The sequence below is a fragment of the Hydrogenophaga sp. genome, from assembly GCF_965657535.1.
Taxonomy (GTDB): domain Bacteria; phylum Pseudomonadota; class Gammaproteobacteria; order Burkholderiales; family Burkholderiaceae_C; genus Hydrogenophaga.
Map to the genome: position 1 here is coordinate 1 of NZ_CBFHOP010000013.1, position 57,671 is coordinate 57,671.

General features: G+C 64.7%; 47 protein-coding genes and 1 pseudogene (1 of these 48 running past the window's edge). 30 read left to right on the forward strand and 18 right to left on the reverse strand.

Annotated elements, in window-relative coordinates:
• Nucleotides 1–327 precede the first annotated feature (327 nt).
• Together ACTG4K_RS17860 and ACTG4K_RS17865 are read left to right on the forward strand one after the other, a co-directional pair.
• Nucleotides 328–2,241, forward strand: coding sequence for an ATP-binding cassette domain-containing protein (locus tag ACTG4K_RS17860; RefSeq protein ID WP_439115574.1), 1,914 nt, complete (start codon nt 328–330; stop codon nt 2,239–2,241).
• A gap of 50 nt (nt 2,242–2,291) precedes the next feature.
• Complete coding sequence (locus ACTG4K_RS17865; RefSeq protein WP_439115575.1) at nt 2,292–4,526, forward strand: ATP-binding protein; 2,235 nt, start codon at nt 2,292–2,294, stop codon at nt 4,524–4,526.
• A gap of 124 nt (nt 4,527–4,650) precedes the next feature.
• Here ACTG4K_RS17865 and ACTG4K_RS17870 read toward each other — a convergent pair whose 3' ends face one another.
• Complete coding sequence (locus ACTG4K_RS17870) at nt 4,651–6,132, reverse strand: PLP-dependent aminotransferase family protein (protein WP_439115576.1); 1,482 nt, start codon at nt 6,130–6,132, stop codon at nt 4,651–4,653.
• 157 nt (nt 6,133–6,289) lie between these two features.
• On the opposite strand from ACTG4K_RS17870, the gene ACTG4K_RS17875 reads away from it, so the two are divergent.
• Genes ACTG4K_RS17875 through ACTG4K_RS17895 form a run of 5 tightly spaced genes read left to right on the forward strand, consistent with a single transcriptional unit; the run spans nt 6,290 to nt 10,753 of the window.
• Nucleotides 6,290–6,949, forward strand: coding sequence for a LysE family translocator (locus tag ACTG4K_RS17875; RefSeq protein WP_439115577.1), 660 nt, complete (start codon nt 6,290–6,292; stop codon nt 6,947–6,949).
• A complete protein-coding gene (locus tag ACTG4K_RS17880) occupies nt 6,946–7,911 on the forward strand; it encodes a DMT family transporter (RefSeq protein ID WP_439115578.1) in 966 nt (321 codons plus the stop codon). Before ACTG4K_RS17875 ends, ACTG4K_RS17880 begins: the two co-directional genes overlap by 4 nt.
• Entirely contained in the window at nt 7,908–9,170 is a 1,263-nt protein-coding gene (locus ACTG4K_RS17885; RefSeq protein WP_439115579.1) for a PLP-dependent aminotransferase family protein, read from the forward strand. Before ACTG4K_RS17880 ends, ACTG4K_RS17885 begins: the two co-directional genes overlap by 4 nt.
• Before the next feature lie 36 nt (nt 9,171–9,206).
• Nucleotides 9,207–10,064 carry a PhzF family phenazine biosynthesis protein gene (locus ACTG4K_RS17890; protein WP_439115580.1) on the forward strand — a complete coding sequence of 286 codons (858 nt, stop codon included), beginning with the start codon at nt 9,207–9,209 and terminating at the stop codon, nt 10,062–10,064.
• The gene (locus tag ACTG4K_RS17895; RefSeq protein ID WP_439115581.1) at nt 10,061–10,753 is read left to right on the forward strand and encodes a VOC family protein; all 693 of its coding nucleotides are present in this window, start codon (nt 10,061–10,063) and stop codon (nt 10,751–10,753) included. The genes ACTG4K_RS17890 and ACTG4K_RS17895 overlap by 4 nt, the downstream gene beginning before the upstream one ends.
• Before the next feature lie 65 nt (nt 10,754–10,818).
• Here ACTG4K_RS17895 and ACTG4K_RS17900 read toward each other — a convergent pair whose 3' ends face one another.
• Nucleotides 10,819–13,149, reverse strand: coding sequence for a hybrid sensor histidine kinase/response regulator (locus tag ACTG4K_RS17900; RefSeq protein WP_439115582.1), 2,331 nt, complete (start codon nt 13,147–13,149; stop codon nt 10,819–10,821).
• Between the two features lie 198 nt (nt 13,150–13,347).
• Here ACTG4K_RS17900 and ACTG4K_RS17905 point away from each other — a divergent pair, with 198 nt between their 5' ends.
• The gene (locus tag ACTG4K_RS17905) at nt 13,348–14,022 is read left to right on the forward strand and encodes a histidine phosphatase family protein (RefSeq protein WP_439115583.1); all 675 of its coding nucleotides are present in this window, start codon (nt 13,348–13,350) and stop codon (nt 14,020–14,022) included.
• A 236-nt stretch (nt 14,023–14,258) separates the two neighbouring features.
• Here ACTG4K_RS17905 and ACTG4K_RS17910 read toward each other — a convergent pair whose 3' ends face one another.
• Nucleotides 14,259–15,101 carry a creatininase family protein gene (locus ACTG4K_RS17910; protein ID WP_439115584.1) on the reverse strand — a complete coding sequence of 281 codons (843 nt, stop codon included), beginning with the start codon at nt 15,099–15,101 and terminating at the stop codon, nt 14,259–14,261.
• A 133-nt stretch (nt 15,102–15,234) separates the two neighbouring features.
• Here ACTG4K_RS17910 and ACTG4K_RS17915 point away from each other — a divergent pair, with 133 nt between their 5' ends.
• Nucleotides 15,235–17,496, forward strand: coding sequence for a molybdopterin cofactor-binding domain-containing protein (locus ACTG4K_RS17915; protein WP_439115585.1), 2,262 nt, complete (start codon nt 15,235–15,237; stop codon nt 17,494–17,496).
• A gap of 19 nt (nt 17,497–17,515) precedes the next feature.
• The gene (locus ACTG4K_RS17920; protein WP_439115586.1) at nt 17,516–17,983 is read left to right on the forward strand and encodes a (2Fe-2S)-binding protein; all 468 of its coding nucleotides are present in this window, start codon (nt 17,516–17,518) and stop codon (nt 17,981–17,983) included.
• Nucleotides 17,984–17,990: 7 nt separating this feature from the next.
• On the opposite strand, the gene purT is transcribed toward ACTG4K_RS17920, so the two are convergent.
• Together purT and asd are read right to left on the reverse strand one after the other, a co-directional pair.
• Entirely contained in the window at nt 17,991–19,217 is a 1,227-nt protein-coding gene (gene purT / locus ACTG4K_RS17925; protein ID WP_439115587.1) for a formate-dependent phosphoribosylglycinamide formyltransferase, read from the reverse strand.
• A 24-nt stretch (nt 19,218–19,241) separates the two neighbouring features.
• On the reverse strand, nt 19,242–20,123 hold the full coding sequence (gene asd, locus ACTG4K_RS17930) for an archaetidylserine decarboxylase (RefSeq protein WP_439115588.1): 882 nt from the start codon (nt 20,121–20,123) through the stop codon (nt 19,242–19,244).
• 116 nt (nt 20,124–20,239) lie between these two features.
• On the opposite strand from asd, the gene ACTG4K_RS17935 reads away from it, so the two are divergent.
• Nucleotides 20,240–21,178: an ATP-binding cassette domain-containing protein gene (locus ACTG4K_RS17935; protein WP_439115589.1), complete on the forward strand. Its 939-nt coding sequence runs from the start codon at nt 20,240–20,242 to the stop codon at nt 21,176–21,178.
• A 1-nt stretch (nt 21,179) separates the two neighbouring features.
• On the forward strand, nt 21,180–22,010 hold the full coding sequence (locus ACTG4K_RS17940) for an ABC transporter permease (RefSeq protein ID WP_439115590.1): 831 nt from the start codon (nt 21,180–21,182) through the stop codon (nt 22,008–22,010).
• Nucleotides 22,011–22,091: 81 nt separating this feature from the next.
• On the opposite strand, the gene ACTG4K_RS17945 is transcribed toward ACTG4K_RS17940, so the two are convergent.
• The 4 genes from ACTG4K_RS17945 to ACTG4K_RS17960 form a co-directional block, all read right to left on the reverse strand.
• A complete protein-coding gene (locus ACTG4K_RS17945) occupies nt 22,092–22,346 on the reverse strand; it encodes a hypothetical protein (protein WP_439115591.1) in 255 nt (84 codons plus the stop codon).
• 183 nt (nt 22,347–22,529) lie between these two features.
• Nucleotides 22,530–23,657 carry a YbdK family carboxylate-amine ligase gene (locus ACTG4K_RS17950; RefSeq protein WP_439115592.1) on the reverse strand — a complete coding sequence of 376 codons (1,128 nt, stop codon included), beginning with the start codon at nt 23,655–23,657 and terminating at the stop codon, nt 22,530–22,532.
• 3 nt (nt 23,658–23,660) lie between these two features.
• A complete protein-coding gene (locus tag ACTG4K_RS17955) occupies nt 23,661–24,851 on the reverse strand; it encodes a cation:proton antiporter (protein WP_439115593.1) in 1,191 nt (396 codons plus the stop codon).
• Between the two features lie 201 nt (nt 24,852–25,052).
• Nucleotides 25,053–25,928, reverse strand: coding sequence for a class I SAM-dependent methyltransferase (locus ACTG4K_RS17960; RefSeq protein WP_439115594.1), 876 nt, complete (start codon nt 25,926–25,928; stop codon nt 25,053–25,055).
• 56 nt (nt 25,929–25,984) lie between these two features.
• On the opposite strand from ACTG4K_RS17960, the gene ACTG4K_RS17965 reads away from it, so the two are divergent.
• The 3 genes from ACTG4K_RS17965 to ACTG4K_RS17975 all read left to right on the forward strand — a co-directional run bounded on the left by ACTG4K_RS17965 (nt 25,985) and on the right by ACTG4K_RS17975 (nt 28,150).
• Nucleotides 25,985–27,019 (forward strand): serine/threonine protein kinase, encoded by a 1,035-nt coding sequence (locus tag ACTG4K_RS17965; RefSeq protein WP_439115595.1) that lies wholly within the window; start codon nt 25,985–25,987, stop codon nt 27,017–27,019.
• A gap of 178 nt (nt 27,020–27,197) precedes the next feature.
• Complete coding sequence (locus ACTG4K_RS17970) at nt 27,198–27,647, forward strand: MarR family winged helix-turn-helix transcriptional regulator (RefSeq protein ID WP_439115596.1); 450 nt, start codon at nt 27,198–27,200, stop codon at nt 27,645–27,647.
• Nucleotides 27,648–27,724: 77 nt separating this feature from the next.
• Nucleotides 27,725–28,150, forward strand: a complete 426-nt coding sequence (locus tag ACTG4K_RS17975) for an organic hydroperoxide resistance protein (protein ID WP_439115597.1) — start codon at nt 27,725–27,727, stop codon at nt 28,148–28,150.
• Nucleotides 28,151–28,253: 103 nt separating this feature from the next.
• On the opposite strand, the pseudogene ACTG4K_RS17980 reads toward ACTG4K_RS17975, so the two are convergent.
• From ACTG4K_RS17980 to ACTG4K_RS18000, 5 genes and pseudogenes are all read right to left on the reverse strand, one after another.
• Nucleotides 28,254–28,577, reverse strand: a pseudogene (locus ACTG4K_RS17980) (hypothetical protein); the annotation flags it as partial.
• Nucleotides 28,578–28,751: 174 nt separating this feature from the next.
• Nucleotides 28,752–30,701 carry a molecular chaperone HtpG gene (gene htpG / locus ACTG4K_RS17985; RefSeq protein ID WP_439115598.1) on the reverse strand — a complete coding sequence of 650 codons (1,950 nt, stop codon included), beginning with the start codon at nt 30,699–30,701 and terminating at the stop codon, nt 28,752–28,754.
• A gap of 85 nt (nt 30,702–30,786) precedes the next feature.
• On the reverse strand, nt 30,787–32,061 hold the full coding sequence (locus tag ACTG4K_RS17990; RefSeq protein ID WP_439115599.1) for an esterase/lipase family protein: 1,275 nt from the start codon (nt 32,059–32,061) through the stop codon (nt 30,787–30,789).
• Between the two features lie 88 nt (nt 32,062–32,149).
• Nucleotides 32,150–33,487: a pseudouridine synthase gene (locus ACTG4K_RS17995; protein WP_439115600.1), complete on the reverse strand. Its 1,338-nt coding sequence runs from the start codon at nt 33,485–33,487 to the stop codon at nt 32,150–32,152.
• Between the two features lie 67 nt (nt 33,488–33,554).
• Nucleotides 33,555–34,289, reverse strand: a complete 735-nt coding sequence (locus ACTG4K_RS18000) for a Crp/Fnr family transcriptional regulator (protein ID WP_439115601.1) — start codon at nt 34,287–34,289, stop codon at nt 33,555–33,557.
• A gap of 188 nt (nt 34,290–34,477) precedes the next feature.
• Here ACTG4K_RS18000 and ACTG4K_RS18005 point away from each other — a divergent pair, with 188 nt between their 5' ends.
• The 9 genes from ACTG4K_RS18005 (at nt 34,478) to ACTG4K_RS18045 (ending at nt 44,634) form a co-directional block, all read left to right on the forward strand.
• A complete protein-coding gene (locus ACTG4K_RS18005) occupies nt 34,478–36,424 on the forward strand; it encodes an AMP-dependent synthetase/ligase (RefSeq protein ID WP_439115602.1) in 1,947 nt (648 codons plus the stop codon).
• On the forward strand, nt 36,421–37,203 hold the full coding sequence (locus tag ACTG4K_RS18010) for an ABC transporter ATP-binding protein (RefSeq protein WP_439115603.1): 783 nt from the start codon (nt 36,421–36,423) through the stop codon (nt 37,201–37,203). Before ACTG4K_RS18005 ends, ACTG4K_RS18010 begins: the two co-directional genes overlap by 4 nt.
• 16 nt (nt 37,204–37,219) lie before the next feature.
• Nucleotides 37,220–38,149: a branched-chain amino acid ABC transporter permease gene (locus tag ACTG4K_RS18015; protein ID WP_439115604.1), complete on the forward strand. Its 930-nt coding sequence runs from the start codon at nt 37,220–37,222 to the stop codon at nt 38,147–38,149.
• An 11-nt stretch (nt 38,150–38,160) separates the two neighbouring features.
• Nucleotides 38,161–39,237 carry a branched-chain amino acid ABC transporter permease gene (locus ACTG4K_RS18020; RefSeq protein WP_439115605.1) on the forward strand — a complete coding sequence of 359 codons (1,077 nt, stop codon included), beginning with the start codon at nt 38,161–38,163 and terminating at the stop codon, nt 39,235–39,237.
• A 151-nt stretch (nt 39,238–39,388) separates the two neighbouring features.
• Nucleotides 39,389–40,726 carry an ABC transporter substrate-binding protein gene (locus tag ACTG4K_RS18025; protein ID WP_439115606.1) on the forward strand — a complete coding sequence of 446 codons (1,338 nt, stop codon included), beginning with the start codon at nt 39,389–39,391 and terminating at the stop codon, nt 40,724–40,726.
• Between the two features lie 102 nt (nt 40,727–40,828).
• Complete coding sequence (locus ACTG4K_RS18030; RefSeq protein WP_439115607.1) at nt 40,829–41,638, forward strand: ABC transporter ATP-binding protein; 810 nt, start codon at nt 40,829–40,831, stop codon at nt 41,636–41,638.
• 201 nt (nt 41,639–41,839) lie between these two features.
• Nucleotides 41,840–43,093 carry a phenylacetate--CoA ligase family protein gene (locus tag ACTG4K_RS18035; RefSeq protein ID WP_439115608.1) on the forward strand — a complete coding sequence of 418 codons (1,254 nt, stop codon included), beginning with the start codon at nt 41,840–41,842 and terminating at the stop codon, nt 43,091–43,093.
• A gap of 121 nt (nt 43,094–43,214) precedes the next feature.
• On the forward strand, nt 43,215–44,198 hold the full coding sequence (locus ACTG4K_RS18040) for a tripartite tricarboxylate transporter substrate-binding protein (RefSeq protein WP_439115609.1): 984 nt from the start codon (nt 43,215–43,217) through the stop codon (nt 44,196–44,198).
• 196 nt (nt 44,199–44,394) lie between these two features.
• Entirely contained in the window at nt 44,395–44,634 is a 240-nt protein-coding gene (locus ACTG4K_RS18045; protein WP_439115610.1) for a tripartite tricarboxylate transporter substrate-binding protein, read from the forward strand.
• 72 nt (nt 44,635–44,706) lie between these two features.
• Here ACTG4K_RS18045 and ACTG4K_RS18050 read toward each other — a convergent pair whose 3' ends face one another.
• Nucleotides 44,707–45,033 (reverse strand): DUF1840 domain-containing protein, encoded by a 327-nt coding sequence (locus ACTG4K_RS18050; RefSeq protein WP_439115611.1) that lies wholly within the window; start codon nt 45,031–45,033, stop codon nt 44,707–44,709.
• A gap of 168 nt (nt 45,034–45,201) precedes the next feature.
• On the opposite strand from ACTG4K_RS18050, the gene ACTG4K_RS18055 reads away from it, so the two are divergent.
• The 6 genes from ACTG4K_RS18055 (at nt 45,202) to ACTG4K_RS18080 (ending at nt 52,351) form a co-directional block, all read left to right on the forward strand.
• Nucleotides 45,202–47,586: a bifunctional salicylyl-CoA 5-hydroxylase/oxidoreductase gene (locus ACTG4K_RS18055; RefSeq protein WP_439115612.1), complete on the forward strand. Its 2,385-nt coding sequence runs from the start codon at nt 45,202–45,204 to the stop codon at nt 47,584–47,586.
• Complete coding sequence (locus tag ACTG4K_RS18060) at nt 47,583–48,089, forward strand: MarR family winged helix-turn-helix transcriptional regulator (protein WP_439115613.1); 507 nt, start codon at nt 47,583–47,585, stop codon at nt 48,087–48,089. The genes ACTG4K_RS18055 and ACTG4K_RS18060 overlap by 4 nt, the downstream gene beginning before the upstream one ends.
• Before the next feature lie 5 nt (nt 48,090–48,094).
• On the forward strand, nt 48,095–48,949 hold the full coding sequence (locus ACTG4K_RS18065) for an enoyl-CoA hydratase family protein (protein WP_439115614.1): 855 nt from the start codon (nt 48,095–48,097) through the stop codon (nt 48,947–48,949).
• Nucleotides 48,950–49,071: 122 nt separating this feature from the next.
• A complete protein-coding gene (locus ACTG4K_RS18070; protein WP_439115615.1) occupies nt 49,072–50,277 on the forward strand; it encodes an acyl-CoA dehydrogenase family protein in 1,206 nt (401 codons plus the stop codon).
• 14 nt (nt 50,278–50,291) lie between these two features.
• The gene (locus tag ACTG4K_RS18075) at nt 50,292–51,962 is read left to right on the forward strand and encodes an AMP-binding protein (RefSeq protein ID WP_439115616.1); all 1,671 of its coding nucleotides are present in this window, start codon (nt 50,292–50,294) and stop codon (nt 51,960–51,962) included.
• A complete protein-coding gene (locus ACTG4K_RS18080) occupies nt 51,959–52,351 on the forward strand; it encodes a RidA family protein (RefSeq protein ID WP_439115617.1) in 393 nt (130 codons plus the stop codon). The genes ACTG4K_RS18075 and ACTG4K_RS18080 overlap by 4 nt, the downstream gene beginning before the upstream one ends.
• Before the next feature lie 98 nt (nt 52,352–52,449).
• Here the strand turns inward: ACTG4K_RS18080 and ACTG4K_RS18085 are convergent, their stop codons facing one another.
• The 3 genes from ACTG4K_RS18085 to ACTG4K_RS18095 form a co-directional block, all read right to left on the reverse strand.
• Complete coding sequence (locus tag ACTG4K_RS18085; RefSeq protein ID WP_439115618.1) at nt 52,450–53,502, reverse strand: OmpA family protein; 1,053 nt, start codon at nt 53,500–53,502, stop codon at nt 52,450–52,452.
• A gap of 92 nt (nt 53,503–53,594) precedes the next feature.
• A complete protein-coding gene (locus tag ACTG4K_RS18090) occupies nt 53,595–56,852 on the reverse strand; it encodes a hypothetical protein (RefSeq protein ID WP_439115619.1) in 3,258 nt (1,085 codons plus the stop codon).
• Nucleotides 56,853–56,878: 26 nt separating this feature from the next.
• Nucleotides 56,879–57,671: the 3' end of an SdrD B-like domain-containing protein gene (locus ACTG4K_RS18095; RefSeq protein WP_439115620.1), read on the reverse strand. Its footprint extends 1,886 nt past the window's final position; the window shows 793 of its 2,679 coding nt (coding positions 1,887–2,679); its start codon lies beyond the right edge, outside the window; it ends in the stop codon at nt 56,879–56,881.

The window sequence follows — 57,671 nt, forward strand, 5'->3', positions numbered from 1 at the left end:
ATCAGCGAAGCCTTGCAGTATATACCGGTTTTTCGCCCTCGGTCAACATGAATGCAAAGTTTTTGTGAAAACGCTGGCTGCATGGTCCATACCTGATCGGGCATCTATGCGACGCCACGCCCTTTCTGGCTCTCCCGCGCACCGCTCTGCTCGGTATGGTGGCGAAGGTGCTCCCGTCTCCACCTGGCGGGTGTGCCCAGTGGGGCCGTACTGCCAAGCCAAGCTACGGCCCGTCCCTGGTGAGACCTAGCCTTAGGTGAACATCGCGGTGTCGGTGGTGATTTTGGGTGGCGGGGATAATCCGGGCAACTTTACTTTGGCAATTGCATGGCACTCATCACCCTTCAGAACGCGCAACTGGCCTTTGGGCATGTGGCGCTGCTAGACCATACCGACTTTGCACTGGAAAGCCAGGAGCGTGTGGGCTTGATTGGACGCAACGGTACGGGCAAGTCGTCGATGCTCAAGATTTTGGCTGGGCTGGAGAAGCCCGACGACGGCACGGTGCAGGTGCAGACGGGCTTGCGTGTGGCTTATGTTCCCCAAGAGCCCATATTAGATCTGGAGAACACGGTGTTTGAGGCGGCCAGTGTGGGCTTGGCCGATGCCCGTGCGGCACGAGATCTCTATTTAAGTGGCGATGACGGGCTGGACCTGGACGACTTGCAGAACCGCATTGAGGCCCTCGATGCCTGGAACTGGGAGCAGCGGGTGGAAGAGACGCTACACCGGTTGCACCTTGAGGGTGATGTGAAGGTGGGCTCCCTTTCGGGCGGCAACAAGAAGCGGGTTGCGCTGGCGCAGGCGCTGGTGAGTCGGCCTGACGTGCTGCTGCTGGACGAGCCTACCAACCACCTGGATCTGGACAGCATCACCTGGCTTGAAGACCTGCTGCTCGAATACAAAGGCAGCGTGGTGACCATCAGCCACGACCGGGCCTTTCTGGACCGCGTGGCGACACGGATGATTGAACTGGACCGCGGCCGGCTTCTGAGCTATCCAGGCAATTTTGCCCAGTACCAGCTGCTCAAGGAGGAGCAGATGGCGCAGGAAGCCGTGATCAGCGCCCGGGCCGACAAGCTGCTGGCCCAGGAAGAGGTGTGGATTCGCAAGGGCGTGGAAGCGCGGCGTACGCGAGCGCAAGGGCGCATTACCCGGCTGGAGGCGCTGCGGGCACAACGTGCGCAGCGCCGCGATGCACTGGGCAGCGTGAAGCTGGAAGTGGCCAGCGGCAGTGCCAGCGGCAAGATCGTGGCGGAACTGGAGAAGGTAACCAAGTCTTACGCGACGGCAGACGGTGGGCTGCGCTCGGTGATCAAGGACTTTTCTGCCACCATTTTGCGCGGCGACAAGATTGGCTTGATAGGGCCCAACGGCGCGGGCAAGACGACCTTGCTGAAGATCATTCTGGGTGAACTCGCCCCCGATAGCGGCACGGTGCGCCTGGGCAGCAAACAAAACGTGGCGTATTTTGACCAGATGCGCGACCAGATTGACCTGGACGCCACGCTGGAAGACTTCATCAGCCCCGGTAGTGAGTGGATCGAGATTGGCAACAAGCGCACCCATGTGAAGAGCTACCTGAGCGACTTCCTGTTTTCGCCTGCCCGGGCCAATGCGCCGGTGCGCACACTTTCAGGTGGCGAGCGCAACCGGTTGCTGCTGGCGCGGCTGTTTGCTCGCCCGGCCAACGTGCTGGTGCTGGACGAGCCCACCAACGATCTGGACATTGACACGCTCGAGCTGCTGGAAGACCTGTTGCAGCAATACGAGGGCACGGTGTTCCTGGTCAGCCACGACCGCCGCTTCCTGGACAACGTGGTGACCAGCACGATCGTTTGCGAGGGGGAGGGCCGCTGGCGCGAGTATGTGGGTGACGTGCAAGACTGGCTGACGCAATCGGCCCGTTCAGAAGCGATGCAGCGTGAGAGAAGCGCCGCCGGCAACGCACCCGCCAGCAAAACCGCCAACACGGCACAAGTTGCCAGCAACGCTGCCGCAGCACCCGTGCCAGTGACCAAAAAGAAGCTGAGCTACAAGGAGCAACGTGAATACGACGCGCTGCCAGCGCGCATTGCCCAGCTGGAAGCCGAGCAGGCCGAGATCAACCAGCAGCTCAACAATGGGCAGCTGTATGCGGCCGATGCAGCCCGTGCGGCTCAACTTGGCGCCCGACATGCCGACATAGAAGGGGAATGGCTGCAAGCCATGGAACGCTGGGAAGCCTTGGGCGGCAGCTGACCTCCAGCGCCTATTGCCTATCCCGCAAGGAACGATCTCAACCGAGCCCCATGACGCCCGACCGCCTTGCACAGGATCTACAGCGCTCTTTGAACGAGCTTCGGCAAGAGCGCGAGCGCACGCAGCAGCTGATGGCCGAGCTGGATCGGCAAAATGCCGAGCTCGACCGGTTGCGCAGCTCGGTACACCGGGAGTCGAACAGCCGGCTGCTGGCCGAAGAGGCGCTGGACGAGACGCGCGACCGGCTGCAACTGGCCGTGGACGCTGCCGGTCTTGCACTGTGGGACTGGCAACTGCCCGCGAAGCAGGTATTTTTGACCGCCCGGTGGGGTGAAATGGTGGGCGACATTGTCATGGATGCCTACTGGGACGTGGGCGACCTGGCAGCCCGCGTACACCCGGACGACGCTGTCGCCATGCAGGCACACCAGGCGGCGCTGCTGAGTGGGGCAACACAGCGCGCGGTGATTCAACACCGCACTCGAACGCCCGGCGGCTGGCTCTGGATTGAGAGCCACGCGATCGTGGCAGAGCACGACAGCCGGGGCAAACCGCTGCGGCTGATGGGCACGCTGGCCGACATCAGCGAACGCCAACAGGCGCAGCATGACAGCAACCGTGCGCGCGAACTGGCCGAGCAGGCCAGCCGGGCCAAAAGCGAATTTCTGGCCAACATCAGCCATGAGGTGCGCACCCCCCTGAATGCGCTCATGGGCCTGACCCGCATGTTGATGGACTCGCCGCTCAACGTGGAGCAGGCGAGCTGGCTGAACCTGATGGACAGTTCGGCACACGCCCTGCTTGCCCTGCTCAACGACATTCTGGATCTGTCGCGCATTGAGGCTGGCAAGCTCGACGTGGAGAACGTGCGATTCAACCTGCGTCAGACCATTGAAGAGGCCGTGGGGCCTTACGCCGAACAGGCCCGCAACAAACCACTGACCTGGCAATTGGTGTTGGCGCCCGATTTGCCGCAGGCCGTGATGGGCGACCCGGGGCGCTTGCGCCAGGTGCTGGGCAATCTGATGTCGAACGCCTTGAAGTTCACGCCGCGTGGGGGCCACATCGCGGTGCGAGCCACCGTGGTGCCGGCTGCAGCGGGGCAGCCGGCCAGCCTGCAACTGCAGGTGCAGGACAGTGGGGTGGGCATTGCGAAAAAGCACCAAGCCGGCATTTTTGACGCTTTCACCCAGGCCGACGCCTCGACCGCACGGCGTTTTGGCGGCAGCGGGCTGGGCCTGGCCATTTGCGCGCGCCTGGCGCGCCTGATGGGGGGCGAGATACGTCTGGCCAGCGAACTCGGTCAGGGCAGCACGTTTGCACTGATCCTGCCGCTTCGCCTGGCACCCACGTCCACCGGTGATGGCCCGCTCAGTGGGCACATGGAGCTGCGCGAAGTGGCGCAGGCCGGCCCGCGCTATGCCGGCCTGGTGGTGCTGCTGGCCGAAGACAACCCGGTGAACGAGCTGATGATGCGCCAGCTGCTGCTGCGCCTGGGCTGCACGGTGCGCGTGGCGCGTGGTGGTGCGCAAGCTGTGGCTTTGTGGGAACAGGGCGGTGTGGAACTGATTTTGATGGATGTGCAGATGCCCGGCATGAGCGGCCTGGAAGCGACGCAGAAGATTCGGGAACTGGAAACACGCCGCCGCTACAACCGCACGCCCATCGTGGCGGTGACCGCCAACGCCATGAGTGGCGACCGCGAGCAATGTCTGGCCGCGGGCATGGACGGCTACGCGCCGAAGCCCGTGAGCCCGCAAGCCCTGATGGCTGAAATGGACCGCGTGCTGAAGCGTCCTGCCGGGCGATCCCCGGCACCCACAACGCCCTTGGCGGGCGCACCGGCAATATTGCTTGCAGCGGCAGCACCCGCAGCAGAACCTGTGCGCGCCACGGCGTCACCCGAGGCCATTGACGTGGACAAGCTGCGGCGCCGGCTAGATGGCGACGAGGCCACGCTGAAACAACTGGCCATGGCCATGCGCAGCGACCTGGCGCAGCGCCAAGCAGCAATGCAGCGGGCACTGGTGGCCAGGGACACGGCGGCGGCGGTGGCGCACGCCCATGGCCTCAAAGGCTCGCTGGGCAGCATGACGGCCGAGCGGGGTGCTCGGCTGGCCAAGGGCCTGGAGCTGGCGGCGCGCTCAGGGGACTGGCCGTTGTTTGAACGCGTCCTGCCTTTGATGCAGATCGAAGCACAGCAGATTGACCAGGCGTTGGGCAAGCTGCTGGCCGAAGCGGGGCACGATCTGTTTGACACCCCAGCCTCGAACACGCAGCACTGAACCGGAACACGGCTCTTGTCCGAAGGGCTGCACGCGCGGGCGCCGGGTCTACAAAAACAGTTTTGGAGTCCAAGCCGACGCCCTTGCGGGTGACAACGCACCCCCACCGAACACGGGCTGCAGCTCAGGGCGCAGCCACCCGCTGGCTGAACACCGACCAGAAAGCAGCGTCTTGCGTGGTCGCAAAGTTGATGCGCATGAGTGTGCTGGGCGCGCGGGCTGCGTGAAACAGCGCCCCGGGCGCAATCAGGTAACCCTCATCGAGCATGCGCTGCGACAAGGCTTCGGTATCGACCCCCGTGTCCACCCAGCCAAACAGGCCCGCTGGCTCTGACACGAACCGACAGCCCGCCGCCTGCGCCAGGCGCGTGCTGCGGGTGCGCGCCAAGTCGAGCCGGGTGCGGATGCGCTCGGCATGGCGGCGCAGCTGGCCTTGCTCGATGCAATGCGCCAGCGCGCGCTCCAGCAAACTGGGCGTGGTGAGCGTGGTCAGCAGCTTGGTGTCCAGCAGGCGCTCCACCCATTCGGCGGGGGCTGCCAGATAGCCCACGCGCCAGTTGGGCGCCAGGATCTTGGCGAAGCCGCTCACGTAGATGGTGCGCTGCAAGCCGTCGAGCACACTCATGCGGGTGGCGTGCTCGGGCGCAATGTGGCCGTACGTGTCGTCTTCCACCACGTAAAAGTCGTGCTGCTGGGCCAGCTGCAACACGCGGTGTGCGCTGGCCGGCGACAGGCTGTAGCCGGTCGGGTTGTGCAACACACTCACGCTCACAAACAGCTTGGGCGCATGCGCTTCGCAGTAGCGCGCCATCACCGCCAGGTCGGGCCCGGCGGGGCCGCGTGGCACCGGCAGTATGCGCATGCCCATGGCGGCAAGCCGGGCAAATTCGACCGCCCAGCCGGGCTCCTCCACCATCACGCAATCGCCCGGCTTCAGCAGCGTGCGGCTGACAATGTCCAGCGCGTGGGTGGCGCCCACCGAGGTGATGATCTGCTGCGGCCCCACCGGCAGCCCCATGCCCTGCAGCCGGTCGGCCAGAACACGGCGCAAATGGCCATCGCCAAGCGGCTCGCCGTAGCGCAGGGAACTGTCGGCCAGCGCCTGCGGCGTGGTGACGCGGCGCACTGCGGCCTGCAAAAAGGTGGAGGCCATCCAGTCGGGCGGAAAGGCACCCATGCCCGGCTGCGGCCGCGAGCCCGCCGGGTGAAACATGCCCCGAATGAGTGCGGCGGCGTTCACGGGCGCTGCCATGCGCGTGGGCGTGTCGGCTGCGCCTGCGGCGGCGGGCGCGTCGGACCGAGCGGCCGGACGCTCGCGCAGCGGCGCACGATCGCGCACAAAAAAGCCCCGGTTGCGCTGCGCCAGCACCAGGCCTTGCGCCAGCAGCAGGTCGTAGGCAGCCACCACGGTGGACGGGTTCAGGCCGTGCTGGGCCGCGCATTGGCGCACGCTGGGCAAGCGTGCACCGGGCGCCAGCAGACGGTCTCGAATGCGGTCTGCAAAGCGGGACGCCAGCTGTTCGGCCAGCGTCTGCGCGGCGGTGCGGGTCAGGGCGGGCGCGCTGGCCAAGGCGTCAGGTGGGATCGTGTCGGCGTCGGTGAACATGGTTTGGTGCTCCGGGTGTATGAGCGAAGCAGCTCACACAGTTTGTGAACTGAACCCCTGAACTGTATGGCTTGTGTATGGTTTGAAAGGATAAAGTGTGCGGCATGCACACACAAGCTTTTTCCACCGTCGAAGCGACGCCCCTGCAAGGCTCGGCATGAACGCCGCCGAATTCAGTGCGCTGCTGGTGCTGGCCACGGCCACCAGCTTCACGCCCGGGCCCAACACCACGCTGTCCACCGCGCTCGCAGCCAACTTCGGGCTGCGCCGCGCGCTGCGCTTTGTGTGCGCGGTGCCGGTGGGCTGGGGCCTGCTGTTTGCGCTGTGCGCGGGTGGCGTGGGCGCCCTGGTGGTGGCGCTGCCGCTGCTGCGCTGGAGCATTTTGCTGGGCGGCGTGGGCTATTTGCTGTGGCTCGCCTGGCGCTTGTCGGGCAGCCGCAGCCTGAGCGCAGTCAACGCTGCGCGGCTCAACGTCACCTTCACCCAGGGCGTGATGCTGCAGTTTTTGAATATCAAGGCCTGGATGCTGGCGCTGTCCATCGTGGCCGGCTGGGTGGCTGGTCGGCCCGACGCGGCCGAGCGCTTCGTGCAGGTGCTGCCGGTGTTGCTGGCCTACGCGTTTTTCAGCAACCTGACCTACGCCACGGTGGGCTCGCTGCTGCGGCACTGGCTGGCCGGACCGGTGGTGGACGGGCAGCCCACCGGCGGGCGGCTGTTGGTGTTCAACCGCTGCATGGCACTGGCGCTGGTGCTCACCGCCGTCTGGATGCTGAGCACCGGGCTGGGACTGACGAATACCACCGGAGGCCCGCGATGACCACCGGCGTGAGCTTGGCGGCCGCGCAAGACCAGCGCGACCAGACCCTGGGCCTGTGGCTGGGCCTGGTGGGCGTGGTGGTGTTTGCGCTCACCTTGCCCATGACGCGCTTGGCCACCGGTACCGCTGAGGCGCCACAGCTTTCACCCTGGTTTGTCACCTGGGGCCGCGCGGCGCTGGCTGGGGCCCTGTCCGTCGTCTACCTGCTGGCCACGCGCTCGCCACTGCCTGCGGCGCAGCACCGCAAGCCGCTGGCGCTCTCGCTGCTGGGCAACGCCATTGGCTACCCGCTGCTGCTGGGCTGGGCGCTGCGCTATGTCACCGCCAGCCACGCCGCCGTCATCACCGCTTTGCTGCCCTTGGCCACCGCAGCCGCGGCGGCCTGGCTGCTGCACCAGCGCGCGCGCCTGGGGTTCTGGCTGTTTGCCGGGCTGGGCAGCGCTTTGGTGGCGGCCTACAGCGTGTTGCGCGCTCTGCAACAAGGCCACGGTTTTGGACTGGCCTGGGCCGACCTGCTGCTGGTGGGCGCCGTGCTGGCGGCTTCGGTGGGCTATGTGGCGGGCGCCAAGGTCACGCCGGCGCTGGGCGCCGAGCGCGTGATCAGCTGGGTGTGTGTGATGGCGCTGCCCATCACCGTGCCCGGCGCGCTGCTGACCTGGCCCGAGCAAGCGGTGAACACCTCGGCCTGGCTGGCGCTGGTCTACGTGGGCGTGTTCTCCATGTGGGCCGGTTTCTTTGCCTGGTTTCGCGGCCTGGCGCTGGGCGGCGCGCTGCGCGTGAGCCAACTGCAGCTGTTACAGCCCTTCGTCAGCATCGTGGCCGCTGTGCCGCTGCTGGGAGAATCGCTGGACCTCACCACGCTGGGCTTTGCGCTCGCCGTGGTGGCCACCGTGTTCATGGGGCGGCGCATGGCCGCGCCCGCCACTTCATCCACACCCAAACCCCACAAGGAAGCTCCATGAGCCACAGCCCCTGGACCCTGGCCCAGCGCGCCCACAAAATGAACCCGTCGGTGATTCGCGAGATTCTGAAGGTGACCGAGAAGCCCGGCATCATCAGTTTTGCGGGCGGCTTGCCGTCCACCGAAACCTTTCCGGTAGACGCGTTTGCTGAGGCCTGCGAGCGGGTGCTGCACGGCCAGGGCCTGGAGAGCGGGCGCGCCGCGCTGCAATATGCCGCCAGCGAGGGCTTTGCGCCGCTGCGCGAATGGGTGGCGGCCAGCCTGCCCTGGGCGGTGGACCCGGCGCAGGTGCTCATCACCACCGGCAGCCAGCAAGGGCTGGACCTGGTGGGCAAGGTGCTGATCGACGCGGGCAGCCGCGTGCTGGTGGAAACGCCCACCTACCTCGGCGCGTTGCAGGCGTTTGCGCCCATGGAACCGGTGATTGAAGGCGTGGCCAGCGACGACGGCGGGGTGGACGTGGCCGCGCTGCTGGAACAGCTGGGCGCAGGCGCTGACCACCCCGACAGCCTGGAGCGCCGCCGCTTGCTCACGCTGGACCTGGACCCGGTGACCAACCCGCAAGCTGCGCCGCGTTTTCTGTATGTGTTGCCCAACTTTCAGAACCCGACCGGGCGCAGCATGGACCTGGCCCGGCGCCAGGCGCTGGTAGACGCCGCAGCCCGGCTTGGACTGCCGCTGGTGGAAGACAACCCCTATGGCGACCTGTGGTTTGACCAGCCCCCGCCCACACCGCTGACCGCGCTCAATCCGGACGGCTGCATTTACCTGGGCTCGTTCTCCAAGATCCTCGCGCCGGGCTTGCGGCTGGGCTTTCTGGTGGCGCCGGCCAGCGTGTACCCCAAGCTGCTGCAAGCCAAGCAGGCGGCCGACCTGCACAGCCCCAGCTTCAACCAGCGCGTGGTGGCCGAGGTGATCCAAGACGGTTTTCTGGACCGCCACATTCCCACCATCCGCGCGCTGTACAAGCGCCAGTGCCACGCCATGCTGGACGCCCTGAAGACCGAAATGGCGGGCTTGGACGTGCAATGGAACGAGCCCGACGGTGGCATGTTCCTGTGGGTCCGCCTGCCCGAGGGCATGAACGCCATCGAGCTTCTGCCCAAGGCGGTGGAGCACAACGTGGCCTTTGTGCCCGGCAGCGCGTTTTACGCCGACCACGCCGACCCGCGCACGCTGCGCCTGAGCTTTGTCACGGCCAATGTGGAGCAGATCCGCACCGGCATTGCGGCGCTGGCCCGAGCCATCCGCATGGGCTAAGCCCAACGCCTTCCCCTTCGAACACGGAGCAACTGAATGATCCCCTTGCCCAGACCCTTCAGCCAGGTGGACGTGTTCACCGCCACGCCCTACCGCGGCAACCCACTCGCAGTGGTGCTCGACGGCAGCGGTCTCAGCACCGAGGCCATGCAGCACTTCACCAATTGGACCAACCTGTCGGAGTGCACCTTTGTGCTGCCGCCGACGGCGGAAGGCCTGGCCAACGGGGCCGACTACCGCGTGCGCATTTTTTGCCCTGGGCGCGAACTGCCGTTTGCCGGCCATCCCACCCTGGGCACCGGCCATGCGTGGCTGGAAGCGGGCGGCGTGCCGCAGGCCGAACACGTGGTGCAGGAATGTGGCGTGGGTCTGGTGCGGCTGCGCCGCGACGGCCAGCGCCTGGCGTTTGCCGCGCCACCGCTGATCCAGAGCGGCCCGCTACCCGAAGCCGACGTGGCGCTGATCGCGCGCGGTCTGGGTGTGGCGCGCGGCGACATCGTGGCGCACAGCTGGTGCGACAACGGACCCAACTGGCGCGGCGTGATGCTGCGCAGCGCCGAACAGGTGCTGGCCCTCAAGCCCGACGCCGCGACGCTGGCCGGGCTGGACATTGGCGTGGTGGGCCCGCACCCGGCAGGGTGCGAAACGGCGTTTGAAGTGCGCGCCTTTTTCCCTGGCAACAACGGCCTGTGCGAAGACCCGGTGACCGGGAGCCTGAACGCCGCGCTGGCGCAGTGGCTGATCGGTGCCGGCCTGGCGCCCGAGCGCTACGTGGCCGCGCAAGGCACGGCGATGGCGCGCGAAGGCCGGGTGTTCATTGAGCGCGACGCCAGCGGCACGGTGTGGGTTGGCGGGGCCAGCGTGACCTGCATCGACGGCATGGTGCGCCTGTGAACGCGCCGCAGACCCAGCTGGACCACCTCGTGGTGGCCGCGCGCACCCTGGCAGAAGGCGTGGCCTGGTGCGAAGCCACGCTGGGCGTGGTGCCCGGGCCCGGTGGTGAGCACGCGCTGTTCGGCACCCACAACCGGCTGCTGCGGCTGCACAGCCCAGGCGCCCCGCGCGCCTACCTGGAAATCATCGCCATCAACCCGCAGGCCAAGCCCACGCGCGCGGCCGGGCTGCGACGCTGGTTCGATCTGGACGACCCGGCCCTGCAGGCACGGCTGGCGCAGCAAGGCCCGCAGCTGGTGCACTGGGTGGCCAGCGTGCCCGACCTGGCCGCAGCGACCCGGCAACTGAACACGCTCGGCATCGATCGCGGCCTGGTACTGGCGGCCTCGCGCCCCACCCCGCAGGGCCTGCTGCAATGGCGCATCAGCGTGCGCGACGACGGCCAGCGCTTGTTTGGGGGCGCGCTGCCCACGCTGATTCAGTGGGGCGACACGCACCCGGCCGAGGCCATGCCCGCCTGCGGCATTGCGCTGCGCAGCTTCACCCTCAGCCACCCGGACGCGTCTCAGCTCCAGCACGCGCTCGACACCCTTGGGCTGGACACCCCAGCAGTGGAGCAAGGCCCTGCCGAACTCACCGCGCTGCTCGACACGCCGCGGGGCCCGCGCACGCTGCGATCAGCCTTCTGACCCACTCGACTCTGCCGCCAACGGCCCAACCGGGCCGACATCGAAACCGCCGCTCAGGTGGTTTCTCACCTCGCCAGCCGTGCCACCACCTCGCAAAAGGCTTCCACCGCGTCGGTCTTGAACACCACTTCGCGCACGCCAGCAGCCAGCGCCTGGGCATGCAGTTCGTCGGTGATGTAACCAGATGCCATGGCCACGGGCAGTGCCGGACTGAGAACGAGCACGGCCTTGGCCACCTCCAGACCCGACATGCCCGGCATGTTGTAGTCGGTCAGCAGCAGGTCAAACGCCTGCGGGTCGGCGCGCACCGCGTCAATCGCCGCGGCCTGATCGGTAAAGGTGGTAACGCGGTAGCCGCGGCGCTCCAGCAGGCGGCGCACCAAGAAAACCAGGGTATCGTCGTCGTCCAGGTAAAGAATGTGTCGCGACTCCGTCGTCGGGGCATCGGCCATGGTGCTGCTCTCCAAATGGGCGGGTGCGTGAAAAGGGGGGCTCGGGGCGATTGTGCCGGGAACCGCTGGCGCGATGTCCGCAGCTGCGGCGGGGCTGTCGTCCAGCGGTGTGTCCACCACTGGGAAAAACAGCGCAAATGTGGTGCCCTGGCCCAACGCGCTTTGGACCTCGATGGCACCGCCCAGCGACTCCACAATGCCCAGCACCACCGGCAATCCCAAGCCGGTGCCGCTGCCCATGGGCTTGGTGGTGAAAAACGGTTCAAAAATGCGGTTGCGTATAGCCTCGCTCATACCGCTGCCGTTGTCCAGCACCTGAATGCGCACGGCGCCCTGGCCCTGTTCGACCAGTTTTCGGGCGAGTTGGGCGGGCAGTGCCGCGTGACCGGGGGCCAGTGCATCGACCCGAAACTCAATGCGCCCAGGTCGGCCTTGCAGCGCATACACGGCGTTGGTGCCCAGGTTGAGCAACACCTGCCCCAGCTGGGTGGCGTCGGCCATGACCGGACCCATACCCGCTGCACAGCACTGCAACAGCTCCACCTGCGGTGGCAAAGCCGCACGCAACAGGCTGCACGACTCGGCCACCACGTCGGCCACCTGCACCGGCTGGCGCACCATGGGCTGCTGGCGGCTGAAGGCCAGAATCTGCCGCACCAGTTCGCGCCCGCGCCGGGCAGCTGTGCTGATCTCGTGCAGGCTTTCGCGGGCGGGCGCATCGGGCTGCAGGTCTTGGCGGGCCAGATCGGCGTTGCCCAAAATGGCGGCCAGAATGTTGTTGAAATCGTGGGCCACACCGCCGGCCAGTGTGCCGAGGGCTTCCATTTTTTGCGACTGCGCCAGCTGGCTTTGCAAAGTTTTTTGCTGATCCTGGGCGGAGCGCAGGGAAGAAATGTCCACAAACGTGAGCACCACGTGCCGCAAGCCACCTTGGGCATCGTTTTCAGGGTGGGCGTTGCACAGCGCCCAGCGCACAGGCGCACCCGCGCCCACCGAAATGCCCATCACCACGTCGCGCACTGGTTGGCCAGTGGCCAGCACCCGCTCGAACGGCATGTCGTGGCGGCGCATGGCTTGGCCGTTTTCAGCCAGCATGGTCCAGCGCGAACCAATGGGTTCGGGCAATGCGGGGTTGGCGCCACCTTCGCCCCAGCCCAGAAAGCGGCGCGCTGCACCGTTGACGTGAGACAGCGTGCTGTCGGGCCGAAACACCATCACACCGGCGCTGAGGTTTTCCACCAGGGCGCGGGAATCGGCTTCGCGGATCTGCAGCACTTGGCGGGCCTGGTCGCCGTCGCGCCGCAAGCGGTACGCCACCAAGGCGCTCAGCAGCACCGCGCGCAGCAGCTTGGTCAGCAAAAAGGCAAACAAAAACCCGGGCGCCACGAGCGTCAGCGACGGGCCTGGCGAGCGCATGGCCATGAACACGACCAAAAAACCCAAGACCGTGAACACGGTGCACTCCAGCGCAATCACGATCTTCAAGGCCTGCAGCTCGGGCACCCGGCGCTGCGGGTCGTTGCGGGCGATATCCCGCACAGCCAGCATGCCCACCACGATGACCGTGAGCGAAATCAGCACCTGGCGCGCACCCACCGAGTCCCACACGCTAAAGAGCCAAACATTGGCCCCCAGCAAGCCCACCAGACCCGTCACCACCCAGCCCAGCGGCCTGACCAGCCCCAGGTAGCTGCGTATACCCAGCCAGACACAGGCCGCCCCGGCGCACATGACCGTGTTGGCCACCCCAATGGAAAACAGGCCGTGTGCGTCCACCCGCAGCCAGAGCCCGATGGAGCCCACCATCGTCAGCACCGCCGACAGGGACCACCAACCCGGCCCGCCAATGCCGGGGTAGCGGCGCATGAGGCCGAGGAAAGCCATGGCAATCAAAAAGTCCACCCCCAGCCGCACGGCCAAGAGGGTCAGCAGGTCAAGCGACATGGCAAAAAAGAAATGGCGATCATGGTGGTGGATTGGATCACAGGGCCTGCAGCGCAATGCCCAAAAAAGCGCCAAAAAGCAGTACAAGTTCTGCCTCCCCCCGCGACAAGACCTACAGACACCTGCGCGACTGCGCCGGTGCGGGCCAGTCGCTGCGGCGACAAAGCACGGCAGCGGGCCGCCCACAAAATGTGGCGCATGGGAACCCTCTACCTTGTGCGCCACGGCCAGGCCTCGTTTGGCGCCGAAGACTACGACCAGCTCAGCCCGCTGGGCCAACGCCAAAGCCTGCAGCTGGGCCGCTACTGGGCCGAGCGCGGCCTGCGGTTTGACGCCGTCATCACCGGCACCCTGCGCCGCCACGCGCAGACCTGGGCCAGCATTGCCGAGGGCGCCGGACTTTCACAGACGCCAGCGCTGGCGTGGCCCGGCCTGAACGAATACGACAGCCTCGCGGTGATCCGCACGGTGCACCCCCACCCGCTGCAAAAGCCCGATACGCCCGAGCTTTACCGCCACCATTTCCGGCTGCTGCGCGACGGCCTCACGCAGTGGATGGCCGGCACCGTGAGCCCCCAGGGCATGCCCAGCTACAACGATTTCGTGCACGGCATCACCAGCGCGCTGGACCATGTGCGTGCGCAGCACCAGGGCCAAAAAGTGCTCATCGTGTCCAGCGGCGGGCCCATTGCCACGGCGGTGGGCCGTGTGCTGGGTCTCAGCCCCGAAGGCACGATTGAGCTGAACATGCGCATCCGCAACAGCGCGGTGACCGAATTCCAGTTCAACCCCAAGCGCCACACGCTGCTGACCTACAACACGCTACCGCACCTGGATGCGGCAGACTTTGCCGACTGGGTCACGTATGCATGACCCCCTGCGCCGCTGACGCGGCTTCCCCCAAGGGGGACGCACCTGGTGGCCCGGCGGAGCCGGTTCCACGGGTGCCCTGGGTGGGGACACACGGTCCGGTAACTATGCATCACCCCCTGCGCCGCTGACGCGGCTTCCCCCAAGGGGGACGCACCTGGTGGCCCGGCGGAGCCGGTTCCACGGGTGCCCTGGGTGGGACCACACGGTCCGCAAGTGTGGCCGGTCTCTTTCGCCGCTCAGCTGAAGGCGGTTTTGTCGCTCAGCGTGTCCGGCGGCAGCTGGTCGATCTCGCTGAGCAACTGCGCCAGCGCGAGGCCGGCGGCGTCCAGCACGGCCCGGCCTTTCTCGGCCGTGGCGGCGGCGGCGTTGCCCACCGCGCCGTTGGCGTTGTAGTCCTGCATCTGCCAGCCCAGCTTGGCGCTTTTGCCGTTGCCCAGAATGGGAAACCGTTCGGCCCGGTCTTGCGAGGTGGATCGGAAATATTCGGCCTGCGCCATGCGCACACGTTGGGGCGCCAGCGCCAGCATCATCGAGGTTTCCACATCACCGGCGTGGATGCCAAACCGGTGCTCTTCGGCGCTGAACAAGGCGTTCACGTCTTGCCCATCGGCATCGCGCAGCGGCAGGTTGAACCAGCTCACGCTGTAGACCAGCATGCCCAGCCGGGCCCGCAGGTCACGCGCCACCAGGTCCATGGCGCCTACCTGGCCGCCGTGGGCGTTGAACAGCACCAGCTTCTTCACCCCGCTGGCGGCCACGCACTCGCACAGCTCGGTCCACACGCGCAGCACAGTCTCCATCTTCAGGGTAAGCGTGCCGGCAAAGCGGGCGTGTTCGGGGCTGAATCCCACCGCCTGGGTGGGCAAAAAGAGCGCCGGAAGATCGGTTGGCAGGTGCGGCAGCGCGGCGGCAATGACGCCGTTCACCAGGTCGGTGTCCACCGACAACGGCAGGTGCGGGCCGTGTTGTTCGGTCGCGGCCACAGGCAGCACGGCGATGGCGCGGCGGGTGTCCAGCGCCGAAAAATCGGCGGTGGTGAGATCGGACCAATAGCGGGCTTGAGCATTCATGGCAGGCATCTTACGCGCGAGGTTTCAGCGGGCCTGGGTGGCAGTGTGGCAACAATCCAAGTAGGCTCAAGGCCCAGCTGCCTTGGCCGGCGCGACCGCGCGGCGCATGCGCCGTACCCACACCCCGCCACCCCAGGAACCGATGACCTCCACCCGTAGAAACTTCATTTTGAGCAGCGTGGCCGCCGCTGGCGCGCTGGTGCTGGGCTGGGCCGTATTGCCACCGCGACAGCGCCTGCTGACTGACGAGCCCTTGCCGTTAGAAGAAGGGCAAGCCGCCTTCAACGGCTGGGTCAAGATCGCCGCCGATGGCACGGTCACGGTGATCATGAGCAAAAGCGAGATGGGCCAGGGCGTGCTCACGTCGCTGTCCATGCTGCTGGCCGACGAACTCGATGCCGACTGGAGCCGCGTCACGACCGAAATGGCGCCTATCGACAAGATCTACAACAACATCAGCGTGGTGGTGGACGGCCTGCCGTTTCACCCCGACAGCCAGGGCCTGGTGCGCCGCACGGCGAGCCACCTCACGGCCAAGGTCATGGGCCATGTGGGTGTGATGATGACGGGCGGCTCGTCCAGCGTGAAAGACCTCTGGCTGCCCATGCGCGAAGCCGGTGCTGCCGCGCGCCAGATGCTGCTGGCAGCGGCGGCGCAGCAGTGGGGCGTGGCCCTGGCCGACTGCCGCACCGAGCGCGGCCAGGTGCTGGGGCCGAGCGGACAGATTGCGGGCTACGGATCGCTGGCCGCTGCGGCGGCGCAGGTGGGGGTGCCGTCCCGCACACGGCTCAAGACGCATGCCGAATTCAAACTCATTGGCCAGCCGATGCACCGGCTGGACAGCGAAGCCAAGATCACCGGCCGCGGCCAGTTTGGCATCGACGTGATGCCGCCGGGCCTGCTGTACGCCGCCGTCACCATGTGCCCCACGCTGGGCGGGCGCGTGGCCCGGTTTGACGCAGCCCAGGCCAGCGCAGCGCCGGGCGTGCGCCAGGTGCTGGCGGTGGAGCCGCTGCACGGAGGCACCGGCGGTGTGGCGGTGATCGCCGGCCGACCCTGGCAGGCGCAGCGCGCACTGGCCACGGTTGACGTGACCTGGGACCCCGGCGCCCTGGCCGGGTTCAACAGCGCCGACGCGATGAACCAGCTGGCCCAGACGCTGGACAGTGGCGCCAAAGGTTTCGGCTATTTCAGCACCGGGGATGTGGACGCCGCCCTGCAGGGCGCGGCACGCACCGTGAACGCCGAATACCGCGCGCCCTACTTGGCGCACGCCACCATGGAGCCGATGAACTGCACCGTGCTGCTGAAAGACGGCCAGGCCTCCGTGTGGGTGTCCACGCAGGTGCCCAGCATGGCCCGCGACGCGGTGGCCGGCGTGCTGGGTCTGGAACCCGAAGCGGTGACGGTGAACGTGATGCTGCTCGGCGGTGGCTTTGGCCGCCGCCTGGAGGTGGACTTCATTGCCCAGGCCGCGGCCATCGCCCGCGCCGCCGAAGGCTCGCCGGTACAAACCGTGTGGTCGCGCGAGCAAGACATGCAACACGACTTTTACCGCCCAGCCTGCGTGTCGCGCTTCAGTGGCGGGCTCAGCGAACAGGGTCAGCTGCTGGCCTGGAAAAACACCTCGGCAGGCCAGTCCATCATGCCGCAGGTGCTTAAGCGCCAGTTTGGCCTGCCCGGCGGTGGGCCCGACAAAACCAGTGCCGAAGGCGCCTTTGACCAGCCTTATGAATGGCCCGCCGCGCGCATAGCCCACGAGGCGGTGGACCTGCCGGTGCAGGTGGGCTTCTGGCGCGCGGTGGGGCATTCGCACCAGGCGTTTTTCAAAGAGTGTTTTCTGGACGAGATGGCCCACGCAGCCCAGGCCGACCCAGTGGCTTTTCGGGCTGCTCTGCTGCAGCGGCACCCGCGCCACCTGGCGGTGCTGCAAAAGGTGGCCAGCCTGAGCGGCTGGGGCCAGCCTGCCGCGCCAGGGCACGCCCGCGGTGTAGCGCTGCACGCGTCGTTTGGCTCCATCGTGGCGCAGGTGGCCGAGGTGTCGGTGCGGGCCGACAACAGCATTCAGGTGCACCGCGTGTGGTGCGCCATCGACTGCGGCACGCCGGTGAACCCGCAGCTGATCACACAGCAGCTGGAAAGCGCCATCGTCTATGGCCTCTCCGCTGCGCTGTATGGGCAAATCGACATCGTCAACGGCCAGGTGCGAGCCAGCAATTTCCACGACCAGCCCGCGCTGCGCATGAACGAATGCCCTGCCGTGGCATGCGCGGTGATGCCCAGCGACGAGCCTCCCGAAGGCGTGGGCGAGCCGGGCCTGCCGCCCATTGCGCCCGCCGTGGCCAACGCCCTGTTTGCCCTCACCGGTCAGCGCCTGCGCAGCCTGCCGCTGCGTCTGGCCTGAATCGGCCTCGGAGCCCCACATGAGCACCCCCATGACCCCCATTGAACTCAACGGCCAGCCCACCCAGGTCGATGTCGAACCCGACGCACCTTTGCTGTGGGTGCTGCGCGCCGAACTGCAACTCACCGGCACCAAATTTGGCTGTGGCATGGCGCTGTGCGGCGCCTGCACGGTACATGTTGATGGCGTGCCCACCCGTTCTTGCGTGACACCATTGGGCAGCGCAGCGGGCAAATCCGTCACCACCATTGAAGGGCTGCAAGGACCTGTGGCCGATGCGCTTCGTGCCGCCTGGACCGCGCTCGACGTGGTGCAATGCGGCTACTGCCAGACCGGCCAGATCATGCAAGCCCACGCGTTGCTAACAGCCCACCCGCAACCCACCGACGCACAAATTGACGAGGCCATGAGCGGCATCATCTGCCGCTGCGGCACTTACCCGCGCGTGCGGGCGGCCATCCACCAGGCGGGCGGGCGCAAAGCCTGAGCCCGCGTCAAGCCGTGCGCGGCTTGACCTTGCTGGCCGCCAGCTTGGCCTGCGTGCGGGCCACGTTCACATCGGCATCAAACACCAAAGCCACACCCATGCGGCGCTTGGTGAAGCTCTCGGGTTTGCCAAACAGACGCACCTCGCTGTTGGGCACGCGCAGGGCGTCGTCCACGCCGTCAAACACAATGCCTTGCGCGTCCACACCGCCGTAAATGACGGCGCTGGCACCCGGACTTTTCAGCGCGGTGCTCACCGGCAGTCCCAAGATGGCGCGTGCATGCAACTCAAACTCGTTTTGCCACTGGGTGATCATGGTCACCATGCCGGTGTCGTGCGGACGCGGGCTCACTTCGCTGAACCACACCTGGTCGCCCTTCACAAACAGCTCCACACCAAACAGGCCCAGCCCCGAAGGCTGGCCATCGTGGCCCATGCCCAGATCGTCCGTCACCGCCTTGGCAATGCGGCGCGACTCGGCCAGCGCGGCCGGCGTCATGGGGTGCGGCTGCCAGCTTTCCACGTAGTCACCGCTCACCTGCACATGACCGATGGGGTCGCAAAAATGGGTCTCGATCTCGCCGTTGGCCCCCATCGCGCGCACGGTGAGCTGGGTGATTTCATAGTCGAAATCCACAAAGCCTTCGACGATGATGCGGCCCGGCCCCACACGGCCGCCGGCCATGGCGTAGTCCCAGGCCTTTTGCACATCGCCCGGACCGTCGATCTTGCTCTGGCCTTTGCCGCTGCTGCTCATGACCGGCTTCACGATGCAGGGGTAGCCAATACCCGCGTCAATGGCCGCTTGCAGCTCTTCCAGCGAATCGCAAAACTGGTACGGGCTGGTGGGCAAACCCAGCGTTTCAGCGGCCAGGCGGCGAATGCCCTCGCGGTCCATGGTCAGGCGCGCCGCGCGTGCGGTGGGAATCACACGCACCACACCAGCCGCTTCCAGCGCTTGCAGCGCGGGCGTGGCAATGGCCTCAATTTCGGGCACGACCAGGTGCGGGCGCTCGGCCTCAATCAGCGCTTTCAACTGCGCCGGATCGCTCATGGTGATGGTGCGCGCGTGGTGGGCGACCTGCTGGCCGGGCGCGTGGTCGTAGCGGTCGACCGCGATGGTCTCCACACCCAGGCGCTGCAGGGCAATCAACACTTCTTTGCCCAGCTCGCCCGAGCCCAGCAGCATGACCCGGGTGGCCGAAGGTGACAGAGGGGTTCCGATGGTGGTCATGGCCATTCCTTGGTGTTAAAAATATCAGTGAACCGGTGTGGCGTGCAACGCCCGGCCCATGGCCTCGCCCATGCGCACACCCTGCCCCGCCATCCACTGCGGGTTGAAGTCAATCGTGTCTTTGGGCCACAGCATGACGACCGTGGAACCCAGCAAAAAAGTGCCCATTTCTTCGCCCCGGTGCAGCCGAAACACCTGGTCATCGTAGGTCCATTCGCGCACCTTGCCAGGGCGCGGTGGGTTCACCACGCCGTGCCATACCGTGGCCATGCTGCCCACAATGGTGGCACCCACCAGCGCCAGCACAAAGGGCCGGGTGTCCTGACTGCCACGGCCACCGTGGGGCACGTCAAACACGCACACCACGCGCTCGTTGCGTGCAAACAGGCCCGGCACGCCGCGCGCCGTGGCCGGATTCACCGAAAACAGCTCACCGGGCACATGGATCATGCGGCGCAACCGCGCCTCGGCCGGCATGTGGATGCGGTGGTAGTCCTTGGGGCTCAGGTAAATGGTGGCAAACGCGCCGTCGTCAAACTGCGCCGCCAGTTCGGCGTCGCCCCCCACCAGCGCCTGCGTGCTGTAGTGGTGCCCCTTGGCCTGAAAGATCTGGTCGCGCTTGATCGGGCCGTACTGGCTGATCGCACCGTCCACCGGGCACACAAAGTCGGCACGCGCCAGCGGGCGCACCCCGGGCTTGAGCGAGCGGGTGAAAAATTCATTGAAAGTGGCGTAGCTGCGCGGGTCCGGGTTGGCCGCCTCGGCCATGTTGACGCCATAGCGCCGTATGAACCACGGGATGACATTGCGCACCCACCACGAAGCCCGCGAATTGGCGCACCAGCCGGCGAACACGGTGAGCGCGCGTTTGGGCAGCAGGTATTGGAGAAAAACAGCGAAAGACATGGGCGGGGGCCAGGGCCAGAAGCAAAAGTTCCGGCATTATCCCAGCCATCGGCAGCAGCCGTTCAGTCCCGCAGCGCTGGCCAAAATCCAGCATCAAAAACCCTTTCCAACCGAACGTGACAGCCCCTCTTTTCACTTGCAAGCACCTCGTCAAACGCTACGGCAGCGCCACGGTGGTGGACGATCTGTCGTTTGACATTGAACCGGGCGAGTGCCTGGGTGTGATCGGACCCAACGGTGCGGGCAAGACCACCACCATCCGCATGTGCCTGGGGCTGACGGCACCCGACGCCGGGCAGATCACCGCCTTTGGGGGGCTGGACATGCCGCGCAATGCACTGGCCATCAAGGCGCAGTTGGGCGTGGTGAGCCAGATCGACACACTGGACCCGGACTTTTCGTGCGCTGAAAACCTGCTGGTGTACGGCCGCTACTTTGGCATGCGGGCGGCTGATATCCGGGCGCGCATTCCGCAGTTGCTCGAATTTGCGGCGCTGGCGCACAAGGCAGACGCCAAGCCCGGCGAGCTGTCAGGCGGCATGAAGCGCCGGCTGAGCCTGGCGCGCGCGCTGGTGAACGACCCGCGCCTGCTGATGCTGGACGAACCCACCACCGGGCTGGACCCGCAGGCACGGCACCTGATGTGGGAGCGGCTGCAGCAGCTGCTGCAACAGGGCAAGAGCATTTTGCTCACCACGCACTTCATGGACGAGGCCGAGCGCCTGTGCACGCGCCTGCTGGTGCTGGACCACGGCCGCAAAATTGCCGAAGGCCGCCCGCGTGAGCTGATTGCGCAGCACCTGGAGCCCGATGTGGTGGAGGTGTATGGCCAAGGGGCGCTGGCGCTGGCCAGGGACAACGCCCACGCGGGCCTGCGCGCCCTGGCCGCGCGCGTAGAAGTGAGCGGCGAAACGGTGTTTTTCTACACCGCACAGGCCCGCCCGTTGCTGGCCGCTTTGGGCGATCACACCCAACTGCGCACCCTGCACCGGCCGGCCAACCTGGAAGACCTGTTTTTGAAATTGACCGGACGCCAGATCAGAGAGGAAGGCTGACATGGAAAACACGTTGGGGTCTACACCCTCGTCGCACTGGGCGTTGCCACGCCTGTCAGCGTGCTGGTGGCCGGTGTTTCTGCGCAATTGGCTGGTGTGGAAAAAACTCGCCGTGCCCAGCCTGGTGGGCAACATTGCCGAGCCGCTGATGTGGCTGGTGGCATTTGGCTACGGCATGGGGGCGCTGGTGGGCCAGGTCACCATCACCACCCCGCAAGGCGCGGTAGCCGTGCCTTACATCTTGTTTTTAGCCAGCGGCAGCATTTGCATGAGTGCCATGAACGCGGCGAGCTTCGAAGCGCTGTATTCGGCGTTTTCGCGCATGCATGTGCAGAAAACCTGGGACGGCATCATGAACGCGCCCGTCAGCCTGGACGACGTGGTGCTGGCCGAAATGCTTTGGGCCGGTTTCAAGGCGCTGTTTTCGGTCACGGCCATCATGCTGGTGATGCTGGCGCTGGGCATCAGCCACAGCCCCAAACTGCTGCTGGCCTGGCCCGTGCTGCTGGGCGTGGGCATCACGTTTTCGTGTATTGCCCTGGTGTTCAACGCCCTGGCCAAGGGCTACGACTTTTTCACCTATTACTTCACGCTGTTCCTCACGCCCATGATGTTTCTCTCTGGGGTGTTCTTTCCGCGTGAACAATTGCCGGGCGTGGTGCGGGCCATTTCAGACTGGCTGCCGCTGACGAATGCGGTGGAGCTGGTGCGCCCTCTGTTCATGGACCAGTGGCCAGAACAGGCCTGGCTGCATGCTGGGGTGCTGCTGGTCTATACCGTGGCCGCTTTCTGGCTGGCTCTGGGGCTCACACGCAAACGGTTTGGGAAATAGTTTCACCCTTGCGTCGCGCTCCGCGCGTCACCCCTTCAGGGGCTGTGCGCAGTGAGCATGCGATGCAGTTGCGATCCGCTTTCAGTGCACCGCGTGCAAGGCGGGCTGTGCGTCGGCATAAAACGCGCTGCCGCTGTCCATAAAGTCTTCTGTGTCGATGGCGACATCAAAGTCCAGCATCTGGCCGTGGGTCTTGGGGATCAGCGGCTTGTCCAGCGGGCGGCAGATGCGCTGGCGCAAACTGCGCAGGTGGACGCTGCTTTCCATGGCGCTGATCACCGACTCGGGATCGAGCATGAGAACGAAGGGGTTGAGGCGGCTGTGGGTGGCGTTCATGGTGGGGTCCTGTTCAGTGAGAGGGGGACAAAGCAACATGTTTGTCCATGTGTCAAACTGTATTCAACCCGTATCAAAAGGTTAAGTCGGCGCACCGCCATTCGTTCTGTAGGAAGTTGGCTGACAAGCCCTCAGAAGGACCGGAAACACCCCGCTTTTCTGCGCTGTGTTCCCGCGAAGCACTCACGCCGGCCCGCTGCGCAACGCTTCCACGCTGGCGCGCACCACACCCTCCACACTGCCGCTTTGCGCAAACTGCTTGCGCAGGTAACTGGCGTGGTTGCCATCCCGCGCGGCGGTGCGCTCAATCTCGTCCAGCGCGGCCTGTGAGTTCAGCGCTTCAGCGTGCGGGCCCAGATGGCGCAGGGTGGCCAAAATGTCCTCCCGGATGCTGATTTGCTCGCGCGTTTTGGGGTTGACCATCATGCCGTCAAGCCCAAAACGGCAGGCCTGGAAGCGGTTGTAGGTGTAGACGAGGTAATCGTCTTCTTCGGGTGGCGGCTCGTTGCGCTCCAGCAGGTGGCGGCACAGCGCTTGCAGGTAGCAAGCCAGACCGGCGGCGCGCTCCACGGTCAGCGGTGTGTCGCACACGCGCAGCTCGATGGTGCCGTACTCCGGCTTGGGCCGGATGTCCCAGTAAAAGTCTTTCATCGACTTCACAACGCCGGTGGACTCCATTTTGGTGAAATACACGTTGGCAAATTCTTCCCAGCTGAGCATGAAGGGCGCACGACCGCTCAGGGGGAAGGCAAATACCGAATTCAAACGTGCCGAGTCAAACAGCGTATCCACACCCTGCGAAAAGGGCGATGACGCCGATAGCGCAATGAAGTGCGGCACATAGCGGTTGAGCGAGTGCAGCAAAAACAAGGCTTCGTCGGGGCTGGCACAACCGATGTGCACATGCTGACCAAACACAGTGAACTGCTTGGCCAGGTAACCGTACAGGCCCGACAGCTCTTGAAACCGCGGCTTGGAAAAAATACGCTGTTCAAACCAGCGCTGAAACGGGTGTGTGCCACCGCCTGCGATCTCGATGTTGAGTCGGTCGCCGGCCTTCACCAGCGTGTCGCGGATCTCGCGCAGCTGGGCCAGCAGCGGACCGTGTTCGGTCTGGATGTCGGTGGCAATCTCGATCATGCTCTGCGTCATCTCGGGCGTGACCACGCCGGGGAAGGGCTTGCGCCGCAGCAGTTCCAGCAGGTCGTTGGCGCTGCTGGACAAGTCCATGTCGTAGGTGTTGACGAGCTGCAGCTCCAACTCGACGCCCATGGTGAGCGACTTCGATGATTTGAATGTTTCCAGTGGCATGGCTCAGCCCTCCTTCGTCACGTGGGTTTCATGGGCCGCCATCAGGGCGCGCTGCGTCACCACCGGGCCCAGCAGCTCTTGCACCAGCATCATGCCGGCCATGGCCGAGAGCACCTGCACCGCCGGTGCGAAGCCGTAGATTCGGGTTTGCTCCAACAACAAGATGGCAAACGCTGACATGGGTGTGAGCGCCAGGCCAGTCAACAAGCCTTTGCGCTCCGTGATGCCCGAAAGCCGTGCAGCGGCCAGGCTGCAGCCCACCTTGGACGCAGCGCGCACCACGATGAGCAGCGCGCCCAACAGTGCACCGGTACCCACATCGGCCCAGTTCAGCAGCGAGGCAATGTAGACAAACAAGAACACCGAGAGCAGATCCCCGGCGGTGCCAAAGTCCCGCTGGGCATTGGTCAAGTGCACGCGGCGTTCGCGCGCCACGATGCCGAAGGTCAGAGCGGCCAGCAAGGGCGACAGTTTCAACCCATACGACATGGTGGTGAGCAGCAGCACGGCCAGCGCAAACACCACGGTGACACTGCGCTCATGCGTGCCGCGCTGGCGCAGCAGCCAGGGCACCACCACACCCAGCAAGGCGCCCACCGCCACCGAGGTGGCCAACACGTGGATGCTGCCAAAGGCCGCCAGCACCAGGTCGCCCGACGTGCTGAGGTACCAGTAGCCCACCACCAGCTTGAGCGCGAGCACCGACATCAGACAGTTGATGGCGCACAGATGCAGCACCCGCTCGGTCACCTGACCGGCGCTGCGCAGCTCGTTGGCCACGCGCACAATGCCGGCCGGCGAGGTCGAAATGGACAGCGCCGCGATGATCAGGCGCACGTCCACCGCCAAGTCAAACCAGCCCGTTACGGCATAGATGAGTGCAAACGTGAGGATCGACTCCACCACCCCGAGCAACAGCACCCAGGGGTTGTGGCGGAACCAGCGCAGGTTGATGCGATAGCCCAACTCAAACAGCACCAGCGACAGCGCCACGTTGGCCAGAAAAGGCAGGCCGGGCACGTCACCTGTGAGTCCAGGCAAATTCAGCAGCCCGCCCAGCAGCCCCACCGCCACGTAACTGGATACACGCGGTATGTGCCACAACTCGTAGCAGCGCTCGGCCAGAAACCAGGCCAGCAGCAACACCAGCGGCCAGGCCATGGTCTGGAAGAGGAAAGAAAAGTCGGTCACCATGGGCAGGTTCTCCTGGGTGGAAGCCTGGGTTCACAGGCCCCGCGCTGCGGCCGGGCCGCGCGCGAAACCAACAGGCCAACCGGCATCAGCAAGGTGCTGACTTGAACACCGGGGAACGGCAGCACCAGAGTGCCACCACGAAATGCGCTACAAGCAGCGCCAGACCGCAGAGGGTCCAGCCGCGTCATGCCGCTTGAAAGGTCAGACTGCGAAACGCTGCGTGAGTTCTTGTAAGTTCAAGGTTTCAAGCACCTGCAATAGGCGCTCACGGGACCGGGCGCGGGAGCCGCCCCGGTCGTCTGCCATTCTACGGGCCAGGATCAGCTCGTTTTTCATTGAATGTTCCCAGCCCACCAGCTCGGTCACGGTGACGCTGTAGCCATGGGCCTCCAGCTGCAGGCAGCGCAGCACGTTGGTGATCTGGCTGCCAAACTCGCGCGTGTGCAGCGGGTGGCGCCACAATTCGGCCAGCGGCGTGCGCGACAGGCTCAGCGCCTTGTTGCTCCGCATCACACCCGCCACCTCGGCCTGGCAACACGGCACCAACACCATGAACTGCGCCTGCTTGGCCAGACCGAAGGCGATGGCGTCGTCGGTGGCGGTGTCGCAAGCGTGCAGCGCCGTCACCACGTCGATGGTGGCGGGCAGCTCGGGGTGGGTCAGCGCCTGCTGCACCGTGGTGGCCAGAAAAGCCATGCGCGCAAAGCCCAGGCGCTGGGCCAGCGCACGCGACTTTTCAACCAGCTCGGCACGCGATTCCACGCCGTACACATGGCCCACGGGCAGGTCTTTGAAAAACAGGTCGTACAAGATGAAGCCGAGGTAGGACTTGCCCGCGCCGTGATCGGCCAGGGTCACGTCGCCACGGGCCTTCAACACCTCGGCCAGCAGCGGCTCGATGAACTGCACCAGGTGGTACACCTGCTTGAGCTTGCGCCGGGTGTCCTGGTTGAGCTTGCCTTCGCGGGTGAGGATGTGCAGCTCTTTGAGCAACTCAACCGACTGGCCGGGGCGCAGTTCGGGCAGCTGCTCCTGCAGCGTGGGTGGCGGGCGTTTTTTCTCGGCGGCTTTCAACATGCACTGATCATAGGCGAGCCCCCGGAATCCGCAGCAAGGGCCGGCGACAATGGCGCATGACCTCAGCTCACCTGCATCCCTACACAGCTCTCACCCCTGACGTGGTGCAGGACGCCTTGGCCAGCATCGGCCTCTGGGGCGACGGGCGCCTGAGCGCGCTCAACAGCTTCGAAAACCGCGTGTACCAGATCCACCTGGAAAGCCCGTTTGACGGCTGCGAGCAGGTCGTGGCCAAGTTTTACCGGCCGCAGCGCTGGAGCGACGCGCAGATTTCCGAAGAACACGCCTTTGCCGCTGAGCTGGTGGCGGCTGAAATACCCGCTGTGCCGCCGCTGGCGGTACACGGCGCCACGCTGCACCACTTTGGCGGCTTCGCCTTTGCGGTGAGCCCCCGCCGCGGCGGGCGGCGCCCCGAGCTGGACGACTTTGAGGTGCTGGAATGGATTGGCCGCTTTCTGGCGCGCATCCACACGGTGGGCGCAGCGCGGCCGTTCAAGGCTCGCCCGGCGCTGGACGTGGCGGCCTTCGCCCACGAACCACGCGACTGGCTGCTGGAACACCGCATGGTGGCACCCGAGGTGCAAACCGCCTGGTCGAGCGCGCTCAGCGAAGCACTGGCGCTGATCGAGGCACACCCGGTGCTGCGTACGGGCACGCCGAACGGTGAGGACGGCATCCAGCGCTTGCGCCTGCATGGCGACTGCCACCCCGGCAACATTTTGTGGACGCCGACCGACCTGCCCGGTGCCGGCCCCCATTTTGTGGACCTGGACGACGCCCGAACCGGCCCTGCCGTGCAAGACCTCTGGATGCTGCTCAGCGGCGACCGCCGCCAGCAGACCCAACAGCTCGGCGCGCTGGTAGACGGCTACGAGCAGTTCCGCCCCTTTGACCGGCGCGAGCTGGCGCTGATCGAACCCTTGCGCACCCTGCGGCTGATTCACTACAGCGCCTGGCTGGCCCGACGCTGGGACGACCCGGCCTTCCCCATCAACTTCCCCTGGTTCGGCACCCGCGACTACTGGCAAGGTCAGGTGGACATGCTGGTGGAACAGATCGAAGAAATGCAAAACCCGCCGCTGATGGCTTGAACCCAGGTCAGCGCCGGGCTTCGCACGCCACCCATCAAGGGGGCGGCACTGGCGGACCTGCCAACGCGGTTCCGTTGTGCCCCGGGAAACGGAGAGCGCTGCGCTGAAACCCCACTTGAATCAGTGTTATCGAGCAATTAAATTGCACACAATTTAATTGCTCGATACATTGAACCCCATGCCGACGCCAAAAATCCCTACCGACCAAGCCCTGCAGCTGGACAACCAGCTGTGCTTTGCGCTGTATTCGGCTTCGCTGGCCATGACCAAGCTGTACAAGCCGCTGCTCGACGAACTGGGCATCACCTACCCGCAGTACCTGGCCTTGCTGGTGCTGTGGGAGCGCGACGGGCTCACGGTGTCCGAGTTGGGAGAACGGCTTTACCTCGACTCCGGCACGCTTACACCACTGCTCAAACGCCTGGAAACGGCAGGCCTGGTGTCTCGCCTGCGTGACACACAAGACGAGCGCCGGGTGCTGGTGCGCCTGAGTGCAGCTGGGCGCGAACTCAAACAGCGAGCGGCGCGCATACCCGGCTGCGTGCTGCAAGCCTCGCAATGCGACGTGGCCGAGGCCATGGCACTGACCCACCAGATTCAAGCCCTGCGCGACCGGCTCACCGCCTGAGCACGCAGCGGCCCACCCAGGGCCCACCCCTTTTCAACCCCCGCTTCCCCGGAAGCATTCAACCCCAGGAAACCACCATGACCACCCTCACCCAAGTGATTTACACCGCCCGCGCCCACACCACGGGTGGCCGCGAGGGCAACTCGCGCAGCGACGACGGCCTGCTCGATATCAAACTGACCCCACCCAAAGCCATGGGCGGCGCCGGCACGGCCACCAACCCTGAGCAGCTGTTTGCGGCCGGCTATTCGGCTTGCTTCATGGGCGCACTGAAACACGTGGCCGGCCTGAAGAAAGTGCCCGTGCCGGCCGATGCGTCTATTGCCGCCGAAGTGGACATTGGCCCCATCCCGGCCGGCTTTGGTATTGCCGCCCGCCTGGCCGTGAGCCTGCCCGGCATGGACCGCGCCGTGGCCCAGGATCTGGTGGACACGGCACACCAGGTGTGCCCGTATTCCAATGCCACACGCGGCAACATCGACGTGACCATCACGCTGCTCTGAAGCTGAGCGCCTTTCGGGCACACCGAAAGACAACATCGAAAAAGCCCACCTGGGCGACCGGGTGGGCTTTTTTGTGCGCAAAGGTCGCGCGCTATTTCTTCTCGCTGGGGTCGTAAATGGTGGTGCTGGTGCCCACGCCCACACCCACGCGGGCCTTGCTGTCGCCAATGGGGGCGCTCACCCCCACGCCAGCGCCCGCGCTGACCCGGCCGTCCTGGTTCACACCCACGCCCACGCCGACCGGCCCCACGCCGGTGCCCACACCCAGGTTCACACCGCCCGGACCCACCCCCACACCCACGGAAAACGGGCCGATGGGAATGCCAATGCCCACCGACGCGCAACCACCCAGCAGGGCTGCAGCAGCCAGCACCACAGCAGAAGTGCCGCGGCCGAAAAACGGATACAGGTTTGGGCGGGTGTTCATGGGTCAGGCCTCCGGGTTCACAAACAAACACCATTTTGACAGCGCGCGGGGCTGGGCGTTCCCGCCCCCGCGGCCAGTGCTGGAGGGCCAGAAAAAAACCCCGGTTCTGCGTACAGCCCCGGGGTTTCGGTGGTCGGCCCGAATGGGCCAAACCAATGGATCAGGTCGCCAACGTCAAACCAGCAAAGCGTTGACCCGTTTCACGTAAGTGGCTGGGTCTTCTGGCAAGCCGCCTTCGGCCAGCAAGGCCTGGTCAAACAGGATGTGGGCCAGGTCGTCAAAGTGGGCGCTGCTCTCCAGCTTTTTCACCAGCGCGTGCTCGGCATTCACTTCCAGAATGGGCTTCATGTCGGGCGCCTGCTGGCCAGCCTGCTTGAGCATGCGGGCGAGCTGGGTGCTCATGCCGTGGTCTTCCACCACCAGGCAAGCGGGCGAGTCCACCAAACGCGTGGTCACGCGCACATCCTGCGCTTTGTCCTTCAGGCTGGCCTTCAGGCGCTCCAGCATCGGCTTGAAGGTTTCGGCGGCCTCTTCGGCGGCTTTTTTCTCGGCCTCGTCTTGCAGATCGCCCAAGTCCACCGCGCCCTTGGCCACGCTTTGCATGGGGGTGCCGTCAAACTCGTGCAGGTGCGACAACGCCCACTCGTCCACGCGGTCGGTCATCAGCAGCACTTCGATGCCCTTTTTACGGAACACTTCCAGCTGCGGGCTGTTTTTGGCGGCAGCCAAGTTGTCGGCGGTGATGTAGTAAATGGCCTGCTGGCCTTCTTTCATGCGGGCCTTGTAGTCGGCCAGGCTCACGCTCACGGTGTCGCAGGTGGTGGACGCAAAACGCAGCAGCTTGGCCAGCTTCTCGCGGTTGGCAAAGTCTTCGCCCAGACCTTCTTTCAACACCGCGCCAAACTCGGCGTAGAAGGCCGAATACTTGCCGGCGTCTTTTTCGGCAGCAGCCAGGTCTTCAGCGCTCACCACATCGGTCACGCCATCGGCGCCTTCTCCGGCTTTGGGCGCCAGGTCTTTTTTGGCCAAGTCTTCCAGCATGGCCAGCACGCGGCGGGTGTTGCCTTCGCGAATGGCTTTCACGTCGCGGCTTTCCTGCAGCAGCTCGCGGCTCACGTTGAGCGGCAGGTCGGCCGAATCCACCACACCCTTGACCCAGCGCAGGTAAGAAGGCATCAGCGCCTCGGCCTCGTCCATGATGAACACGCGCTTGACGTAGAGCTTGATGCCCGACTTGCGGTCGCGGTTCCACAGGTCCACCGGCGCCTTGGCCGGAATGTAGAGCAGCTGCGTGTACTCGGTGCTGCCTTCCACGCGGTTGTGGCTCCAGGCCAGCGGGGCGTCCTGGTCGTAGCTGAGGTTTTTGTAAAACTCGGCGTACTGCTCGTCAGAAACGTCTTTCTTGCTGCGCGCCCACAGCGCGTTGGCCGAGTTCACAGCCTCCCAGTCCGCTTGCTGCACATACTCGCTCTTCTCGGCGTCCCACTCTTCCTTCTGCATCAAGATGGGCAGGCTGATGTGGTCGGAATACTTGCCGATGATGGACTTGAGCTTCCAGTGGCTCAGGTACTCGCTCTTGTCGTCGCGCAGGTGCAAGATGATGCTGGTGCCACGCGCGGCGCGCTCAATGGCTTCCACCTCAAAGTCGCCGGTGCCACCGCTGGTCCAGCGCACGCCTTCGGCCGCGGGCAGGCCAGCGCGGCGGCTTTCCACCACGATCTTGTCGGCCACGATGAAGCCGGAATAAAAGCCCACGCCAAACTGGCCAATCAGCTGCGCGTCCTGCTTCTGGTCACCACTCAGGTGGCTCATGAAGTCTTTGGTGCCGCTCTTGGCAATGGTGCCCAGGTGCTCCACCGCCTCGGCCAGGCTCATGCCAATGCCGTTGTCGGTGATGGTGATGGTCTTGGCGTCTTTGTCAAACGCCACGCGCACGTCCAGATTGGGCGCGTCTTCAAACAGCGCGGCGTTGTTCAGGCCTTCAAAACGCAGCTTATCGCAGGCGTCCGACGCGTTGGAGACCAGCTCGCGCAAGAAGATGTCGGGGTTGGAATACAGCGAATGGGTGACGAGGTGCAGCAGTTGCGACACTTCGGCCTGGAATGACAGGGTTTGTTTGCTCATGGAACCAATAAAAGTTTGAAAAACACAGACGCGCTCACAGCAGAGCGCCCACGCAAGCCGTGAATTATGGGCGGGGCGGGGTTTTTCAAGCCCCGGCGTCGGGCACCGGACTCAGCCACGCCAGAACCTGCGCCGCCACCTCGCGGCTCGAAAGCAGGTCCAGGTGGCCGGTGCGGTAGGTGAGGTACTGGCTTTCCCGGGCAAACACCAGCCGGCGGGCCGGTTCATCGTGCTGGCCCAGCGCGCTGTTGAGCGGCACCAGGCCGTCGCCCATCAGCCGGTCGGCCAGCAGGCCGCGTTTGGGCGCCAGGGTGGCAGCCACGGCGAAGCAGGCCACCCCTTCGGGCAAAGGCAGCGGTGTGCGATGGTCTTCGGGGGAGGCAAAGCGGTCGCGGCCCTGCCAGTCGGCGTCCAGCACATGGCCATGTCGCAGGTCGGTAATGCCGGCGCTGCGGATCTTGCCCAGCTGGGCAAACGGGGCGGTGTGCGGTGACGAGGCGAGCAGCAAGTCCACCCCGTGGCCCGCACGCTCCAGCGGGGCGCCATGGTGCGGCGTGCCCAGAAACACCAGCTCGCGCAACAGCCCCGGCCAGCGCTGGCCCGCCTCGCGCGCGGCGTGCACGGCCGAACGCGCCACCAGCCCGCCCATGCTGTGCCCCACAAGGGTGATGCGCTCCAGCGGCACAGGCCAGGCCGCCACCAGCTGCTCCAGTTGCAGGGCCAGCTCGCGCCCGCTCATGGAGGTGTGCAAGCCCGAGTTGTAGCGCAGGTAAACGGGCGTGCAGCCCAAGGCCCGCGCCAAAAACGCGCCGTGGTCGTGTCCACTGCGCAGCCACTGCGTGTCGTTCATGCACAGACCGTGCGCCAGCAGCAGCAGGTGCGGGCTGGGCTGGCTCAGCTGCGCCTTCAGCGCTTGGGGCGCCAGCGGCAGCACCTGCCCGCCTTGGCGCAATTCCATGCGCTGGGCCAGCGGGTTGCCAAAACTTTGCAAACGGTCGCCCAGCACACCGTTGAGCGCAGCCAGCACCGCCTCGCGCTCAGGGGAAGCGTTTGGGTGCGTGGTCGGGTCGTCCACCAGCGGCAGCAGCAGGGCCAAAGCCCCGTCCAGCCCATTGCCCACCAGGTGCGTCACACCGCGAATGCCCCGGTAAATCTGCCCGGTCAGTCCGCTGGTGTGCTCGGGTGTGGCACCCGCCGAAAACCCCAGCCGCCGCAGCACCGACTGGTGCACGCCCTCGGCGATGTTGATCACGCCCAGCGTGGCTTGCGAGGCCAGCTGGGCAGCGCCCCGCACATCAGACGGGCGCACGTGGCGCAGCACCGTGCGCTGGCGGGTCTTGGGTGGAGTGGGGGCGGTCATGGTGCATGGTGTCCAGGGTCAGAACGCAACAATGGGGGGCTCACTCTATGCCGCGTTTCGGTGTGTGCGCAACGTCCCGCCCACCGGCTCAGGCAAACGACTCACCCGCCCCCAGATACCGCCACTGCCCCACCGGCAGGTTGCCCAGCACCACGTTGCCGATGCGGATGCGCTTGAGGCCCACCACGTGCAGGCCCACCTGTTCGCACATGCGGCGGATCTGGCGCTTCTTGCCTTCCTTCAGGATGAAGCAGAGTTGCTCGGGGTTCATCCAGTCCACCTTCGCGGGCAGCAACGGCTGGTCGTCCAGGCTCAGGCCGTGGCGCAGCAAAGCCATTTTGTTCGCCGGGAAAACAGACTGCACATCCTGCGTGACCACGCCCGCGCCGTGTGGACCGTTGGGCGCGTAGTGCACGCGCACCAGGTATTCCTTTTCGATGCCGCTGTTCTCCCCGATGAGCTGGCGCGCCACGCGGCCGTCTTGCGTAAGCACGAGCAGGCCCACAGAGTCGATGTCGAGCCGGCCGCAGGGCGCAAGGCCGCGGGTGTGTTCGGGGGCGAAGCGGCGGCTGTCGGCCGGGTGGCGGGCGTCGCCGCGCCACTGGCTGGGTGCGCCGATGAGGGTAGCGGCGGCTTCGTGGCCGTCTTCGGGCTGGCCGCTCACGTAGCCCATGGGTTTGTGCAACAAGATGGTGACCTGCCCCGCCTGCTGGTGGCGGGCTTGGGGCAACACCTCGACCTGGGCGTCGGGCGCCACGGGCATGCCCATGACGGCGGGTTCGCCGTTGACCAGCACCCAGCCGCGCGCGATCCATTCGTCGGCCTCACGGCGCGAGCACAGACCGAGGTCGGCCATGCGCTTGTTCAGGCGGATTTCACCGCGCACGTTGCCCACGCGGGCGAGATCGGGCCGGTGCGGCTGCACCGGGCGTGGCGCGCTGGACGGGCCACGCGCAGCGCGGTCGCCGTAGGGCGCGTCGCGCGAATCGCGCGGGTTGCCATAGGGGTCGCTGCGGCCAGGGCGGTCACCTGAGCGGGGGTTGGGGCGCTCGCTCCAGCCGCGCTCATCACCGCGCAGGCCAGCCGGCGCCCGCCCATAGGCGTTGGGTTGTTCGGGACGGCCGCGTGGGTCTTGCCGTGGTGGTTGGCGTTGGTCTTGCCGCATGTCTGGGCGGGGGCCTTGGCGGCCATCGTTGCGCTCTTCCCAGCTGCGTTCACGCCGGTCTGGCAGGGGCGCACCGCGCGGACCACCGGCTCGATCAGGCGCGGCACGGGGGGGCTTGGGCGCAGACGCGGACACGCTTTTGGCGCGGGCCGGGCCAGGTGGGCGCACGGGCGCGCGGCGCGGGGCATAGGGGTCTGCGGGCGGCTTGGCGGCAGTGCCCGGATTGAGCTTGAGGGTGCGGGCGGGTTTGTCGGTCGTCATGGGGGGATCATCCCAGATGAATGGGCGAAATAAAAAGGAATTGCACGCGTGATGACTGCTCAGTCTCTCAGCTGGGTTCCAGCTCGCCCGAGCGCAGGGCGGCCAGGTCGAGCACGCGCAGGCCGCCGTATTCCACGCGTATCCAGCCTTTGGCTGAAAGGGTGGACAGGGCTTCGTTGACCCGCTGGCGCGACAGCCCCACCAGGTAAGCCAGCTCTTGCTGGGTGATGCGCAAAATGCCGTCGACGTTGGGCGAGAGCAGCGGGTGAAACAAGGCGGCGAGGTTGCGGGCCACGCGCAGGTCGGGGTTGTTGAGGCGGTCGATTTCGCGGGCGGCAATGAACTGGCCCAGGCGCTCGTTGAGCTGCAGCATGACGAAGCGGTTGAACCCAATGGAATGGTCCAGCAGCCAATGAAAAGTATCCACCGGCACCCCGGCCACGCGGCATTTGCGCAGCGCCTGCACGTTGTAGCGGTAGGGCTCGCGCTTGAGCACGGTGCCTTCGCCAAACCAACCACCCGGCGCCAGGCCGGTAAAGGTGATGGCAAAGCCCTGCGACTCGTCGTTGTTCATTTTCAGCAGTCCGTCCACCAGGCCAAACCAGTAGGTGGCCGCACGCCCGAAGCGGATGATGTAGTCGCCCGCCGGCACCTCGGTCACCACCAGGCCTTCCAGGGCGCGCGCACGCTCTGCTGGGCCCAGGCTGGGCAACCAGGGAATCTGCGCCAACTCGGCTTCGGTGGGCGCACGGGCGCGCTCGCGCAACACTGCACCTTGGCGATTCGACAGGAAAGATGACATGGCGCTGACCCGAACGTTCAAAAATTACTAGGGAAAGTCCTAGGGGGGAAGACCCCTCAATTGTCGTCGCACTGACAACATAACGTCAAACACAGGCATAACATCCGCACCAGAATGATTTGAACGCGGTGCGGCCGAATTGATCCAGAGGTGCTCTGGACAGGTCCCCGGACTCAGGAGACGTTGCCATGCAAAACACTTTCCCCCGACTGTTGCTGGACCACGCGCAGCGCCGCCCCGATGCGCCAGCCATGCGCGAAAAGGAATACGGCATATGGCAAACCACCAGCTGGGCTGCCATGGCCCGGCTGGTGGAAGCCATTGCCTGCGGCCTGCACCAGGCCGGCCTGCAGCGCGGCGAACACATGGTGGTGATCGGTGCCAACCGCCCCCGCCTGTACGCCACCATGCTGGCCGCCCAGTCCATTGGCGCCATTCCGGTGCCGCTGTACCAGGACGCGGTGGGTGCCGAATGCGTGTTCCCCATCAACAACGCCGACATCCGGTTTGCCGTGGTGGAAGACCAGGAGCAGGTCGACAAGATGCTGGAAATTCGCGACCGCTGCCCGCAGCTTTCGCATGTGTACTTTGACGACCCGCGCGGCCTGCGCAAATACGACGAACCGGGCCTGAGCGCGCTGGAAGAGCTGGTGGCCGCAGGCCAGGCTTACGCCAAGATCCACCCCCAGCTGTTTCGCGAACAGGTTGACATGGCCCAGCCCGACGACGTGGCGGCCATGTTTTTCACCAGTGGCACCACCGGCAACCCCAAGGGCGTGGTGCACACGCACAACACGCTGATCGACCGCGCCGCCGTGGGCACGCGCTTTGACAAACTCACCGAAAAAGACGAGGTGCTGGCCTACCTGCCGCCGGCCTGGATTGGCCAGAACATCTTCAGCTACGCCCAATGGCTGGTGGCCGGCTACGTGGTGAACTGCCCCGAGTCGGGCGCCACCGTCACCATCGACCTGAAAGAAGTGGGCCCCACCTACTATTTCGCACCACCCCGGGTGTTTGAAGGCCTGCTCACGACCGTGATGATCCGCATGGAAGACGCGGGCGCCCTCAAGCGCAAGATGTTCCACACCTTCATGGACGTGGCGCGCCGCGTGGGCCCCGACAAACTCGATGGCAAATCCGTGGGCCTGGCCGACTCGGTGCTGTACGCATTGGGCAACATCTTTGTATACGGCCCGCTGCGCAACAGCCTGGGCATGAGCCGGGTGCGTGTGGCCTACACGGCCGGTGAAGCCATTGGCCCCGACCTGTTCAGTTTTTACCGCTCCATCGGCATCAACCTGAAGCAGCTGTATGGCTCCACAGAAACCGCTGTGTTTGTGTGCCTGCAACCCGATCACGAAGCCCGTGCCGACACGGTGGGCGTGCCCTGCGAAGGCGTGGAGATCAAGCTGAGCGAGACCGGTGAGATTTTGGTGAAATCGCCCGGCTTGCTGAAGGAATACTACAAAAACCCGGCCGCCACGGCCGAGGTGCTGACCGCCGACGGCTGGTACCACACCAGCGACGCCGGCTTCATCGACGCGTCGGGTCACCTGAAGATCATCGACCGCGTGAAAGATGTGGGTCGCATCAAGGGTGGTGCGTTTGACAACGCCATGTTTGCGCCCAAATACGTGGAGAACAAGCTCAAGTTCTTCTCGTACATCAAGGAGGCGGTGGCTTACGGTGACCAGCGCGAAAAGGTCTGCGTTATGGTCAACATCGACATGGAAGCCGTGGGCAACTGGGCCGAACGCCGCAACCTGCCCTATGCCGGGTACACCGACCTGGCGCAAAAGCCCGAGGTGTACGAACTGATTCGCGAATGCATGGAAAAGGTCAACGCCGACCTGAGCCGCGACGAGCTGCTGGCCGGCAGCCAGATCAGCCGCTTCTTGGTGTTGCACAAAGAGCTGGACGCCGACGACGGCGAACTCACCCGCACCAACAAGGTCCGCCGCGGCTTCATTGCCGACAAGTACAACGTGTTGATCGACGCGCTCTACGGTGGCAAGACCGAGCAATACATTGAAACCCAGGTGAAGTTTGAAGACGGCCGCACCGGCAGCGTGAGCGCCACGCTGAAGGTGAGCGACGCCAAGACCTTTGCCCCAGTGAAAGCCGCAGCATGACCAAAAAAATCGGCGACGTCATTCTCGACGTCCAGAACATCAGCCTGCGCTTTGGTGGCGTGAAGGCGCTGACCGACATTTCCTTCAACGTGAAGGAACACGAGGTCCGCGCCATCATCGGCCCCAACGGGGCGGGCAAAAGCTCCATGCTCAACTGCATCAACGGTGTGTACACGCCGCAAGAAGGCAGCATCACCTTTCGCGGCCAGACCTTCAAGCACATGAACAGCCGCCAGGTGGCCGAGATGGGCATTGCCCGCACGTTTCAAAACCTGGCGCTCTTCAAGGGCATGAGCGTGATCGACAACATCATGACCGGGCGCAACCTGCGCATCAAAAGCAACCTGTTCATGCAGGCGCTGCGCCTTGGCCCGGCGCAGCGCGAAGAAGAAGAGCACCGCGAGTACGTCGAACAGATCATCGACTTTCTGGAAATTCAGGCCTTTCGCAAAACGCCCGTGGGCCAACTGCCCTACGGCTTGCAAAAGCGCGTTGACCTGGGCCGCGCGCTGGCCATGGAGCCCAAGGTGCTGCTGCTGGACGAACCCATGGCCGGCATGAACATGGAAGAGAAGCAGGACATGAGCCGCTTCATCCTGGACGTGAACGACGAGTTCGGCACCACCATCGTGCTGATCGAGCACGACATGGGCGTGGTGATGGACATTTCCGACCGCGTGGTGGTGCTGGACTACGGCAAGAAGATTGGTGACGGCACCCCCGAAGAGGTGCGCAGCAACGAAGAAGTCATCAGCGCGTACCTCGGTACGAGCCACTGAACACGGAGACAACAAGATGGCATTTTTCTTAGAAGCACTGCTGGGCGGCCTGATGGCCGGCATGCTGTATTCCCTGGTCGCGCTGGGCTTTGTGCTGATTTACAAAGCTTCAGGCGTCTTCAACTTCGCACAGGGCGCCATGGTGCTGTTTGCGGCGCTGGCCATGGCCCGGTTCTCTGAGTGGATTCCTCAGTGGCTCGGGCTGGACAACAAGTTCCTCGGCAACCTGATCGCGTTTGTGGTGGCTGGCGCTTGCATGTTCGTGCTGGCCTGGCTGATCGAGCGCCTGGTATTGCGCCACCTGGTCAACCAGGAGGGCGTGACGCTGCTGATGGCCACGCTGGGTATCACCTACTTTCTGGACGGACTGGGCCAGACTATCTTTGGCAGCGCGATCTACCAGATTGACGTGGGCATGCCCAAGGAGCCGGTTTTCCTGTTCGAAAACGTCTTCGAAGGCGGCGTGTTGATCAGCCTAGAGGATGTGTACGCGGCCTGCATCGCCGCCTTGTTGGTGGCTGTGCTTTCGCTGTTCTTTCAGAAAACAGGAACGGGCCGTGCGTTGCGCGCTGTGGCGGACGACCACCAAGCGGCGCAATCCATCGGGATCCCACTCAACCGCATCTGGGTCATCGTGTGGTTTGTGGCGGGTATCACCGCCTTGGTCGCTGGCGTCATCTGGGGCTCCAAACTCGGCGTGCAGTTCTCGCTCACCACGGTAGCCCTGCGTGCCCTGCCCGTCATCATTTTGGGCGGCCTTACCTCAGTGCCTGGCGCGATCATCGGTGGTCTGATCATTGGCGTCGGCGAGAAGCTCTCCGAAATTTACCTCGGGCCCTATGTGGGCGGCGGTATCGAGATCTGGTTCGCGTATGTGCTGGCGCTGGTGTTCCTGTTGTTCCGGCCCCAAGGTCTGTTCGGCGAAAAAATCATTGACCGCGTGTAAGGAAGAAGAACATGTTTTACAGAGAAAACGGTCAATTCAAGACCTCTTACCGCGCCGATCAGCAGATCTTCCCCATCGCTCAAGACCGCTGGGCCGTGCTGGCACTTATTGCGTTTGCCTTCATTGGCGTACCGATGCTGGCAGACGAATACATGTTCCGCGCCATCCTGATCCCGTTCCTGATCCTGGCGCTGGCGGCTTTGGGTGTGAACATTCTGGTGGGCTACTGCGGACAGATTTCCCTGGGCTCGGGAGCCTTCATGGCAGTGGGCGCCTACATGGCCTACAACACCTACATCCGCATCGACGGCATGCCGCTGATCGTGGCGCTGCTGTCGGGTGGATTCTTTGCCACCCTCGTGGGCATGTTCTTCGGCATTCCCAGTTTGCGGGTGAAGGGCTTGTACCTGGCAGTGGCCACGCTGGCAGCGCAGTTTTTTTGTGACTGGGCCTTCAGCCGGATCAGCTGGTTCACCAACAACAGCACATCCGGTTCGGTTTCAGTGTCGAACCTGAGCGTGCTGGGCTGGCGCATTGACACCCCGGTCGAAAAATACCTGTTCTGCCTGGCCTTCCTAGTGGTCTTTGGCTTGCTGGCGAAAAACCTGGTGCGCTCGGCCATTGGCCGCGAGTGGATGGCCATCCGCGACATGGACGTGGCCGCAGCCGTGATCGGTATTCGACCCATGTACGCCAAGCTCAGTGCGTTTGCGGTCAGCTCTTTCATCATCGGCGTGGCCGGTGGTCTGTGGGGCTTTGTGCACCTGGGTTCGTGGGAGCCGGCCGCTTTCTCCATTGACCGCTCGTTCCAGCTGCTGTTCATGGTGATCATCGGCGGCATGGGCTCCATCATGGGCAGCTTCTTTGGTGCAGCGTTCATTGTGGTGCTGCCCATTTTCCTGAATCAGTTCCTGCCCGCCTTGGGCTCGCTCTTCGGGGTTGAAATTTCGACGGCGCTGGTATCGCACGCCGAGTACATGGTTTTTGGCGCACTCATCGTCTGGTTCCTGATCGTGGAACCCCACGGCCTGGCCAAGCTGTGGAGCGTGGCCAAGCAAAAGTTGCGGTTGTGGCCTTTCCCGCACTGACGTCACCTGGTCTGCAAACCTCGCGCTACCAGGGGAAGCCCTATGGGGATTTCCCCGATGCGAGCGTTGGGCAGACGCGTTGAACTGACAGGCTCTTGATTGGTTTTTTGTGTTGGTTTGTGTGTTGGTTTTTCCTTAGGAGACAAATGTGATGAAACTTCGTAACCTTGCCCTCTCTGTGTCCTTGGTCTGTGCTGGACTTTCGTCCGCCATGCTGTCTACCGCCGCGCTGGCGCAAGAAAAGGTGCAATTCTTCCCCGTGTTGTCCGGCCGCACCGGTCCTGTCGCCCCCAACGCAACGCCTTGGGCCAACGGGCACAACGACTACATGAAGCTGGTGAACGAACGCGGCGGCATCAACGGCGTCAAGACACTCGTTGAAGAATGTGAAACCGCTTACGCCACGGACCGCGGTGTGGAGTGCTACGAACGGTTGAAGGGCAAACATGGCGGCGCCACAGTGTTCCAGCCGCTGTCCACTGGCATCACGTTTGCGCTGACCGAAAAGATTCCTGGCGACAAAATTCCCATGATCACCTCGGGCTACGGTCGCAGCGACTCGGCCGACGGTGGCGTGTTCAAGTGGAATTTCCCCTTGATCGGTCACTACTGGGTGGCCGGAGACACCGTGCTCCAGCACATTGCCAAGACACAAGGTGGCTGGGCCAACCTGAAGGGTAAAAAGATCGGCGTGGCTTACCACGACAGCCCGTTCGGCAAAGAACTGCTGCCCATCATGCAAGAGCGCGCGGCCATGCATGGCTTCACGCTGCAGTTGCTGCCCATCCCTGCACCAGGTGTGGAGCAAAAGGCCATCTGGTTGCAGGTGCGCCAGCAGCGTCCTGACTTTGTGGTGCTGCAAACCTGGGGCGTGATGACCGCAACCTCCATCAAAGAGGCCGTGGCCACGGGTTACCCGCGTGAAAAGATGTTCGGCACCTGGTGGTCGGGCGCAGAACCTGATCTGAAGGACGTGGCACAAGGTGCCAAAGGCTACAGCGCGGTGATGATGCAGCACGGCGCCGAATACGAGTCCGCCGTGGTGAAGGAAATCCTGCAGAAAGTGCACGCCAAAGGCCAGGGCACCGGACCGAAAGAAGAAGTGGGCTCGGTGCTTTACATGCGTGGCGTCGTCGGTGCCATGCTGGCTGTCGAAGGCGTGCGAGCCGCCCAGGAAAAATACGGCAAGGGCAAAGTCATCACGGGTGAACAGGCCCGCTGGGGTTACGAGAACCTGAACTTGACCCAGGCCAAGCTGGATGCGCTTGGTTTCAAGGGCGTGATGCGCCCCGTGTCCACCTCTTGTGCTGACCACATGGGTTCCGCCTGGACCCGTGTGCACACCTGGGATGGCAGCAAGTTCGTCTGGGCTTCCGACTGGCTGCAGGCCGATGAGCAAATCATTCGTCCGTTGGTCAAGGCCTCTGCAGACAAATACGCTGCCGAGAAGAAGCTGACCCGCCGCACCCCGGCCGACTGCCAGTCCTGATAGGACCTTTGCCCTGCCCAACCGGGCAGGGCGCGGCCCTCGCGGGCCGCCAGCCGACAGGGCTGCACCGCAGCCTTGTCGATTGGTCAAAGGAAAAAGCACATGGAACCCACCAAATCCGTTCTCAACGTCAATGGCATCGAGGTCATCTACAACCACGTGATCCTGGTGCTCAAGGGCGTTTCGCTCAACGTGCCCGAGGGCAAAATCGCGGCGGTGCTGGGCGGCAACGGCGCCGGCAAAACCACCACGCTGCGAGCCATCTCCAACCTGCTCAAGGCCGAGCGCGGCGAGGTCACCAAAGGCAGCATCGAGCTGCGCGGTGAGCGCATCGAAAACCTCACGCCGGCCGACCTGGTGAACCGGGGCGTGGTGCAGGTGATGGAAGGCCGGCACTGCTTTGCCCACCTGACCATTGAAGAAAACCTGATGACGGGCTCATACACCCGCAACGACAAGGCCGAGATCGCGCGCAACCTGGAGAAGGTTTACAACTATTTCCCGCGCCTGAAAACCCGCCGCACCAGCCAGGCGGCCTACACCTCGGGCGGCGAGCAGCAGATGTGTGCCATTGGCCGCGCACTCATGACCAACCCGAGCGTGATGCTGCTGGACGAGCCGTCCATGGGCTTGGCGCCGCAAATTGTGGAAGAGGTGTTCGAGATCGTGAAAGACCTCAACACCAAAGAAAAAGTGACCTTCCTGATCGCCGAGCAAAACACCAACATGGCACTGAAGTACGCCGACTACGGCTACATCATGGAAAGCGGCCGCATCGTGATGGATGGCGCCGCCAGCGACCTGCGCAACAACGAGGACGTGAAAGAGTTTTATCTGGGCATGGGCGGCGGTGAGCGCAAGTCGTTCAAGGACGTGAAGAGCTACAAACGGCGCAAGCGCTGGCTCGCTTGATGGCACACCCCCGCGCCGCAGGATTTATGGCCCACCCCCGAGCCGCCTATGGCGTCACCCCCTCCAGGGGGCAACGCTGGCGGCCCTGCGAAGCCGGTTCCGCGGCGTTCTTGGTTTAAGGCATTGCAGCTGTCCGGTTGAGCCCTTTCTGTGACGTTCTTGGTTTGAGACAGCTCTCCCCCACCTTTTGTGGTTTTGAATATGACCGATTTTTTTGACGCCTTGGAAACCCGTTCGCCTGCTGAGCGTGAAGCGGCGCAGATGGCGATGCTGCCGACCCAGATCGCACACGCTCAGGCGAGCAGCGCGGCCATGGCCGAGATCCTTCAAGGCGTAGATGCCACAACAGTTAACAGCCGCACTGCGCTGGCCTGCCTGCCCGTCACCCGCAAGAGCGAGTTGCTGGAGCGCCAGAAAGCCTTGCGTGCAGCAGGTGGCGATGCCTTTGGCGGCTTTGCGGCACTGGTGCGCGGCCCTGGTATGTCGCGCATTTTTGCCAGCCCAGGCCCCATCTACGAACCCGAAGGCCACACGGCCGACTACTGGCGCACCGGGCGGGCCCTGTACGCGGCCGGTTTTCGCTCAGGCGAACTGGTGCACAACAGCTTCAGCTACCACATGACACCGGGCGCGTTCATTCTGGAGTCGGGCGCTCATGCGGTGGGTTGCACCGTATTTCCGGCCGGCACCGGCCAGACCGAGCAACAGCTCGAAGCCATGCTTGACCTGAAGCCCAACGGCTACACCGGCACGCCCAGCTTTCTGCGCATACTGCTCGAGAAAGCCCACGAAGCGGGCGCTGACATTTCGGGGCTGAACAAGGCATCGGTGGGCGGCGAAGCCTGCCCGCCCAGCCTGACAGCCTGGTTCAAAGAACAGGGTGTGGACGTGTACCAGACCTACGCCACGGCCGACCTGGGATTGGTGGCTTACGAGACCAGCGCACGCGAAGGCCTCGTGCTGGAAGAGAGCGTGATCGTGGAAATCGTGCGACCCGGCACCGGCGACCCGGTGCCCGAGGGTGAAGTGGGTGAACTGGTAGTGACCACGCTCAACCCCGCTTACCCGCTGGTGCGGTTTGGTACCGGCGACCTGTCGGCCATCTTGCCCGGCAGCTGCCCCACCGGCCGCACCGCGCCGCGCATCAAGGGCTGGATGGGCCGCGCCGACCAGACCACCAAGATCAAAGGCATGTTTGTGCACCCCTCACAAGTGGCCGACATTGCCCGCCGTTTTCCCCAAGTGTGCAAGGCCCGGCTGGTGGTGAGCGGCGAGATGGCCAACGACGCCATGTGCCTGCAGGTAGAAGCGGCCGAAGCGCTGCAGGGCCTGAGCGAGCAGATTGAAGCCGTGATGCGCGACGTGACCAAACTGCGCGGCGCCGTGCAGGTGGTCAGCCCAGGCACACTGCCCAACGACGGCAAGGTCATCGAAGACGCACGGAGTTACAAATAAGCACTACTTACAGCCCGATTCAAAGGGTTTCCCCTCATGCCCGCCTAAGTAATTACCGCGATTTCCCGAAAGGCTCGAAGGGCTAACATCGAGCCGTGACCAACCTTTCAGGAACATCCGCATGAAAAAGATTTTTGCCCTGGCCTTGACGGCTGCTGTCTCGGTGAGCGCTTTCGCACAGGAATTTCCGGCCAAGCCAATCACCATCGTGGTGCCTTTCGCAGCCGGTGGCCCAACCGACCTGGTTGCGCGCCAGCTGGCTGAAGCCATGCGCAAGCCGCTGGGCGGCGCCAACATCATTGTGGAAAATGCAGCGGGCGCAGGCGGCACCATTGGCGCCACCAAGGTAGCCCGTGCCACGCCCGATGGCCACACGCTGCTGGTCTGGCATATCGGCATGGCCGCCACCGCAGGCCTGTACCGCAAGCTGCCCTACAAGCCGCTCGAAGACTTCGAGTACCTGGGCATGATCAACGATGTGCCCATGACGCTGCTGGGCTCGCCCAAGCTGCCAGCCAACACCTACCGCGACTTCGAAAACTACATCCGCACCAACGGCGGCAAGCTCAACCTGGCCCACGCTGGCTTGGGTTCAGCGTCGCACCTGTGCGGTCTGATGTGGCAGTCGGCCGTGAAGCTGGACAAGTCCATGACCACCATCGCCTACCGTGGCACCGGCCCGGCCATGAACGACCTGATCGGCGGTCAGGTGGACGTGATGTGCGACCAGACCACCAACACCACCAGCCAGATTGAAGGCGGCCGCGTGAAGGCCTTTGCGGTGACCACGGCCAAGCCGCTGTCCGGCCACAAACTGCTGAAGGACTACCCATCGCTGCAGGAAATGGGTCTCAAGGGCTTTGACCTGACGATCTGGCACGCCATGTACGCCCCCAAGGGTACGCCTGCCGCCGTGACCAAAAAGCTCAACGATGCGCTGCAAGTGGCACTGAAAGACCCCGAGTTCATCAAGCGCCAGGAAGCGCTGGGCGCCTTGGTCACGAAAGACAGCCGTGTGACGCCAGCCGGCCACAAAGCCTTCGTGGCCAGTGAAATCACCAAGCTGAAGACCGTGATTGACGCCGCTGGCCAGTTCGCTGACTGATCCGGGCAACCCAGGCACACCCCGCGCCATCCGGTCGGGTTTGCTGAGCGCCACAAGCCGCCTTCGGGCGGCTTTTTTCGTGGCCGCCTGGCATCCACACCGTGGCCAAGCTTATCCGCTGCGGCGAGGCCAACCCGGGCCAGCTGAACTTGGCGTCAAGCGGCAACGGCACACCGAATCACCTGGCGGGCGAGCGGTGCACGTCCCGCACCGTGCCGAGGCCAGTGGGCTGGTCGGCTTTGAAGCCCGTTCGTGGTTTGGCCTGCAGGCCCCAGCAGGCACGCCGCCTGCGGTCGTGAGCCGCAGCCAGCAAGCCGTGGCCAAAGCATTGAATGTGCCGGCCATCAAGAGGCGCCTCACGGCGCAGGGTGCCATGACCGCCAGCAACGCCTCACAGGCGTTCACCGGCCTGATGGCGGCCGGCACAGCCCAATAGGCGCCCGTGGTGAAGGCGTCGGGTGCACGGGTGGACGGACGCCACACTGGGCTGCGGCACCAAACGCGTGCGTTACACGCCCCAGACGATTTCGACCCCAGCCTGCTCGCAGCGCTGCAGCATCTCGATGAACGGGGCGCAGCGCAGGCGCAGGCTCACCACATCGAATTCGGGCGGCAGCTCGCCTTTGGCTGCAGCCTCGGCCTTCAGGCGTTTTTGCTCTGCCTCTTCTTGCTCTACCGCTTCGCGCAGGGCCTGCACGGCAGGCGCCATCTGCTCCGGCAAGATGATGCCGGGGCCACTGGGGTCTTTGCCCAGGATCTCCAGCACACGCTGCCCGGTGGGCTCCAGCATCACCAGGTCGCCGGTTTCGCGGGATTTGAATCGGTACAAAGACATGTTGTGCTCCTTGGTCTTAAAACCCATTTTTGCACCAAAGCCGGCCCACCAACACGGCTTGGATCAATGCCACGCCGTTTGACGCTGCGGCGCAGCGCAAAACCCAGGCACGCCAGAGCAGGGTTTTCCCGATTGGCGGCATTTATTTCAAGTCTAAACTAATTAGGCATGAACACCTCCATTTCAGCGCTGCGGCGCATCCTGTGCATCGGTGGCGGCCCGGCGGGTCTGTACTTCGCGCTGCTGATGAAGCGGCGCGACCCCTCGCTCACGGTCACCGTGGTCGAGCGCAACCGGCCGTTTGACACCTTTGGCTGGGGCGTGGTGTTTTCCGACCAGACGCTGCAGAACCTGAAAAAGGCCGACCCGGAGTCGGCACAGCAAATGGCCGATGCGTTCAACCACTGGGACGACATCGAAGTCTTCTACAAAGACCAAAGTGTGCGATCCACCGGCCACGGCTTCATTGGCATTGGGCGCAAGCGCCTGCTCAACATACTGCAGGAACGCTGCTTGGCGCTGGGCGTGAATCTGGTGTTTGAAACGGACGTGACCGACGACCAGGCGCTGGCCGAGCAGTACCAGGCCGACCTGGTGATTGCCAGCGACGGGCTGAACAGCCGCATCCGAACGCGCTACGAAAGCACCTTCCAACCCGACATCGACACGCGCCAATGCCGCTTTGTCTGGCTGGGCACCCACAAGACGTTTGACGCTTTCACCTTCGCTTTCGAGCAAACCGAGCACGGCTGGTTTCAAGCCCACGCCTACAAGTTCGACGCCGACACATCCACCTTCATCGTCGAAGTGCCGGAAGACGTGTGGCAAGCGCACGGCATTGAAAGCATGAGCCAGGAAGACGGTGTGGCCTTTTGCGAGCGGCTGTTTGCCAAGCACCTGGACGGCCACCCGCTCATCAGCAACGCCAAGCACCTGCGAGGCTCGGCCAACTGGATCCGGTTTCCGCGCGTGATCTGCCAGACCTGGGTGCATTGGCAAGACGTGGCGGGCAGGCCCACACCCATCGTGCTGATGGGCGACGCCGCGCACACCGCGCACTTCTCCATTGGCAGCGGCACCAAGCTCGCACTGGAAGACGCAATCGATCTGGCCGACGAGTTCATGAAAAACGCGGGCGCCGACATGGCCACGGTGTTGCAGGGCTACGAAGCACGCCGCAGCGTGGAGGTGCTGAAAATCCAGAATGCAGCGCGCAACTCCACCGAGTGGTTTGAAAACGTGGACCGCTACACCGGGATGGACATTGAGCAGTTCAGCTATTCGCTGCTCACGCGAAGCCAGCGCATCAGCCACGAAAACCTGCGGCTGCGCGACCCGCAATGGCTGGAAGGCTACGAGGCCTGGCTGGAAGCACAAGCCCGGCCCGGCACCGCACCCAAAAAACACCCCACACCGCCCATGCTGCTGCCGCTGAAGGTGCGCAGCGTGGAACTGAAAAACCGCATCGTCGTCTCCCCCATGGCGCAGTACAAGGCCAGCGACGGCGTGGTGGGCGACTGGCACCTGATGCACCTGGGCGCACGCGCTGTGGGTGGTGCTGCGCTGGTGATGGTGGAGATGACCAGCCCGACGCCTGAGGGCCGCATCACGCCCGGCTGCCCAGGGCTGTGGAACGACGCGCAGCAAGCCGCGTTCCAGCGCATCGTGGACTTTGCGCACCAACAGAGCAGCGCCAAGATCGGCATCCAGCTGGGCCACAGCGGCCCCAAAGGCTCGACGCAGCTGGGCTGGGATGCCATCGACGAGCCGCTGCCGGACGGCAATTGGCCGCTGCTGTCGGCCAGCGCCGTGGCCTATGGCGCGCAGAACCAGGTGCCGCGCGCCATGACCCGCGCCGACATGGACACGATGACCGCCGCCTTCGTCGAAGCCACGCAACGCGCGGCCGCCGCCGGCTTTGACTGGCTGGAGCTGCACGCAGCGCACGGCTACCTGCTCTCGGCCTTCATCTGCCCGCTGACCAACCAGCGCACCGACGACTACGGCGGCTCGCTGGAAAACCGCTGCCGCTACCCACTGGAAGTGTTCAGCGCCATGCGCGCGGTGTGGCAGGCCGACAAGCCCATGAGCGTGCGCATCTCGGCGCACGACTGGGCGCCTGGCGGCAACACGCCGGACGACGCGGTCGCCATCGCGCGGCTGTTCAAGGCCGCCGGCTGCGACGTGATCGACGTGTCCTCCGGCCAGACCACGCGGCAGGCCAAGCCGGTGTATGGCCGCATGTACCAGACCCCGTTTGCCGACCGCGTGCGCAACGAAGCTGGCATTTTGACCATGGCGGTGGGCGCCATTTCAGAAGCCGACCACGCCAACAGCATCATCGGTGCTGGGCGCGCCGACCTGTGCGCGGTGGCCCGGCCGCACTTGGCCAACCCGGCCTGGACGCTGCATGAGGCCGCCAAGCTGCAGACCCGCGCGATTGACTGGCCGCGTCCCTACGAGAGCGGGCGCGACCAGCTCTACCGAGAAATTGCCCGCCAGCAAAGCCTGCAGGCGGCCCCCGCCAACCCAGACCCGGCGGAGGCCGCATGAACGCCGACCCGACCCTCGACCTGGAAGCCCGCGCCCACACCGAACACGCTCAAGAGCTGCGGTTGTGGTTGCGCCTGCTCACCTGCTCGCAGCTGATTGAAAAACGCGTGCGCACTGGCTTGCGCGAACAGTTCGACACCACACTGCCGCGCTTTGACCTCATGGCCCAGCTGGAACGCCACCCCGAGGGCCTGAAGATGAAAGAGCTGTCACACCGGCTCATGGTGACCGGCGGCAACGTGACCGGCATCACCGACCAGCTGGTGGCTGAGGGCCTGGTGGAGCGCATGGCGGTGGAAGGCGACCGGCGGGCCTTTCTGGTGCGCCTCACGCCCGCGGGCCGCAGCGCCTTTGAACACATGGCCACGCAGCACGAGCGATGGATCGTCGAGGCCTTTGAAGGCCTGCCACCACGCGACCTCGACCAGCTACACCAGTTGCTCGGCAACGTGAAGCAACACCAACTCGACATCAACCATCGCATGGACGCCGCAGCGGAGTAACCCCTATGAAACACCCCATACCCGACCACAACCCCATGCGCGGCCAGTACAGCGCCATGGCCGATGCCGCGCCCCAGCACTTCGCCCTGCGCGTCGCCCACGGCGTGGCCACCGTCACGCTGAACCGGCCCGAGCGCAAGAACCCGCTCACGTTCGACTCGTACGCCGAGCTGCGCGACTGGTTCCTGGGGCTGCAAAAAGCCACCGATATCCAGGCCGTGGTGCTCACGGGCGCGGGTGACAACTTCTGCTCTGGCGGTGATGTGCACGAGATCATTGGCCCGCTCACAAAAATGACCATGCCCGAGCTGCTGGCCTTCACCCGCATGACGGGCGCGCTGGTGAGCGCCATGCGTGCCTGCCCGCAACCCATCGTGGCGGCACTGGACGGCGTGTGTGCGGGTGCCGGCGCCATGATGGCGCTGGCCAGCGACCTGCGGCTGGGCACGCCAGCCGCTACGGTGGCTTTTCTGTTCACCCGCGTGGGCCTGGCGGGCGCCGACATGGGCGCCTGCGCCCTGCTGCCCCGCATGATCGGCCAGGGCCGCGCCAGCGAACTGCTGTTTACCGGCCGCGCTATGACGGCACCAGAAGGCCACGCCTGGGGCTTCTTCAACGCGCTGCACGACAGCGACGCCTTGCTGCCCGCCGCCCACAAACTGGCTGCGCAACTGGCGCAAGGCCCCACCTTTGCCCACGGCATGACCAAGACCATGCTGCACCAGGAATGGGCCATGACGCTGGACCAAGCCATTGAGGCCGAAGCCCAGGCGCAAGCCATCTGCATGCAAACGCAAGACTTTCGCCGCGCCTACGAGGCGTTTGCCGCCAAACAACGTCCGCAGTTTCAGGGAGACTGAAGCCATGAACACCCCCTGTGCCGCATCGCGTCTTCCTCCAAGGGGGACCGCACCCACGCCCCGGCATAGCCGGTGCCGTGGTGCGAGCTGGATCGACTCCCCCTCACGCCGAGAGCCCTGACATGGTCGCCTTTGAACACCCCCACCCACACGGCGCCCTGGCGCCCACTGCGCACCTGGAACTCCCGTTCTTCGACGACGCTCACCGCGCACTGGCCAACGGCTTGGTGGCCTGGGCGCGCGAGCAACGTGTCGACGAATCCGACGACCGCGCCGCGTGCCGCGAATGGGTGCAGCGCCTGGGCGGAGCCGGCTGGCTGCGCTACTGCGTGCCCGCTGCGCACGGCGGCGCCCTGCCCGCGCTCGATTCGCGCGCGCTGGTGATCCTGCGCGAGACCCTGGCCTACCATTCACCGCTGGCCGACTTCGCGTTCGCCATGCAGGGTTTGGGCAGTGGTGCCATCACGCTCGCCGGTACCGCTGCGCAGCAGGCCGCCTACCTGCCCGCCGTCGCGGCAGGCGCGAAGATCGCGGCCTTTGCATTGAGCGAGCCGGACGCGGGCTCTGATGTGGCCGCCATGGCCCTGCGCGCCATGCCCACCGCCAACGGCTGGCAACTCAACGGCCAGAAAACCTGGATCAGCAACGGCGGCATGGCCGACTTTTATGTGGTGTTCGCCAAGACCGAACCGGACGCCGGCGCTCGCGGCATCAGCGCGTTCATCGTGGACGCCAGCGCCACGGGCCTGGACGCCAGCGCGCACATTCAGGTAATGGCGCCGCACCCGCTGGCCACGCTCACGTTCAGCGACTGTGGCATCGCGCAAGAGGCACTGATCGGCACGGTGAACGGCGGCTTCAAGCTCGCCATGCAAACGCTGGACATCTTCCGCGCCTCCGTGGCGGCTGCGGCGCTGGGCATGGCCCGCCGCGCGTTCGCCGAAGCGGTGGCGCACGCCAAGAGCCGCAAGATGTTCGGCCAGACCCTGGCCGACTTCCAGCTCACGCAAGCCCGGCTGGGCGAGATGAGCGCGCTGATTGAAGCGGCGGCGATGCTCACCTACCGTGCGGCCTGGATGCGCGACTGCAGCAGCACCAGTGGCGCCGGCACACCGGCCTACACGGCGGCAGCCGCCAGCGCCAAGCTCACCGCCACCGAAAACGCGCAGAAGGTCATCGACATGGCGCTGCAAATGTTCGGCGGCCGCGGCGTGCAGGTGGGCAACGTGATCGAACACCTGTACCGCGACATCCGCTCGCTGCGCATCTACGAAGGCGCGAGCGAGGTGCAGTTGCTGATCTTGGGCAAGGCGGCCCTCAAGTCATGACCAAGGAGGCCCACATGCCCACCCATCCCTCCGCCCAGACCGACCGGTTCGTCCACGACCGGCTGCCTCCCCAAGCGCAGTGGCCCCAGCTCACGGATGACCTGCCAGAGCTGAAGCAACTGCCCGCACAGTGCAACCTGGTGCACACGCTGTTCGAGCGCGCGGCAGCCGCAGGCCACAACGATCGCCCGCTGTTTCGCAGCGATCAACGCACGCTGAGCTATGCGCAGGCCCGCGCTGAGGTCAACCGCATCGCGAACGTGCTCACGCTCGACATGGGGCTGGTACCGGGCAACCGCGTGCTGCTGCGCGGCGGCAACTCGGTGGCCATGGCGCTGGCCTGGCTGGCCGTGGTGCAGTCGGGCCTGGTGGCGGTGGCCACCATGCCGCTGCTGCGTGCGAGGGAGCTGGCCGAGATCATGGCCAAAGCGCAACCCTCTGCAGCCCTGTGTGACACCACACTGCAAGACGAGCTCCAGGCCGCACTGGCGGCCAGCCCGGCCACCGCCGCGCTGCCGCTTCGCGTGTTCAACACCGGCGACCCCACCGCGTCCCACGCACTGGAAACGCTGGCCAGCGCACACAGCACCCACGCAACGCCCTGCCCCACTGCCGGCACCGACGTGGCGCTGCTGGCCTTTACCTCGGGCACCACCGGCACACCCAAAGCCGCTGTTCACACCCACCACGATGTGCTTGCCGCCTGCGAAACCTGGCCGCGCCATGTGCTGCGCGCCACGCCCGACGACATCGTCATGGGCTCCCCACCGCTGGCCTTCACCTTTGGGCTGGGCGGCCTGCTGGTGTTTCCCATGTGGGCGGGCGCCTCTGTCTATTTCCCGAGCATTCCGTACACACCGGAAGCCATGGTCAAGCTGATCGGGCAGGTCGGCGCCACCATCTGCTACACCGCACCCACGTTTTACCGCCAAATGGCGCCGTTCGCCCAGACCCACGGCATCGGGCGGCTGCGCATCAGCGTGAGCGCTGGCGAAGGACTGCCCGACGCCACCCGCCAGCTCTGGAAAGCCGCCACCGGACTGGAGATGCTGGACGGCATTGGCGCTACCGAAATGTTTCACATCTTCATCTCGTCGCCGCCCGAGGCGGTGCGTCAAGGTGCGGTGGGCCAGGTGGTACCCGGCTACCAGGCCAAGATCGTCGACGAGGCTGGCGATGCACTGCCACCCGGCAGCGTGGGCCGGCTGGCGGTGAAAGGGCCCACCGGCTGCCGCTACCTGGACGACCCGCGCCAGACGCAGTATGTACAAGGCGGCTGGAATTTCCCGGGCGACGCCTTCAGCCAGGACGCCGACGGCTACTTTTTCTACCAGGCCCGCACCGACGACATGATCATCACCGCCGGCTACAACGTGGCGGGGCCCGAGGTGGAAGCCGCGCTGCTGCAGCACCCGGCCGTGGCCGAGTGTGGCGTGGTGGGCCGCCCCGACGACGAGCGCGGCATGATCGTGGTGGCCTACGTGGTGCTCAAGCCCGGCGAGACCGCCGACGCAGCCCAAACCAAGGTGCTGCAAGACCATGTGAAGCACACCCTGGCGCCCTACAAATATCCCCGCGACGTGGTGTTTGTGCACCAGTTGCCCCGCACCGAGACCGGCAAGCTGCAGCGCTTTGCGCTGCGCAAACTGGCCGCCGATTCAACGACACCCACCGCCCAACCATGAAACACCTGCAACCGCCCGACTGGGCCACCCCCAAGGGCTACGCCAACGGCGTGGCAGCACGCGGCACGCTGATTTTTGTGGGCGGCCAAATTGGCTGGAACGGCGCACAACAGTTTGAGAGCGACGACTTCATCGCCCAGACCCGACAGGCGCTGTCCAACATACACGCCGTGCTGGCCTGCGCCGGCGCCGGCCCCGAACACATGGTGCGCATGACCTGGTACATCGTCAACCGGGACGAGTACAACGCCCGCCTGCGCGAGCTGGGCACGGTTTACCGGGAAGTGATGGGCAAGCACTTCCCCGCCATGACCTGCGTAGAGGTCAGCGCGCTGGTGGAAGACCGGGCCAAGGTGGAAATTGAGGTAACCGCGGTTTTACCCGATTGAGTGGGACGCAACCCACAATGAACTGTAGGCCGTTACTCCAACAAAAACCGCCACCGGTTTGCACCGTGGCGGCATTTTCTCCGCGTTTGCAACGCCGGTTATTTCACACCCAGCACTTCAATCGTCACCCGGCGATTGGGCTGAAGACACACCACCTGAAGCGCCTTGGGTGGCTGCGAGCTGCATTCGACCACCGGCTCGCGCTTGCCACGTCCTGCCGTCGCGGCCGTGCCGGCCTTCACACCCATGTTTTCCAGATAGGCGCGCACTGTGTTGGCGCGTTGCAAAGACAAGGCATCGTTGTACGCCTCGGTGCCCCAGCGGTCGGTGTGGCCGATATAACTGATGGACTCTATGGTGCGGTACTGCTTGAAACGATCGGCCACTTCGCGCAAGCGCTCCAAGCCACCGGGCAACAGGTCGTCGCGCCCCGACTTGTCAAATTTGAACAGCGCGTCGCCCAAAAGCGTCACGCTTTCTTTTTGCAGCATGGGTACAGCAGCTGGTGCAGACACGGGGGCCGCAGCGGCCACCACCACCGGCAGCTGACAGCTGGCCGCTTCCTCGGCCGCACGTCGCACCGCGTCTTCGGCCATGGCCACATGCGGCGTGGCTTGACGCCAGCCGGTTTGCTCTTCCGCATGACCAGCTCGCACCAGCCGCACCTCAGCACAAGCCACGGTGCGTGCGTTGCACCGAAGGGTGGTTGCATTGGCCTTGAAGCCGCTCAGCTTGAGCCACAAGTCGTCGCGCAGCTTGGTGCTATTGGCCACCAGCGGAGTGTCCAGGCCAGCCTTGGCGTTCTTGTCCGCTTCCAGCAACTGCACAATCTTCACGGATTCCAACAGGGAAGCCTCCACGTAGCCTGTCCGGTCATTCTCGTGGTACTGCGTCTTGGCGGTATCGAGCCAGCACTGAGCCTTGGCCAGGGCATAGTTGTTTTGCAGCACACCCGCCTCGTTCAGGGCGCGCAGGCGTTGCTGCACCACCTCGATGGTTTTTCGATCGCCCAGAATGCGCTCATCGGTAATGCGCGCGGCCTGGGGTGCAAGTCCACTGTCCTGGGCAGTAGGAACGGTATCGGACACGCTGGCGCAGCCTGCCAGGGTGAGCACGGACAGCAAAAGGGGAGCAGTGATGTGTGTACGCATAGCGGTGTGGATCGCTTCTGTTCGTTGGCCCGCTGCAGGGCGGGCCTTTGGCGAGGATGATAAATAAGACGCGTGCATGTTCCAGGCGCGCGTCAGGGTGTCGAGGGGACAGGAGTGAGCGTTTTGTTGACGCTGGCATCTTTGCCACGGAACAGGTCTTCGTCGAACTTGTAGCGCATGCCGAGCACCCAACCACGGTTGGTGTAGTCGCTGCCGGAGAGGTCCTTGTCGGTGAAGCCGCGCCAGTTGTAGCCAAGTGTCGCCCACAGGTTGTCCATCAACACGTAACCCACCTCAAGACCGTAGGCGTATTGGCGCTCACCCCCACTGCCCTGCAGCACATTGAACAATCCGCCCACCGACCAGCGGTTGGTGATGTCGTAGGTGACGCGCGTGCCCACCAGCGAGGCGCTGTAGTCGTCGTGCACGGAACCCAGCAGCAGCTCGTTAACCCGCTTGTGTGCAAACCGGCCCGACACCCACCAAGGGCGGCTGGGGTGGTAGTTGGCACGCAGGCTGACGATGCTGACATCGCGGTCGAGCGATTCGGCACCGGCGGTGTATTCACTGCGCTGCTCCAGCAAGCCCAGCGCATCAAAGCGGTTGCTGTCGACAGGCCGGTAGGCAAAGCCCACCTGGAACCGATTTTGACGCGAGTCACCTCCGGCGGCAGTGCGCGGGCTGACCTGGTTGAAATAGTCACGGGCCAGCATCGTCCAGTCGCGATCAAGCTTGCGCGCCACGCCCAGCGTCACCAGGTGATTGGTGTTGTCGGCGTCCTGGCGCCATTCAATGCGGCCTGAAGTTTTCCAGAGTTCGCTACCGGTGTATTCCAGACCTGCAGCCAGGGCGGTTGCGTTGCCGCTGGACGCCGTCAGGCGCTCGGCGTTGGTCACCAGACGCAAACCCTCGCTCAACACCCAGCCATTGCGCAAGCCAACTGCGGCCTGAATGTCCTTGCCCGACTCGGCGTCGCGCAGACGGTATTCGCTGTAGAGCGAGCCGTCTTGCGTGTATTGGGTGTCCACGCCCAAGGCAAAGGCACTGGCTGCATCGCCAACGCCCAGGCCATAGGCGCCGCCGAATTCACGCGAACGTTCGTAGCGACCGTACAGACGGGTTTTGTCGGCAACGCGCCAGTCGGCGCCCACGCGATACAGATTGGTGCCGTCGGTGCCCAATTCACGCTGCAACTCGCCGCTGAAGGTGAGCGTATCGGTCATTTTGTATGCGGCCCGGCCGTAAACCGACGTGCGATCCAAGTCTTCGGGCGCAGTAGCGGCAACACCTGTAATGGGCGAACACACCACGGGGCGGCCCGTGGCGGGGTCGATGGACTGGTTTCCCACCTGGTTGATACCAAAGCCGCTGTTGTAGCCGGTGGCCCCGGTGGTTGCAGTGGTGTCGGTGGAGCACACACTGGTGCTCAGACTGGACAGGCTGGCCGCGCTTTCTTTCACTGCGCGAACGCCGCCACCCAAAGTCAGCCGCTCCGTCATGCTGTAGTCAGCGCCCAGCGCCAGCGCCTGTGTCGCGTTGTCCACGCCAGCACGGGTCAGCGTCGAATCGAGCTCATCTTGGGAGCGCAGGTATTCGGCGTTTACCGTCAAGTCGTCGCTGGCCTTGTAAGCGGCTGAGGCACCCAGCTCGGTACGACCACCGGTGATACCGGCCGCGCTGTTGTTGAAGTCTTCGCTGGCGCGAGCGGCGTGGACCCGCGCACGCAGTTGCTCGTCAACATGGCGAATCTCGATGCGCGCCGCGTTGCCGCTCACTTCGCCGCTCTTCCCGTCAAAATTGTTGCTGGTGTTGACGTTGAAGCCGCTGGCGCCAGCGTTAACCAAGCTGTGCGTACGAGCCACTTCAGCAATGACCTCGGTCTTGTCGCTCAGCTTGAGCTGCAGGCTGGCGCCCAACACGGAATAAGGCGCCTCGGGGTTTTCATCCTTGGCTGCAGCCACGCCCAGCGTCAGGCGGTCGGTCAAGGCCAGCTTTAGGTCGCCGCCGTACACAAGAAAGTTCTCGCCGCCTTGGTCCACTTCGTAAGTGACCCGGATGGACACCGGATTGAGCTGATCGTCAACACTGGGCACCGGGGAGCGAAACAAAATTTGGCCACTGAATGGCTCAAACGCGTAGTCGCTGTCGCGGGCAAGGGCTGTGGTCTTGAGGATGCGGCTGGGCTGGTTGCGGTCGCGCACCACAATCTCAATTTTCTCGGAACCGGTAACGCCGTTGGGGTTGGACACCGTGTAGGGCCCTGAGACGCCGCGCGCAGGGAACTCGTCGATCACCTGGCGCAGGGTATCTTGCGCCACAAAGGCGTTGGCCGTGACGGGACCATCTTCATAGCGGCCGCTTAGGCCTGCGAGCGATCGGCTGTATTGGCTCAAGCGGCGAGCGGCGTTGCCATCTGCGGTGGTGTAGTCGCCGTACAGCAAGAAGCTTCGGTTGCGATCAATCCGCACATAGAGCTTTTCAGAACTCTGTGCGTCTACGCCTCGGATGCTGGCATCACCATACACCGGGTAGAAAGCGTTGGGATCCACCTCTTGAAACAGCTGGCGATCGGTGTCTTTGTCAGAGTCGTAAGCCAAGGTCAGCAGGTAATCGCCCTTGATCTTGCCTTTGAGGTAGACGGCTGCGCGGGCGCCAGCGCGGGTTTTCCCACCGCTGAACTCTTTGGTAAATCCCTTGAGCTCGGTATCGAAGGTGTCGTCTTCGCGCACCGGAACAATCTGGCTGGGGTCAAATTTGTCTGAGCGCAATCGTCCCTCGATCAGCCCCACTGCGATCATTTCGCGAAGTTCGGGCAGGTAACGCAGCGTCACCTGCTCAGCGGAACCTTTGACCGAGACCCGCAACAGCACCGCTTCGGGTTTGTAGGGCGCCATCAGCTTGAAACGCAAGATGCCGCCACTCACGGTGGCCTGCACGCCAGGGGTGATGCGGTCGATATCGCCACGGTCTGCGCCCGACTCAGACGTCTTGCGCCCGGGCAACAAAACACGCGCACCACCACTGACCTCAATCGTCACTTCTACTTCAGTGGTCACCAACTGACCATCTTTGTCCTTTAGGGTCACCACCACCTCGTTGAACCCAACGCCGTCAGCGGGCAAGTTGTCTGCCGCCGCCTGAACTTGGATGGTTTCAACAGGCGAGTCGAGACGCTGAAGGAAAGAAGTGAACGGACGCGGACCGACAGTGGCTTGGCCACCAGAAGCAAACAGGCTGGCCGTATCGACCACGTCAGCGCTGGTGGTGTTGTCGGCAGGCTGAGAGAAAGCGGCTGAAGCCAGCAGAGCGGCCGCAAGGGCTACAGGAGTCTTGTTGATCACTTGAGTCAAACACCGGTTCTGGTTAGTGCGGGCCTTCATTTCACAGCCCTCCCCTGGACGGACGCGTCCACACTGTCCTGGCGTGTCGCCGGCAGTATCTGCTGCGCAGGCATCTCCCCTCCCGGCTGGAGCTTGTAGTCGGCACCCTTCTCGGCTTCGGGCGCGAAGATACTGCCCTGGGCGCGGCGGACCTTGGTCTGGTCCATGACATCCACCGAACACGATCCTTCGATGAAGTCGGCACGGGCCATCTCACCACCCTTCATGTCAACGAACAAGCTATTGCCATCACCTGCGTTGCGGTTGCTTGAGGGCAACATGCGCGCGCCTTTGGGCAGGGTGCTGCGGTCGACTTTGATCACATGCGTTTGCGATTTCACACCACAGACGCTGTACTTGCCTTCGCTGTCGGTCACAACATAAGAGCCGTCCAGCATCACAAGGCGCACACCCGGAATGCCGATTTCGCGGCTACCGCCCACGTTGTTCTGTGCATGATTCCCGTCGCAGTCCACGTAAACCTTGCCAACGATGCAGCCTTCGTTACTAAACACGCCGCCCTGCACCTTGACTTTGAAGGCTGCGGTGTTGGAACGTACGGGACCCGAAGGACCATTAAACACGGCGACCGCACGGTTGGTACCGTCGCCCTGCTGCGAGCCCACACCCAGGCGCACGAAGTAGCTGAACTCCACCGTGGCACTCGCAGCCATATCACCCAGCGCGAACACCAACGATCGGCCTGCTGCACCGGCCGGGTCGGTCATGGCGACATCACCCAACCGTGCCGTACCCGGGATGTACCGGAAACCTGCAGGCAGTGCGTCT

Coding starts and splice junctions, on each gene's coding strand:
- ACTG4K_RS18020 (WP_439115605.1), top strand. CDS start 38,161: ATGTTTTACAGAGAAAACGGTCAATTCAAGACCTCTTACCGCGCCGAT.
- ACTG4K_RS17920 (WP_439115586.1), top strand. CDS start 17,516: ATGAGCACCCCCATGACCCCCATTGAACTCAACGGCCAGCCCACCCAG.
- ACTG4K_RS17870 (WP_439115576.1), bottom strand. CDS start 6,132: ATGTTCACCGACGCCGACACGATCCCACCTGACGCCTTGGCCAGCGCG.
- ACTG4K_RS17915 (WP_439115585.1), top strand. CDS start 15,235: ATGACCTCCACCCGTAGAAACTTCATTTTGAGCAGCGTGGCCGCCGCT.
- ACTG4K_RS17945 (WP_439115591.1), bottom strand. CDS start 22,346: ATGAACGCCACCCACAGCCGCCTCAACCCCTTCGTTCTCATGCTCGAT.
- ACTG4K_RS18035 (WP_439115608.1), top strand. CDS start 41,840: ATGACCGATTTTTTTGACGCCTTGGAAACCCGTTCGCCTGCTGAGCGT.
- ACTG4K_RS18080 (WP_439115617.1), top strand. CDS start 51,959: ATGAAACACCTGCAACCGCCCGACTGGGCCACCCCCAAGGGCTACGCC.
- ACTG4K_RS17995 (WP_439115600.1), bottom strand. CDS start 33,487: ATGACGACCGACAAACCCGCCCGCACCCTCAAGCTCAATCCGGGCACT.
- ACTG4K_RS18010 (WP_439115603.1), top strand. CDS start 36,421: ATGACCAAAAAAATCGGCGACGTCATTCTCGACGTCCAGAACATCAGC.
- ACTG4K_RS17860 (WP_439115574.1), top strand. CDS start 328: ATGGCACTCATCACCCTTCAGAACGCGCAACTGGCCTTTGGGCATGTG.
- ACTG4K_RS17880 (WP_439115578.1), top strand. CDS start 6,946: ATGACCACCGGCGTGAGCTTGGCGGCCGCGCAAGACCAGCGCGACCAG.
- ACTG4K_RS17905 (WP_439115583.1), top strand. CDS start 13,348: ATGGGAACCCTCTACCTTGTGCGCCACGGCCAGGCCTCGTTTGGCGCC.
- asd (WP_439115588.1), bottom strand. CDS start 20,123: ATGTCTTTCGCTGTTTTTCTCCAATACCTGCTGCCCAAACGCGCGCTC.
- ACTG4K_RS17975 (WP_439115597.1), top strand. CDS start 27,725: ATGACCACCCTCACCCAAGTGATTTACACCGCCCGCGCCCACACCACG.
- ACTG4K_RS18055 (WP_439115612.1), top strand. CDS start 45,202: ATGAACACCTCCATTTCAGCGCTGCGGCGCATCCTGTGCATCGGTGGC.
- ACTG4K_RS18060 (WP_439115613.1), top strand. CDS start 47,583: ATGAACGCCGACCCGACCCTCGACCTGGAAGCCCGCGCCCACACCGAA.
- ACTG4K_RS18025 (WP_439115606.1), top strand. CDS start 39,389: ATGAAACTTCGTAACCTTGCCCTCTCTGTGTCCTTGGTCTGTGCTGGA.
- ACTG4K_RS18085 (WP_439115618.1), bottom strand. CDS start 53,502: ATGCGTACACACATCACTGCTCCCCTTTTGCTGTCCGTGCTCACCCTG.
- ACTG4K_RS17960 (WP_439115594.1), bottom strand. CDS start 25,928: ATGTTGAAAGCCGCCGAGAAAAAACGCCCGCCACCCACGCTGCAGGAG.
- ACTG4K_RS18065 (WP_439115614.1), top strand. CDS start 48,095: ATGAAACACCCCATACCCGACCACAACCCCATGCGCGGCCAGTACAGC.
- ACTG4K_RS17890 (WP_439115580.1), top strand. CDS start 9,207: ATGATCCCCTTGCCCAGACCCTTCAGCCAGGTGGACGTGTTCACCGCC.
- ACTG4K_RS18075 (WP_439115616.1), top strand. CDS start 50,292: ATGCCCACCCATCCCTCCGCCCAGACCGACCGGTTCGTCCACGACCGG.
- ACTG4K_RS18040 (WP_439115609.1), top strand. CDS start 43,215: ATGAAAAAGATTTTTGCCCTGGCCTTGACGGCTGCTGTCTCGGTGAGC.
- purT (WP_439115587.1), bottom strand. CDS start 19,217: ATGACCACCATCGGAACCCCTCTGTCACCTTCGGCCACCCGGGTCATG.
- ACTG4K_RS18000 (WP_439115601.1), bottom strand. CDS start 34,289: ATGTCATCTTTCCTGTCGAATCGCCAAGGTGCAGTGTTGCGCGAGCGC.
- ACTG4K_RS17865 (WP_439115575.1), top strand. CDS start 2,292: ATGACGCCCGACCGCCTTGCACAGGATCTACAGCGCTCTTTGAACGAG.
- ACTG4K_RS17990 (WP_439115599.1), bottom strand. CDS start 32,061: ATGACCGCCCCCACTCCACCCAAGACCCGCCAGCGCACGGTGCTGCGC.
- ACTG4K_RS17970 (WP_439115596.1), top strand. CDS start 27,198: ATGCCGACGCCAAAAATCCCTACCGACCAAGCCCTGCAGCTGGACAAC.
- ACTG4K_RS18015 (WP_439115604.1), top strand. CDS start 37,220: ATGGCATTTTTCTTAGAAGCACTGCTGGGCGGCCTGATGGCCGGCATG.
- ACTG4K_RS17955 (WP_439115593.1), bottom strand. CDS start 24,851: ATGGTGACCGACTTTTCTTTCCTCTTCCAGACCATGGCCTGGCCGCTG.
- ACTG4K_RS17940 (WP_439115590.1), top strand. CDS start 21,180: ATGGAAAACACGTTGGGGTCTACACCCTCGTCGCACTGGGCGTTGCCA.
- ACTG4K_RS18030 (WP_439115607.1), top strand. CDS start 40,829: ATGGAACCCACCAAATCCGTTCTCAACGTCAATGGCATCGAGGTCATC.
- ACTG4K_RS17900 (WP_439115582.1), bottom strand. CDS start 13,149: ATGTCGCTTGACCTGCTGACCCTCTTGGCCGTGCGGCTGGGGGTGGAC.
- ACTG4K_RS18070 (WP_439115615.1), top strand. CDS start 49,072: ATGGTCGCCTTTGAACACCCCCACCCACACGGCGCCCTGGCGCCCACT.
- ACTG4K_RS18050 (WP_439115611.1), bottom strand. CDS start 45,033: ATGTCTTTGTACCGATTCAAATCCCGCGAAACCGGCGACCTGGTGATG.
- ACTG4K_RS17885 (WP_439115579.1), top strand. CDS start 7,908: ATGAGCCACAGCCCCTGGACCCTGGCCCAGCGCGCCCACAAAATGAAC.
- ACTG4K_RS17875 (WP_439115577.1), top strand. CDS start 6,290: ATGAACGCCGCCGAATTCAGTGCGCTGCTGGTGCTGGCCACGGCCACC.
- ACTG4K_RS18005 (WP_439115602.1), top strand. CDS start 34,478: ATGCAAAACACTTTCCCCCGACTGTTGCTGGACCACGCGCAGCGCCGC.
- ACTG4K_RS17950 (WP_439115592.1), bottom strand. CDS start 23,657: ATGCCACTGGAAACATTCAAATCATCGAAGTCGCTCACCATGGGCGTC.
- ACTG4K_RS17910 (WP_439115584.1), bottom strand. CDS start 15,101: ATGCCTGCCATGAATGCTCAAGCCCGCTATTGGTCCGATCTCACCACC.
- htpG (WP_439115598.1), bottom strand. CDS start 30,701: ATGAGCAAACAAACCCTGTCATTCCAGGCCGAAGTGTCGCAACTGCTG.
- ACTG4K_RS17965 (WP_439115595.1), top strand. CDS start 25,985: ATGACCTCAGCTCACCTGCATCCCTACACAGCTCTCACCCCTGACGTG.